At 71.1% G+C, this 56,918-nt stretch carries 50 protein-coding genes and 1 pseudogene (1 of these 51 running past the window's edge); 25 read left to right on the top strand and 26 right to left on the bottom strand.

The window, feature by feature from the left end:
* The 4 genes in view from AB0E94_RS17575 to AB0E94_RS17560 are tightly spaced (at most 9 nt apart) and all read left to right on the top strand, a layout consistent with a single transcriptional unit that may run on beyond the window.
* Window positions 1-567, top strand: the 3' portion of a protein-coding gene (locus AB0E94_RS17575) for an ABC transporter substrate-binding protein (protein WP_360327227.1). Its footprint begins 393 nt before the window's first position; 567 of the gene's 960 nt are visible here — the last part of the coding sequence; the start codon falls outside the window, past its left edge; the stop codon is at window positions 565-567.
* The gene (locus tag AB0E94_RS17570) at window positions 564-1,367 is read left to right on the top strand and encodes an ABC transporter permease (protein WP_360327225.1); all 804 of its coding nucleotides are present in this window, start codon (window positions 564-566) and stop codon (window positions 1,365-1,367) included. Before AB0E94_RS17575 ends, AB0E94_RS17570 begins: the two co-directional genes overlap by 4 nt.
* On the top strand, window positions 1,364-2,140 hold the full coding sequence (locus tag AB0E94_RS17565; protein ID WP_360327223.1) for an ABC transporter permease: 777 nt from the start codon (window positions 1,364-1,366) through the stop codon (window positions 2,138-2,140). Before AB0E94_RS17570 ends, AB0E94_RS17565 begins: the two co-directional genes overlap by 4 nt.
* Before the next feature lie 9 nt (window positions 2,141-2,149).
* A complete protein-coding gene (locus tag AB0E94_RS17560) occupies window positions 2,150-2,926 on the top strand; it encodes an ABC transporter ATP-binding protein (protein ID WP_360327221.1) in 777 nt (258 codons plus the stop codon).
* Between the two features lie 60 nt (window positions 2,927-2,986).
* Here the strand turns inward: AB0E94_RS17560 and AB0E94_RS17555 are convergent, their stop codons facing one another.
* Window positions 2,987-4,579 carry an alpha/beta hydrolase gene (locus tag AB0E94_RS17555; protein WP_360327220.1) on the bottom strand — a complete coding sequence of 531 codons (1,593 nt, stop codon included), beginning with the start codon at window positions 4,577-4,579 and terminating at the stop codon, window positions 2,987-2,989.
* A 245-nt stretch (window positions 4,580-4,824) separates the two neighbouring features.
* Between AB0E94_RS17555 and AB0E94_RS17550 the strand changes: the two genes are divergently transcribed.
* Window positions 4,825-6,297 carry a M28 family metallopeptidase gene (locus AB0E94_RS17550; protein WP_360327402.1) on the top strand — a complete coding sequence of 491 codons (1,473 nt, stop codon included), beginning with the start codon at window positions 4,825-4,827 and terminating at the stop codon, window positions 6,295-6,297.
* Between the two features lie 141 nt (window positions 6,298-6,438).
* Window positions 6,439-6,921: a DUF2510 domain-containing protein gene (locus tag AB0E94_RS17545; RefSeq protein ID WP_360327218.1), complete on the top strand. Its 483-nt coding sequence runs from the start codon at window positions 6,439-6,441 to the stop codon at window positions 6,919-6,921.
* A gap of 321 nt (window positions 6,922-7,242) precedes the next feature.
* On the opposite strand, the gene AB0E94_RS17540 is transcribed toward AB0E94_RS17545, so the two are convergent.
* Together AB0E94_RS17540 and AB0E94_RS17535 are read right to left on the bottom strand one after the other, a co-directional pair.
* Window positions 7,243-7,833 (bottom strand): hypothetical protein, encoded by a 591-nt coding sequence (locus tag AB0E94_RS17540; protein ID WP_360327216.1) that lies wholly within the window; start codon window positions 7,831-7,833, stop codon window positions 7,243-7,245.
* A gap of 8 nt (window positions 7,834-7,841) precedes the next feature.
* Window positions 7,842-8,714, bottom strand: a complete 873-nt coding sequence (locus tag AB0E94_RS17535) for an ATP-binding cassette domain-containing protein (RefSeq protein WP_360327215.1) — start codon at window positions 8,712-8,714, stop codon at window positions 7,842-7,844.
* A 177-nt stretch (window positions 8,715-8,891) separates the two neighbouring features.
* Between AB0E94_RS17535 and AB0E94_RS17530 the strand changes: the two genes are divergently transcribed.
* The 3 genes from AB0E94_RS17530 (at window position 8,892) to AB0E94_RS17520 (ending at window position 12,097) form a co-directional block, all read left to right on the top strand.
* Complete coding sequence (locus AB0E94_RS17530) at window positions 8,892-9,416, top strand: hypothetical protein (RefSeq protein WP_360327213.1); 525 nt, start codon at window positions 8,892-8,894, stop codon at window positions 9,414-9,416.
* Between the two features lie 2 nt (window positions 9,417-9,418).
* Window positions 9,419-10,054 (top strand): class F sortase, encoded by a 636-nt coding sequence (locus tag AB0E94_RS17525; protein WP_360327211.1) that lies wholly within the window; start codon window positions 9,419-9,421, stop codon window positions 10,052-10,054.
* Window positions 10,055-10,234: 180 nt separating this feature from the next.
* The gene (locus tag AB0E94_RS17520) at window positions 10,235-12,097 is read left to right on the top strand and encodes a glycosyl hydrolase family 28-related protein (RefSeq protein ID WP_360327209.1); all 1,863 of its coding nucleotides are present in this window, start codon (window positions 10,235-10,237) and stop codon (window positions 12,095-12,097) included.
* Window positions 12,098-12,110: 13 nt separating this feature from the next.
* Here AB0E94_RS17520 and AB0E94_RS17515 read toward each other — a convergent pair whose 3' ends face one another.
* Entirely contained in the window at window positions 12,111-12,527 is a 417-nt protein-coding gene (locus AB0E94_RS17515; protein ID WP_360327207.1) for a universal stress protein, read from the bottom strand.
* Between the two features lie 58 nt (window positions 12,528-12,585).
* Here AB0E94_RS17515 and AB0E94_RS17510 point away from each other — a divergent pair, with 58 nt between their 5' ends.
* From AB0E94_RS17510 to AB0E94_RS17490, 5 genes are all read left to right on the top strand, one after another.
* On the top strand, window positions 12,586-13,950 hold the full coding sequence (locus AB0E94_RS17510; RefSeq protein WP_360327206.1) for an APC family permease: 1,365 nt from the start codon (window positions 12,586-12,588) through the stop codon (window positions 13,948-13,950).
* Between the two features lie 170 nt (window positions 13,951-14,120).
* Entirely contained in the window at window positions 14,121-15,191 is a 1,071-nt protein-coding gene (locus tag AB0E94_RS17505; protein ID WP_360327204.1) for a helix-hairpin-helix domain-containing protein, read from the top strand.
* Window positions 15,192-15,550: 359 nt separating this feature from the next.
* Window positions 15,551-15,793: a hypothetical protein gene (locus AB0E94_RS17500; protein ID WP_360327202.1), complete on the top strand. Its 243-nt coding sequence runs from the start codon at window positions 15,551-15,553 to the stop codon at window positions 15,791-15,793.
* Window positions 15,794-16,402: 609 nt separating this feature from the next.
* The gene (locus AB0E94_RS17495) at window positions 16,403-22,066 is read left to right on the top strand and encodes a beta-propeller fold lactonase family protein (RefSeq protein WP_360327200.1); all 5,664 of its coding nucleotides are present in this window, start codon (window positions 16,403-16,405) and stop codon (window positions 22,064-22,066) included.
* A gap of 23 nt (window positions 22,067-22,089) precedes the next feature.
* On the top strand, window positions 22,090-23,433 hold the full coding sequence (locus tag AB0E94_RS17490) for a transaminase (protein ID WP_360327198.1): 1,344 nt from the start codon (window positions 22,090-22,092) through the stop codon (window positions 23,431-23,433).
* Here AB0E94_RS17490 and AB0E94_RS17485 read toward each other — a convergent pair.
* Window positions 23,371-23,781 carry a helix-turn-helix domain-containing protein gene (locus AB0E94_RS17485; RefSeq protein WP_360327196.1) on the bottom strand — a complete coding sequence of 137 codons (411 nt, stop codon included), beginning with the start codon at window positions 23,779-23,781 and terminating at the stop codon, window positions 23,371-23,373. The two genes, AB0E94_RS17490 and AB0E94_RS17485, sit on opposite strands and share 63 nt — an antisense overlap.
* Window positions 23,782-23,921: 140 nt before the next feature.
* Complete coding sequence (locus AB0E94_RS17480) at window positions 23,922-24,158, bottom strand: hypothetical protein (protein WP_360327195.1); 237 nt, start codon at window positions 24,156-24,158, stop codon at window positions 23,922-23,924.
* A gap of 247 nt (window positions 24,159-24,405) precedes the next feature.
* On the opposite strand from AB0E94_RS17480, the gene AB0E94_RS17475 reads away from it, so the two are divergent.
* The 3 genes from AB0E94_RS17475 (at window position 24,406) to AB0E94_RS17465 (ending at window position 26,361) form a co-directional block, all read left to right on the top strand.
* The gene (locus AB0E94_RS17475) at window positions 24,406-25,263 is read left to right on the top strand and encodes a helix-turn-helix transcriptional regulator (RefSeq protein ID WP_360327194.1); all 858 of its coding nucleotides are present in this window, start codon (window positions 24,406-24,408) and stop codon (window positions 25,261-25,263) included.
* Between the two features lie 29 nt (window positions 25,264-25,292).
* The gene (locus tag AB0E94_RS17470; protein ID WP_360327192.1) at window positions 25,293-25,499 is read left to right on the top strand and encodes a DUF397 domain-containing protein; all 207 of its coding nucleotides are present in this window, start codon (window positions 25,293-25,295) and stop codon (window positions 25,497-25,499) included.
* Window positions 25,500-25,707: 208 nt separating this feature from the next.
* On the top strand, window positions 25,708-26,361 hold the full coding sequence (locus AB0E94_RS17465) for an NAD(P)H-binding protein (RefSeq protein WP_360327190.1): 654 nt from the start codon (window positions 25,708-25,710) through the stop codon (window positions 26,359-26,361).
* A gap of 162 nt (window positions 26,362-26,523) precedes the next feature.
* On the opposite strand, the gene AB0E94_RS17460 is transcribed toward AB0E94_RS17465, so the two are convergent.
* Window positions 26,524-27,033 (bottom strand): NUDIX domain-containing protein, encoded by a 510-nt coding sequence (locus tag AB0E94_RS17460; RefSeq protein ID WP_360327188.1) that lies wholly within the window; start codon window positions 27,031-27,033, stop codon window positions 26,524-26,526.
* 776 nt (window positions 27,034-27,809) lie between these two features.
* On the opposite strand from AB0E94_RS17460, the gene AB0E94_RS17455 reads away from it, so the two are divergent.
* Window positions 27,810-28,604 carry an isocitrate lyase/phosphoenolpyruvate mutase family protein gene (locus AB0E94_RS17455; RefSeq protein ID WP_360327186.1) on the top strand — a complete coding sequence of 265 codons (795 nt, stop codon included), beginning with the start codon at window positions 27,810-27,812 and terminating at the stop codon, window positions 28,602-28,604.
* Window positions 28,605-30,109: 1,505 nt separating this feature from the next.
* On the opposite strand, the gene menC is transcribed toward AB0E94_RS17455, so the two are convergent.
* Genes menC through AB0E94_RS17440 form a run of 3 tightly spaced genes read right to left on the bottom strand, consistent with a single transcriptional unit; the run spans window position 30,110 to window position 32,485 of the window.
* On the bottom strand, window positions 30,110-31,219 hold the full coding sequence (menC, locus tag AB0E94_RS17450) for an o-succinylbenzoate synthase (RefSeq protein ID WP_360327185.1): 1,110 nt from the start codon (window positions 31,217-31,219) through the stop codon (window positions 30,110-30,112).
* Entirely contained in the window at window positions 31,206-31,850 is a 645-nt protein-coding gene (locus AB0E94_RS17445) for an SIS domain-containing protein (RefSeq protein ID WP_360327184.1), read from the bottom strand. The genes menC and AB0E94_RS17445 overlap by 14 nt, the downstream gene beginning before the upstream one ends.
* The gene (locus AB0E94_RS17440; RefSeq protein ID WP_360327182.1) at window positions 31,847-32,485 is read right to left on the bottom strand and encodes a GNAT family N-acetyltransferase; all 639 of its coding nucleotides are present in this window, start codon (window positions 32,483-32,485) and stop codon (window positions 31,847-31,849) included. The genes AB0E94_RS17445 and AB0E94_RS17440 overlap by 4 nt, the downstream gene beginning before the upstream one ends.
* Before the next feature lie 96 nt (window positions 32,486-32,581).
* Between AB0E94_RS17440 and AB0E94_RS17435 the strand changes: the two genes are divergently transcribed.
* Window positions 32,582-33,673: a M20/M25/M40 family metallo-hydrolase gene (locus tag AB0E94_RS17435; RefSeq protein WP_360327180.1), complete on the top strand. Its 1,092-nt coding sequence runs from the start codon at window positions 32,582-32,584 to the stop codon at window positions 33,671-33,673.
* Here the strand turns inward: AB0E94_RS17435 and AB0E94_RS17430 are convergent, their stop codons facing one another.
* Complete coding sequence (locus tag AB0E94_RS17430; RefSeq protein ID WP_360327178.1) at window positions 33,674-33,919, bottom strand: hypothetical protein; 246 nt, start codon at window positions 33,917-33,919, stop codon at window positions 33,674-33,676.
* A gap of 86 nt (window positions 33,920-34,005) precedes the next feature.
* Between AB0E94_RS17430 and AB0E94_RS17425 the strand changes: the two genes are divergently transcribed.
* The 5 genes from AB0E94_RS17425 (at window position 34,006) to AB0E94_RS17405 (ending at window position 39,532) form a co-directional block, all read left to right on the top strand.
* Window positions 34,006-34,263 (top strand): DUF3040 domain-containing protein, encoded by a 258-nt coding sequence (locus tag AB0E94_RS17425; RefSeq protein ID WP_360327177.1) that lies wholly within the window; start codon window positions 34,006-34,008, stop codon window positions 34,261-34,263.
* A 48-nt stretch (window positions 34,264-34,311) separates the two neighbouring features.
* Entirely contained in the window at window positions 34,312-34,998 is a 687-nt protein-coding gene (locus tag AB0E94_RS17420) for a response regulator transcription factor (RefSeq protein ID WP_360327175.1), read from the top strand.
* A 61-nt stretch (window positions 34,999-35,059) separates the two neighbouring features.
* Window positions 35,060-36,424, top strand: a complete 1,365-nt coding sequence (locus tag AB0E94_RS17415) for a HAMP domain-containing sensor histidine kinase (RefSeq protein WP_360327173.1) — start codon at window positions 35,060-35,062, stop codon at window positions 36,422-36,424.
* 52 nt (window positions 36,425-36,476) lie between these two features.
* Window positions 36,477-37,232, top strand: a complete 756-nt coding sequence (locus AB0E94_RS17410; RefSeq protein WP_360327172.1) for a DUF2993 domain-containing protein — start codon at window positions 36,477-36,479, stop codon at window positions 37,230-37,232.
* On the top strand, window positions 37,229-39,532 hold the full coding sequence (locus AB0E94_RS17405) for an MMPL family transporter (RefSeq protein WP_360327170.1): 2,304 nt from the start codon (window positions 37,229-37,231) through the stop codon (window positions 39,530-39,532). Before AB0E94_RS17410 ends, AB0E94_RS17405 begins: the two co-directional genes overlap by 4 nt.
* On the opposite strand, the gene AB0E94_RS17400 is transcribed toward AB0E94_RS17405, so the two are convergent.
* The 7 genes from AB0E94_RS17400 to AB0E94_RS17370 all read right to left on the bottom strand — a co-directional run bounded on the left by AB0E94_RS17400 (window position 39,485) and on the right by AB0E94_RS17370 (window position 47,172).
* A complete protein-coding gene (locus AB0E94_RS17400; protein ID WP_360327169.1) occupies window positions 39,485-40,015 on the bottom strand; it encodes a hypothetical protein in 531 nt (176 codons plus the stop codon). The genes AB0E94_RS17405 and AB0E94_RS17400 overlap by 48 nt on opposite strands.
* Window positions 40,016-40,057: 42 nt before the next feature.
* A complete protein-coding gene (locus AB0E94_RS17395) occupies window positions 40,058-40,582 on the bottom strand; it encodes a hypothetical protein (protein WP_360327167.1) in 525 nt (174 codons plus the stop codon).
* A 10-nt stretch (window positions 40,583-40,592) separates the two neighbouring features.
* Entirely contained in the window at window positions 40,593-41,765 is a 1,173-nt protein-coding gene (locus AB0E94_RS17390) for an ABC transporter permease (protein ID WP_360327166.1), read from the bottom strand.
* A gap of 1 nt (window position 41,766) precedes the next feature.
* Window positions 41,767-42,486, bottom strand: coding sequence for an ABC transporter ATP-binding protein (locus AB0E94_RS17385; RefSeq protein WP_360327164.1), 720 nt, complete (start codon window positions 42,484-42,486; stop codon window positions 41,767-41,769).
* The gene (locus AB0E94_RS17380) at window positions 42,486-43,610 is read right to left on the bottom strand and encodes an efflux RND transporter periplasmic adaptor subunit (protein ID WP_360327162.1); all 1,125 of its coding nucleotides are present in this window, start codon (window positions 43,608-43,610) and stop codon (window positions 42,486-42,488) included. Before AB0E94_RS17380 ends, AB0E94_RS17385 begins: the two co-directional genes overlap by 1 nt.
* An 87-nt stretch (window positions 43,611-43,697) precedes the next feature.
* Entirely contained in the window at window positions 43,698-44,891 is a 1,194-nt protein-coding gene (locus tag AB0E94_RS17375; RefSeq protein WP_360327160.1) for an efflux RND transporter periplasmic adaptor subunit, read from the bottom strand.
* Window positions 44,892-45,069: 178 nt separating this feature from the next.
* Window positions 45,070-47,172 carry a histidine kinase dimerization/phospho-acceptor domain-containing protein gene (locus AB0E94_RS17370; protein WP_360327158.1) on the bottom strand — a complete coding sequence of 701 codons (2,103 nt, stop codon included), beginning with the start codon at window positions 47,170-47,172 and terminating at the stop codon, window positions 45,070-45,072.
* A 52-nt stretch (window positions 47,173-47,224) separates the two neighbouring features.
* Here AB0E94_RS17370 and AB0E94_RS17365 point away from each other — a divergent pair, with 52 nt between their 5' ends.
* Window positions 47,225-47,584, top strand: coding sequence for a response regulator (locus AB0E94_RS17365; RefSeq protein ID WP_360327157.1), 360 nt, complete (start codon window positions 47,225-47,227; stop codon window positions 47,582-47,584).
* A gap of 3 nt (window positions 47,585-47,587) precedes the next feature.
* Here AB0E94_RS17365 and AB0E94_RS17360 read toward each other — a convergent pair whose 3' ends face one another.
* From AB0E94_RS17360 to AB0E94_RS17325, 8 genes and pseudogenes are all read right to left on the bottom strand, one after another.
* A complete protein-coding gene (locus AB0E94_RS17360; protein WP_360327155.1) occupies window positions 47,588-48,406 on the bottom strand; it encodes an ABC transporter permease in 819 nt (272 codons plus the stop codon).
* Entirely contained in the window at window positions 48,403-49,350 is a 948-nt protein-coding gene (locus AB0E94_RS17355; protein ID WP_360327153.1) for an ATP-binding cassette domain-containing protein, read from the bottom strand. The genes AB0E94_RS17360 and AB0E94_RS17355 overlap by 4 nt, the downstream gene beginning before the upstream one ends.
* Window positions 49,351-49,488: 138 nt before the next feature.
* The gene (locus AB0E94_RS17350) at window positions 49,489-50,121 is read right to left on the bottom strand and encodes a PadR family transcriptional regulator (protein WP_360327152.1); all 633 of its coding nucleotides are present in this window, start codon (window positions 50,119-50,121) and stop codon (window positions 49,489-49,491) included.
* A 225-nt stretch (window positions 50,122-50,346) separates the two neighbouring features.
* Complete coding sequence (locus tag AB0E94_RS17345; RefSeq protein ID WP_360327151.1) at window positions 50,347-50,946, bottom strand: LUD domain-containing protein; 600 nt, start codon at window positions 50,944-50,946, stop codon at window positions 50,347-50,349.
* 236 nt (window positions 50,947-51,182) lie between these two features.
* Window positions 51,183-52,607: pseudogene (locus tag AB0E94_RS17340) on the bottom strand (lactate utilization protein B); the annotation flags it as partial.
* Window positions 52,604-53,338 (bottom strand): (Fe-S)-binding protein, encoded by a 735-nt coding sequence (locus AB0E94_RS17335; protein ID WP_360327150.1) that lies wholly within the window; start codon window positions 53,336-53,338, stop codon window positions 52,604-52,606. The gene AB0E94_RS17335 and the pseudogene AB0E94_RS17340, both read right to left, overlap by 4 nt.
* Before the next feature lie 2 nt (window positions 53,339-53,340).
* Window positions 53,341-54,720 (bottom strand): rhamnulokinase family protein, encoded by a 1,380-nt coding sequence (locus AB0E94_RS17330; RefSeq protein ID WP_360327148.1) that lies wholly within the window; start codon window positions 54,718-54,720, stop codon window positions 53,341-53,343.
* Window positions 54,717-56,747, bottom strand: coding sequence for a bifunctional aldolase/short-chain dehydrogenase (locus tag AB0E94_RS17325; protein WP_360327147.1), 2,031 nt, complete (start codon window positions 56,745-56,747; stop codon window positions 54,717-54,719). The genes AB0E94_RS17330 and AB0E94_RS17325 overlap by 4 nt, the downstream gene beginning before the upstream one ends.
* Window positions 56,748-56,918: the final 171 nt, after the last annotated feature.

Here is a 56,918-nt window from a genome sequence, read left to right as displayed (position 1 = left end):
AGCCCGATCAAGACGGCCAAGGACCTGGCCGGCAAGAAGATCTCGGTGAACACGCTCAAGAACATCGGCGACACCGTCACCCGCGAGTCGGTCCGTAAGGCCGGCGGCGACGACAAGACGCTGAACTTCGTCGAGATGGCGTTCCCGACCATGCCCGCCGCCCTGGAGAAGGGCGAGGTCGACGCCGCCTGGGTGGTCGAGCCGCAGCTGTCCACGATCAAGGCCGCCGGTGGCCGGGAGATCGCCTCGACCTTCGTCGACGCCGCCCCGAACCTGACCGTGGCCGCGTACTTCACCTCGGAGAAGCTGATCTCCGAGAACGCCGACCTGGTCAAGCGCTTCACCGAGGCGATCAACGAGTCGCTGACGTACGCCGACGCGCACCCGGACGAGGTCCGCACGATCCTGGGCACCTACACCAAGATCGACGAGAAGCTGCGCGCGTCGCTGGTCCTGCCGAAGTGGCCGACCCAGATCAACGAGGCCTCGGTGCAGACCCTCGCCACCCTCGGCGAGAAGGACGGCATCTTCACCGGCACCCCGGACCTGGCGAAGCTGCTGCCGTGACAACGGCCCGCCCGGCCAACCCGGTCCGGTCCGGCAACCCCGCTCTGCTCGGGGTTGCCGGCCTGGCCGGGTTGCTCCTCGTCATCGAACTGGCGCCCCGGATCGGGCTGGTCGACGAGCGGTTCCTGCCGCCGGCCAGCACGATCGCGGGCGCCCTGGTCGACGAAGCGTCAGACGCCGCGTTCTGGACGGCGCTGTCCGACACCATGGTCGCGTGGGCGATCGGCCTGGCCATCGCGGTCAGCGCCGGCGTGCTGGCCGGCCTGGTGATCGGCTCGGTTCCGGTGCTGCGGGCGCTGACCGCGTCGACTGTCGAGTTCCTGCGGCCGATCCCGTCGGTCGCGCTGATCCCCCTGGCGGTGCTGATGTACGGCACCGACCTGGGCTCGACCCTGCTGCTGGTCTGCTACGCGTCGTTCTGGCAGGTCCTGGTCCAGGTCCTGTACGGGGTGGCGGACGTGGACCCGGTCGCCTTCGAGACCGCGAAGAGTTTCCGGTTCTCGGCGTGGGCCCGGATCCGGTACGTGCTGTGGCCGACCGCGCTGCCGTACGTGTTCACCGGCATCCGCCTGGCCGCCTCGGTGGCCCTGGTCCTGGCGATCACGGCCGAACTGGTGATCGGCTCCCCCGGCCTGGGCAAGGAGATCGCGGTCGCCCAGTCCTCGGACGCCGTGCCCACCATGTACGCCCTGGTGGTCGTCACCGGCCTGCTCGGCGTCCTGATCAACCTGCTGGCTCGTACCGGCGAGCGCCGCCTGCTCGCCTGGCACCAGTCCGTACGGGGAGAAGTGGCCGTATGAGCAACATCCTGAAGAGGGTCGGGCTGGCGGTCGCGTTGCCGCTGGTCCTGTTCGTGGGCTGGTACGTGTTCAGCGCCGGCAGCACCAACTTCTACGCCCCGCCGCTGTCCAAGATCCTGACCGCGTTCGGCGACACCTGGCAGGCCGAGCGGCTCGAGGCCGACGTGCTGCCGAGCCTGTTGCGCCTGTTCGCCGGATACCTGCTGGCCGCGCTGATCGGCATCGGCCTGGGCGTGGCGATCGGCCTGAACCGCCGGCTGCGCGCCACGGTGGAACCGGTTCTGGAGTTCTTCCGGGCCATCCCGCCGCCGGTGCTGGTGCCGGTGATCATGCTGTTCGCCGGGATCGGGAACGGCATGAAGGTCACCGTCATCGTGTTCGGGTGCATCTGGCCGATCCTGCTGAACACGGTGGAGGGCGTCCGCGCGGTGGACAGCGTGGTCCTCGACACCGCACGCTCGTACGGGGTGAACGGGCCGGCCCGGCTCACCCACGTGGTGCTGCCGTCGGCCAGCCCGCAGATCGCGGCCGGACTGCGCCAGGCGCTGTCCATCGCGATCATCCTGATGGTGATCAGCGAGATGTTCGCCGCGAGCAACGGTCTCGGGTTCACCATCGTGCAGTTCCAGCGCAGCTTCGCGATCCCCGAGATGTGGAGCGGGATCATCCTGCTCGGCCTGCTCGGTTTCGTGCTGTCGCTGCTTTTCCGGCTCGCCGAGCGGCGGGTTCTGCGGTGGTACGAGGGCCTGCGCGCGGCGCAGCGCGCCGGCTAGGGGGCGACGATGCTCGAAGTCAAAGGATTGCGGAAGGTCTACCGGTCCGGGAGCCGCGAGGTCGAAGCGCTTCGGGACCTGACGTTCACCGTGGACAACGGTGACCTGGTCTGCCTGGTCGGCCCGTCCGGCTGCGGCAAGACGACGCTGCTGCGGTGCATCTCCGGGTTGCTCGACCCGACGGCCGGCGACGTCCGCGTCAACGGCAAGGCGGTCGACGGTCCGCCGGAGGGCATGGCGGTGGTCTTCCAGGAGTACGGGCGCAGCCTGTTCCCCTGGATGAGCGTGCGCGACAACGTCGAGCTGCCGCTCAAGCAGAAGCGGGTCGAGAAGAAGCGCCGCCGTGAGCTGGTGGAACAGTCGCTGGACGCGGTCGGCCTGTCCGGCTCCGAGTCGGCGTACCCGTGGCAGCTCTCCGGCGGCATGCAGCAGCGGGTCGCCATCGCCCGGGCGGTCGCCTACGAGCCGCAGACGCTGCTCATGGACGAGCCGTTCGCGGCGGTCGACGCGCAGACCCGCGCCGACCTGGAGGACCTGGTCCGCCAGCTGTGGAAGCGGCTCGGTGTGACCATCCTGTTCGTCACCCACGACATCGACGAGTCGGTGTACCTGGGACAGCGGGTGGTGATGCTGTCGTCGTCACCGACCGTGGTGCAGGACGAGCTGATCATCGACCTGCCGGCCGAGCGCGATCAGCTGACGACCCGGGCCGACCCGGCGTTCATCGCGCTGCGGACCCGCGTCTACGAGCAGATCCAGGCGGCCAAGAAGAACGCCGGCCAATAAGACCGCAAAACAAAGAGCCCGGTCATCCCGTACGAGATGACCGGGCTCTTTTTAATTTTGTCAGCGGACGCCGATCGCGTCCTGGAGCTCAGCCCGCGCATTGTCGGCGGTCTTGGCCGAGAAGGCGGAGACGGCGGCCGGATTCGGCTGCGGAATCGGGTCGCACTGCTTGTCGGAACGGTTTCCGCGGACCCGGTCCGGCAGTTCGCCGGTGGCCAGGTAGGCCGCGATGGTGTCGTCGGTACAGGCGATCCCGCTCAGCGAACCGGAGTGGGTGGTGCCGCCGACGCCCTCGATGAGAACCGAGTTCGGGAAGCGCTTACGCACCTCGATGGCCCCCGAGTACGGGGTGGCGGCGTCGTTGGTCTCGGCGATCAGCAGGACCGGCGGAACCTTCTTGCCGTTGATCGCGACGGGCTTTCCGGCCTTGGCGCCCCAGTTCAGGCAGGGCGCGTTGTACCAGGCGTTGTTCCAGGTGATGAACGGGTACTTGGAATAGATCTTCCAGTTGTCCCGCTGCCATTTCGACCAGTTCTGCGGCCACTTCACATCGGTGCACTGCACGCCCAGGTAAACGGCGTAACCGTTGTCCGAACCGGCCACGCCGGGCTCGGCGTACGAGTCGAGCAGCGGCGCCGGGTCCTTGTCGTTGACCCACGCGGCGAACGCCGACGCGACGTCCTCCCAGCCGAAGACGTAGTAGCCGGCCGAGACGAAGATGTCGTTCCACTCGTCCGGGCCGATCTTGCCGGCGGCCGGGTTCTTGATCAGCGAGTAGAGCGTCGAGTAGTACTTCTGCTTCACCACCTTGGCCGTCGTGCCGAGGTGGTAGGTGGCGTCGTTCCTCGCGACCCAGCCGAAGAAGACGTCCATGTTCTTGTCGAACTGGATGTCCTGGTCGAGGTTCGCGTCGTACCAGACCCGCGCGGGGTTGACCACGCCGTCGAGGACGAACCGGCGGACCCGGTCCGGGTGCTGCGTCGCGTAGACCTGGCCCAGGTACGTGCCGTACGAGAAGCCGTAGAAGTTGATCTTCGACTGACCGAGGGCCTTGCGCAGGCTCTCCATGTCGGCGACCGAGTCGGTGGTCTTCAGGTGGTCGAGCAGGGCGCCGCCGGCCTTGTCGCACGCCTTCGCGTACCCCTTGGCCTTGGCCAGCCAGGTCTTCTCCAGCTGGCGGCTGACCGGGACGTAGAACGGCCGGTTGTAGCCGGCGTAGTTCGGGTCGCAGGCCAGCGCCGGAACGCTCGAGCCGACGCCGCGCGGGTCGAAGCCGATCCAGTCGTAGAACTCGCCGGCGCCGTTCGGCACGTACTCGCCGAGCACCGCCAGGCCGAGGCCGGAGCCGCCGGGGCCGCCCGGGTTGGTGAGCATGACGCCCTGGTAGGCGGAGTCAGCCGACTTGTGCTTGATCCGCGAGACCGCAATCTTGATCTTGGTGCCGTTCGGCTTGGCGTAGTCGAGCGGGACCACCAGGAACCCGCACTGCGCGCCACGCACCTGGAGACTGGGGCGAGTACACGTACCCCAGTCGATGGCTGGTGGCTGGTAGCCGCTGGTCTTGGCCGTCGCCGTCGCCGCGACCGGAATCGTGCCGGCGCCGACCAGCAGACCGACGGAGGCGGCGATGGTGGCCGCCAGGATTTTCCGCATCCCTTGCCTTCCGTTGTCGAGCCGCCCGCACGGCCGGTCCGGCCCGAGGCGGTTCCCGCAGCCTAGTCATCCAGACATGGGCATGCGCCCACATACAGATATGGGCATGAGTTCATGTCACGGTAGGTATCGATTGGTATGAACCTGTGAACGCTCTCCGGTGCGATGCTTCGGGCTCTGACCGTTCCCCTCAGTACACGGAGGACAACCCCGTGCGAGCACTCTCCATCGTGGGCGTTGCCGGGCTGATCGCCTCGGGCCTCGCCGTCGCCACCCCGGCACAGGCCGCCGCAGCGCCGGACATCCCGGTCGCCAACGTGAAGGCCCACCTCACCCAGCTCCAGAGCATCGCCACCGCCAACGGCGGCAACCGGGCCCACGGCCGGCCCGGATACCTGGCCTCGGTCACGTACGTGAAGAACCTGCTGGACGCGGCCGGCTTCACGACCACCCAGCAGTCGTTCACCTACAACGGGGCGACCGGCTACAACCTGATCGCCGACTGGCCGGGCGGCGACACGTCCGACACCCTGATGATCGGCGGGCACCTGGACAGCGTCACCGCCGGACCCGGCATCAACGACAACGGATCCGGCTCGGCGGGCATCCTCGAAGTCGCGCTCCAGGTCTCCCGCTCCTCCTTCCAGCCCGACCGGCACCTGCGTTTCGCCTGGTGGGGAGCGGAGGAGCTGGGGCTGCGCGGCTCGACGGCGTACGTCAACTCGCTGACCACGGCCCAGAAGGCGGCGATCACCGGGTACCTGAACTTCGACATGATCGGCTCGCCGAACCCCGGCTACTTCCTCTACGACGGGGACAACTCCGACGGCACCGGATCCGGCCCCGGCCCGGCCGGCTCGGCACAGATCGAGGCCACCCTCGCCGCGTACTTCACCTCGATCGGCGTGCCGACCCGCGGCACCGACTTCGACGGCCGCAGCGACTACGGCCCGTTCATCGCCGCCGGCATCCCGGCCGGCGGCATCTTCACCGGCGCCGAGGGCACCAAGACGTCCGCGCAGGTCAGCCTCTGGGGAGGTACGGCCACCCGCTTCGACCCGTGCTACCACGCGTCGTGCGACACCACGTCGAACATCAACGACACCGCGCTGGACCGCAACAGTGACGCCATCGCGTACTCGGTGTGGACGCTCGCCGACGGTGGCACCACCACGCCGCCCGGCACCACGGTCTGGTCCGACGGGCTGGAGACCGCGACCGGCTGGACCCAGGGCACGACCGACACCGCCACCGCCGGCCGGCTGGAACGCGGCAACCCGGAGGCGACCACCAGCTCCGGCGTCGCCACCCAGCTGAACGCGGCCGCCGAAGGCAGCTACGCCCTGGTCACCGGGGCCACCGCCGGCGCCAGCGCGGGCGCCAACGACCTGGACGGCGGCATCACCACGATCACCTCGCCGTCGATCACCCTGCCGACCGGCACGTTGACGCTCAGCCTGTCCTGGTACCTGGCCTACCTGAACAACGCGACCTCGGCCGACTACCTGCGGATCCGGGTGGTGTCCGGGACGACCACGACGACCGTGCTCAGCCAGACCGCGGCGGCGGCCAACAAGGCGGCGGCCTGGACGACCGCCACGGCGAACCTCTCGTCGTACGCGGAACAGACGATCCGCATCCAGGTGGAGGCAGCCGACGCCGGCACCGCCTCACTGGTCGAGGCAGCCGTCGACAACCTCGTGATCACGCGCGCGTAGAACGGGATCCGCCCGCCGGCCGTCGTGCCGGCGGGCTTCTCCGTGCTCCGGCGCCGGCCCGGCGGGAATCCTCAACCCCGGGTGCTCCCGGCCGATCAGGGACCTCAGTCCCTGCCCCGGCCCAGAGAAGGAGCACCGCCCATGACGCAGCCCGCCGGATGGTATGCCGATCCGAGCGGCCTGCCGGCGCAACGCTGGTGGGACGGCCGGCAGTGGACCGACCACGTCCAGCCCGGCGGCACCCCGACGCCGCCGCCGAACGGATACTTCCCACCGGTTCCACCGAGCGGCCCGGCCGCCCCGGGCGCGCACACGGTCGCGCCGGACAACCCGGAGCAGGCTCCGCTCTACGCCACCCAGCCGGCCGGATTCCAGCACGGCGGCCTGCCCACCCTCTCCGAGTCCCGGCCGGCTGCTCCCCCGCCGCACCCGGAGGTGCCGACCGCGCCGTACTCGATGCCGCCGGTCGACGCCGTCGCCGAACGCCTCGGTTTCGCCTCACCGGCACCCGCGCCGCGGCCCGCGGCCCCGGCGGGCTGGCGGCGGATGGCCGGCCCGGTGGCGCTCGCGCTGGTCGCGGCGATCGTGCTGGCCCTGGTCACCTTCATCCTGCTGGGCCACTGACCGCTCGGCGGCTGACCGCTCTCGGTCAGCCGCCGGGAGCACACCGAGAGCGTTTCGAGAGCGCCGTCGGCGATCCTGGGTCCACGCCGGGCGGGGTTCACGCCCCAAGCTGTAGCCCCGCCCGGCCCTCCAGACCACCAGCCGTCGCCCACCACGGTCAAAGCGCCCGCGAACCACCGTGAGCGACGGCCCGCGGCCTCAGCCGTCGCCCACCACGGTCAAACCACCCGCAAAACCACCGTGAGCGACGGCCCGCGGCCTCAGCCGTCGCCCAGCACGGTCACGGCACCCCCGAAACCACCGTGAGCGACGGCTGGCGGTTCAGTCGCTGGACAGGTCGCGGTGGATCGCCCACAGGGCCACCGGGATCGCGGCAGCCGTCCAGGCCAGCAGGTACAGCAGGGCCTTCGTGTTGCCGCCGGAGGCCATCGCGAACGACCCGAACGGCAACCCGATCGCCATCCGGTTGATGATCCCCTCGGCGAACAACAGCCAGGCGAAAGCGCCGCCGATCAGCCACAACGGACGCCGGACCACCGCGGTGCACAGTGTCCCGAAGACCGCCATCACCGGCGCCACCAGCACCGTCGACCGGTAGTGGGCGGCGTTGTCGTCGAGCAGCACGGCCACCCCGCTGACCGCGGCCAGCAGCGTGCCGAGCAGCGCCGCCGAGAAGCACTGGGCGATCAGGACCCGCCAGCGGTGCGGATGGTTCAGGTAGACGAGGACCATCGTCCGGTGCTGGAAGTGCTGCGCGGTCACGGTGACGGCGATGCCGAAGGCGCCCAGCCCGGCGAAGAGCGACCAGGCCTCCCGGCTGAACCAGCCGAACAGCGCGGCCATGAACGCGAACCCGATCAGCGCGAGCCACGACGACATGATGCTGACGCTGCGGTACAACTCGCTACGCACGACGGCGATCATCGGGCCTCCGACACGCTCATGAAGATGTCCTCCAGGTTCTGGGACTCGGCCACCAGCTCGTAGACCGGGACCTGCGCGGCGAACGCGATGTCACCGGCCTCCTCCGGGCTCAGACCCGAGACGAACAGGAACGGCCCCTCCGGTACGACGTTCGCGCCCTGATGTTCGAAGGCCTTGGCCAGCCGTTCCATGTCGGCGCCACGCACCCGGAGCCGGGCGGTGCCGGTCAGCTCGGCCAGCGTCCCGGACGCCAGGATCCGGCCCCGCCCGATGATCACCACGTCGTCGACGAAGTGTTCCAGCTCGGCCAGCAGATGACTGGAGATCAGCACGGTGCCCCCGCCCGCCGCGTGCGCCAGCAGCAACTCCCGGAGCCAGGCCATGCCCGGCGGGTCCAGGCCGTTCGCCGGTTCGTCGAGCACCAGCACGGACGGTTCGCCGAGCAGGGCGGTCGCCACCGCGAGGCGCTGTCTCATGCCGAGCGAGTAGTCACCGGTCCGCTTGGTGGCGGCGTCCTCGAGGCCCACGTACTCCAGCAGCCGGCCGACCCGTTCGCGCGGGAAGCCGCCGAGCAGCGCCTGGGTGCGCAGGCGGGCGTACCCGGATTGGCCCGGATGGCTCAAGCCCTGCTCGATGACCGCGCCGACGTGCCGGACCGGGTGGTCGAGCTCCCGGTAGCGGCGGCCGTTGATCAGCGCGGCGCCCCTGGTGGGCCGGGTCAGCCCGAGCAGAATCCGCAGCGTGGTGCTCTTGCCGGAGCCGTTGAGCCCGAGCAGGCCGGTGACCCGGCCGGGAGCGGCGGTGAACGTCACGTCACGAACCGCGTCGATCTTCCCGTAGGTCTTCGTCAGATCCCGGATCTCGATCATGCCGGGCATTCTCCCGGCCCCTGTCAAGGCCCCGGACGGTAACTGTTCGATCACTCCGATCGGCGGCCGGAGTCCGAAGTGACCGATCATGGATAGACGGATGCGCTTGGGGTATGTGACGGCTAGCGTGCCCAGCACGTGGTTCGGTCAGTCCCAGCCCTCCGGCGGAAGGACCGCATGTCCGGAAACGGTTCGCCGGCTCATCGTGCGCCGAGTTCGGTGCAGCGCAACCGCCTGATCGCCGTCGGCGCGGGTGTGGCGCTGCTGGTGATCCTGCTCTTCGCGCTGCTGGCCTACTGCACGCAACCGGACGATCCGGGCTCGACGACCGCGGATCCCGGGAGCAGCGTGAGCGCGCCGGCCGACGGTTCGGCGCCGCCGCCGAACGGAGGCGGCGAAGCCGCACCGGCGCCCAGCGCAGGCACGCCCGGTGAAGACACGCCCGGTGAGAGCACGCCGGGCGCGCCTGAGGAGAGCACCCCGGGCACGCCGACCGAGGAGGTCACCACCGCCGATCCCACCGGCGGGCCCGGCGGGACCGGCCCGGAGCAGACGTCCACGCCGGCGGGTGGTGTGGACGCCGGCGGTGGCAGCCAGACCGACGGCCGCCGGCTCGCTCTTCTGGTGACGGGTGGATTCCTCCTGGTCGCGGCGGCCGTCGTTGGCACGTACGCCATCCGTCGCCCTCTGCACCACCGCTGACCGTGACCCTGCCGCACATCCGTGACCGCCGGGCGGCGGCGTTCGCTGTCGTCCTGGCGCTGCTCGGCGCCGTGACCGTCTCGCTCGGGCTGCGCACCGACGACGCCCTGCCGCCGCTTCCGGTCTCCTCGCCGGCTCCGCCGGCGTCGGTGAAGGCGGCGCCGGCACCGGTGAAGGCCCTGAAACGGGCGCTTCCGGTGCGTCTGCGGATTCCGGCGATCGGTGTGGACACCAGCATCATGCAGCTGGGGCTGCAACGGGACGGGTCTCTGGAGGTGCCGCCGCTGCGCGGCGACGCGCCGGCCGGCTGGTACCGCGATTCGCCGACGCCGGGCGAGACCGGCGCGTCGGTGCTGGCCGGGCATGTGGACACGGCGCGGGACGGCCCGGCGGTCTTCTTCCGGTTGCGGGAGCTCAAGACCGGAGATCCGATCACGGTACGGCGTGCCGACGGCACCGTGGCGACGTTCCGGGTGTCACGGGTCGCGCTGTATGCCAAGCGGGACTTCCCGACGGCCGAGGTGTACGCGCCGATCGACCGCCCGGGGCTCCGGCTGATCACGTGCGGCGGCGCCTTCGACCGCAGCGAGGGTAGCTACCGGAGCAACGTGGTGGTGTTCGCCGATGCCTCGCGTTAGGGGTCCGAAACCGCTTCCGGGACCGGTTCCACCCCTCTTTTCGGTCAGCTTGGTTCCGGAACTCGCCAGGTTCATACCGATCTTCGCGGTATGCCGGTTCAGCCTGCTTGACATGGAGCTTCGACGATTGGTTCTGTGACGGGCATCATTGCGATCTTGTTTCGGAAGGAATCCCTCCGCATGACGAGACCCCGCCCGATCCGACGTGCCGCCGCGGTGGCTCTCACCCTCGGGCTCGCCCTCAGCGTGGCGCCGGCTCTGCCGGCCTCCGCGCACGGTTGGACCGCCGGCGTCCAGAACCTCGGCCCCAACGTCACCGTCTTCGACCCGAGCACGCCGGTCAGCCAGATCCAGGCCACCCTGGACGCGACCTACGCCAAGCAGGTCGACAACGAGATGGGTACGGCCCGGTACGCGTACCTGTTCAAGCCGGGCACCTACGGCACCGCCGAGCAGCCGCTCCAGATCAAGGTCGGTTACTACACGGAGATCTCCGGTCTCGGGGCCAACCCCGGGGATGTGGTGATCAACGGCAAGGTCGAGGCGTACAACCGCTGCCTCGGCTCCGACCCGGCGAACCCGAACTGCATCGCGCTGGTCAACTTCTGGCGCACCCTGTCCAACCTGACCGTCAACATCAACGGCGCCGGCCAGGACGGCTGCCGCCAGACGGCCAACTTCTGGGCCGTGTCGCAGGCCGTCTCGCTGCGCCGCACCCAGTTCACCGGCGGCACCCTGTCGCTGATGGACTACTGCACCGCCGGTCCGCAGTACGCCTCCGGTGGTTTCATCGCCAACTCGAAGCTGCCGAACACGGTCAACGGTTCGCAGCAGCAGTGGCTCACCCGCAACAGCGAGGTGGAGAGCTGGTCCAACGCCGTGTGGAACCAGGTCTTCGCCGGCGTCACCGGAGCGCCCGACGACTCGGCGTTCCCGAACCCGCCGTACACCACGCTGCCGACCACCCCGGTCAGCCGGGAGAAGCCGTTCCTGTTCGTCGACGCCAAGGGCAAGTACCAGGTCCGGGTGCCCGCGGCCAAGCGCAACACGGCCGGCTCCTCGTGGACCGACACCTCCGGCCGTACCATCGCGCTCTCCGATTTCTACGTCGCGAAGCCCGGTGACTCGGTCGCGAAGATCAACCTCCAGCTGGCCCTCGGAAAGAACCTGCTGCTCACGCCGGGCGTCTACGACATCGCCCAGAGCATCCACGTGTTCCGCCCGAACACCGTGGTGCTCGGCCTCGGCCACGCCACGCTGACCGCGGTCAACGGCTCGATCCCGCTGGACGTCGCCGACGTCCCCGGCGTGATCGTCGCCGGCGTCACCATCGACGCCGGCACCAAGGAGTCGCCGGTCCTGCTGCGCGTCGGACGCCAGCACGGCCTCGGCTTCACCTCGGCGGCCAACCCGACCACGCTCAACGACGTGTACTTCCGCGTCGGTGGCCCGCACATCGGCAAGACCAACATCGCGCTCGAGGTGAACAGCGACGACGTGCTGATCGACCACACCTGGGTGTGGCGCGGCGACCACGGCGTCGAGGGCTTCACCAACGGCGTGAACGGCGACACCGACCGGTGGAAGACCAACACCGGGCGGTACGGCGCGGTCATCAACGGCGACGACGTCACCGCGACCGGCCTGTTCGTCGAGCACTTCCAGAAGTACAACACCGTCTGGAACGGCGAGCGCGGCACCACCGTGCTGTACCAGAACGAGCTGCCGTACGACCCGCCCACGCAGGCCGACTGGATGAACGGATCGGTCGAGGGCTACGCCGGTTACAAGGTCGGCGCCCGGGTGCGGTCGCACAAGCTCTACGGCGGTGGCGTCTACGTGTTCAACCAGAACAACCCGTCGATCCACACGGAGAACGGGTTCGAGGTACCGAACACGCCCGGTGTGCAGCTGAAGCACATCATGACCGTCAACCTCAGCGCCGGCATCGTCGACCACGTGGTCAACGGCGTCGGTGAGGCGGCGGACACCACGAAGGTCGGCCAGCCGGTCTTCGTGACGAACTACCCGGCAGTCCCGTAAGGAACGCTGGTGGTCACCCGGTTACGGGGCGGGTGACCACCAGCACCGGACGGCCCGCCTTCTCGATCAGGGTCAACGGCACACTGCCCAGCAGCCGCTGCGCCATCACCGGGCGCACGCTGGAACCGGTCACGATCAGGTCGGCCCGCTGCTCCCCGGCGAACCGGATGATCTGCTCGGCCGGGCGGCCCGGCAGGACCGTACGCGTCGCCTCGATGCCGGCCGCCGCCAGCCGTGCCGTGGCCGCCTCCGCCGCCTTCTCCGCCCGCTCGATGTAGACACTGCGTGGCAGCGGCGCCAGATGCTCGATCTCCAGCTCGTCCACCGCGACCACCGCGACCGACGCGCCGGTCTGCCTGACCAGATCGGCGACCGCATCGGTCACCCACGGCTGCTCCGTCTCGGGGTTTGCGGCGAGCACGATATGCATGTCACTCAAGGTACGCGTAACGTCACTTATCCGCAGTGGACCTTTTTAGGGAGCACTCATGGCGGATGTGGCACCGGCCTCCCAGCAGCCGGAACTCAACCGTGTCATCGGCCCGGCCCTCCTGCTGCTCTTCGTGGTCGGCGACATCCTCGGCACCGGCGTGTACGCGCTGACCGGCAAAGTCGCCAACGAGGTCGGTGGCGCGGTGTGGCTGCCGTTCCTGCTGGCGTTCGTGGTCGCGCTGCTCACCGCGTTCAGCTACCTGGAACTGGTCACCAAGTACCCGCGGGCGGCCGGGGCGGCGCTCTACACCCACAAGGCGTTCGGGCTGCACTTCCTCACGTTCATGGTGACGTTCGCGGTGATGTGCTCCGGGCTCACCTCGGCGTCCAGCGCGTCCAAGGCGTTCGCCGGCAACTTCGCCAAGGCCTTCGACCTCTCGCTCGGGGACGGCATCGCCCTCACCGCGGTCGCGCTCGGCTTCATCACCCTCGTCGCGCTGATCAACTTCCGCGGCGTCGGTGAGAGCGTCAAGGCCAACGTGGTGCTGACCTGCGTCGAACTCACCGGGCTGCTGATCGTGATCGGCGTCGGCGCGTGGGCGCTCGGCGGCGGCAACGGCGACCTGTCCCGGCTCACCGAGTTCAACACCCCGCCCGGCGAGAGCGTGCTCCTGTCGGTCACCGCCGGAACCGCCCTGGCCTTCTTCGCCATGGTCGGCTTCGAGGACTCGGTCAACATGGCCGAGGAAACCCGCGATCCGGTACGGATCTTCCCCAAGGTGATGCTCATCGGCCTCTGTGTGACCGGGGCGATCTACGTGCTCGTGGCCGTCTCGGCGGTGGCGCTCGTCCCGCCCAGCGAACTCGGCGCCGGCGACACCCCGCTGCTCAAGGTCGTGTCGGCCGGGGCGCCCGGGTTCCCGCTGACGGTGTTCGCGTTCATCACGATGTTCGCGGTCGCCAACTCGGCACTGATCAACATGATGATGGCGAGCCGGCTGCTCTACGGGATGGCGAACGAACGGGTCCTGCCCACCGCCCTGGGGAAGGTGCACCGCACCCGCCGCACCCCATGGGTCGGCATCGTCTTCACCACGGTCATCGCGTTCGGGCTGATCTGGTTCGCCGACCTCACCGCGCTCGGCGGGACCACGGCGCTGCTCCTGCTCTGCGTCTTCACCGTGGTCAACATCGCGGTGCTGGTGCTGCGGCGCGACCCGGTCTCCCACCGGCACTTCCGGGCGCCCACCGTGATCCCGGTCATCGGGGCGGTCGCCTGCGCGTTCCTGGCCAGCCCGCTGTCCGGGCGGGCCGCGGCCGACTACCGGGTGGCCGGGGTGCTGCTGCTCATCGGGGTGGTCCTGTGGGTGATCACCTATCTGTCCAACCGGTTCATTCCGGGTGTCGTCTCCCGTACCTGATCGGGTGACCGGTCGTTTGACGGTTGTCCCGCGCCTTTGGTGTAAATCCCCCGGACGTCGCAGGTGGTAGCTGTTCGACGTTGGTCGACACCCACGTCGAGACAGCTCATCGGGATGTGCAAAGCTGCCCGCTACCACAAGCACCCTCCTCTCCTGTCCGGAGGCCCGATATGGCATCATTCCTCTACTTTGTTGCCGGGCTCGTGATCGGCGCGATAGGCGGCTGGCTGGTCTGGGGACGCCGCACCGGCGCCACCGCGACCACCAAGCCCGCCTCGGCGGTTGTTGCCGCCCCGGCCGTCGCCGAGAGCCCCACCGCCGACAACGACGCGGCGGCCGTACCCACCACGCCCTCTACCGAAGCCTCGGACACCCCCACCGAGCCCACCGCGTCCACCCCCGCCGACGCCGCCGCGGACGTCTCGCCGGCCGCTGCTGAGCCGGCCGCCGTGGAGCCGGCCGCCGTGGAGCCGGCCGCTGAGGTCTCGACCACCGAGTCGATCGCTGCGGCCGAGAAGCCGGCTTCGGACGACGCCGAGGAGAAGGCCGGGAGCACGGAGCCCGCCGGGGCCGAGGCGGACGCCGAGACCAAGTCTGAGCCGGCTGCCGCCGAGTTCGCCGCCACCGAGCCGGTCGCCATCGTCGACGAGCCGGTCGCGGAGAGCCCCGCCGACTCCGACGAGCCGACGGTGAAGCTCTCGAACGGCAAGGCCGCCCAGGCCGAGACCACCGTGGACGAGGCCGCCCCCGCGACCGTCGTCTCCGAGCCCGTCGCGGTCGTGACCCCGGCCGCCGAGCCGGTCGCCGCACCCGAGCCGGAGCCGGCCACCGCACCCGAGCCGGCCGCCGTCGCCGAGCCCGCGCCCATTGCCGAGCCGGTTGCCGCGCCCGAGCCCGTCGCGGCCGCCGAGCCGGTCGCCGCGCCCGAGCCGGTCGCCGCCCCGGAGCCCGTCGCGGCCCCGGAGCCGGTGGTTCCGGCGCAGGCCGTCATCACCGCCGAGCCGGACCTCGTGGGCACGCCCGCGCCGGTCGCCCAGCCCGACGACCTCACCAAGATCCCCGGCATCGGCCCGAAGGTCGCGATCGCACTGGCCGCAGCCGGCATCACCACCTACGCGAAGCTGGCCGACTCGGACGTGACCAGCCTCAAGCAGGCGATCAACGCGGCCGGCATGCGTGGTTCGGCGAGTCTCGCCACGTGGCCGGAGCGCGCCCGCGAACTGGTGGGCGCAAACATCTGAACCCCGGGTGGGCGCCCACCAGGCACCCACCGCACGGACAAGGCGTGGCCCGGTGCACCGAGAGGCACCGGGCCACGCCTTTCGCATGCCCAGACCGCCAGCCGTCGCTGACACCTGGAATGCGCACACCATTCCAGCGGTGAGCGACGGCTGGCGGTCTGCAAACGCCCCAGCCGTCGCCCACACATGCAATACGGACGGCATTCCAGCGGTGAGCGACGGCTGGCGGTCCGGGTGGGGGCTGGTTGCAGGGCGGTTGTTGCCCAGGTCACTTGGAAAAGTTGCAGCTGGGGAGTGGGGTGGACGATGTATCCGGCTGTCCCCGAGGGGCGCAACCGGAGAGCAACCGAGGAGCCACGATGAAGGTCATTGCCGCGTCGTCCTTTAGCTACGACAGCTCGGCTGCGTACGGCCGGTTGCAGAGTGCCCGGGCCAAGCTCGTCACCGATCAGATTCCGTGTGCCGCCGCGCCGTCCGTCATCACCGCCGACCGGGCCGCTGTCGTCCGCGCCGAGGCCGAGGTGGCCAAGATCGAGGCGGCTCGCGCGGGTGAGGTGGCCGCCTTCCAGCGCAGCGGCCAATTCCTGGACGTCTTCGCCTGAAGCCGCCGCAGACCGCACCACCGCACCCGCCACCCGCTGGTGATCTGATGCGGTCAGCGGGGCGGGGATGCGTGGTGCCGGGCCGCTTCCGCCCGGCGGGCGCGGTTCGGCCTGGACGGACCGCCTGGCTTGCGGGGTAGCCCGGGTTCGGGATCGGTTGCGGTTGTCCGAGGGGTGGGGCGTACCGCCGCAAGGGTTTGATCTGACTCGGACAACAACGCGGGCGGCGAGTGACGCAAGGTTTCCGCGTGACGCGTATCCGTCACATTGACGGACGCCCACGTCAGGCCACCGGATCCGGTGAATTCCGGGAAATTTTCGTGACTGGGCGGCGCGTCCGGAAGAGCATGGAATGAGAGCAGTCCACGGGTTCGGCTGAGCAACATCACCGCAGGTAGATCGACATCTGCACGTCCGCACAATCGATCATGAATAGGGCGCTGGAAAGCGAGATCAAAAACGCTCCGCGAGGGAGAAAACGCGGTTCGTAATCTTCTCGGGGTTTCGTGTCCGGCCTCGGCATCGCACCATGGATGACGGGTGATGCATTCGATGAACGGGCGACGAGTTGCGGTAGTCATCAGCGTCGAGCAGCACGACGATCCCGTGTTGCGGCGATTCTCCGTGCCGTCGGCCGATGTGCCGGCGTTCGCCGAGGTGCTCGGCGATCCGGCGCTCGGCGGGTTCGAGGCGGCGCATCTGCGGGATCCCGGGGCGCGGGAGGCCTACGGGCGGGTCAAGTCCCTGTTCGAGGGGCGTGACCAGGAGGATTGTGTCCTCCTCTACTTCCGGGGCGTGATGCTGACCGGGCCCGGCGGAGGGCTGTACCTGGCCGCCGCCGACACCGTGATGGGCCGGCCCACCGACACCGCGATCGATGTGGCGCAGATCGCCGTGCTCATGCAGCGCAGCCGTGCCGGGCAGGCGGTGATCCTGCTCGACGGGCGCACCGGCGGCCCGGTCGACGCCGGTCACCACTTCCGGGCGTCCCGTTCCGCCGAATGGCAGAGCCGCGTCGTCATCGCCGCCACGCCGCGCCCGGAGCCGCCCACGTTCGCCGGCATGATCGCCGAAGGCGTGTCCGGCGGCGCCGCCGACCGTGACCGGGACGGCTTCATCGGCATCAGCGAACTCTACGACCACCTGCGCGAACGTGACCCCAGCGTGCGGCAGTGGGTGTTCGGCTCGGGGCGGCAGCCGTGGCTGGCCCGGGTCCGCCGGCCCGGCAGCGACCAGATGGCCCTGATCGCCCAGCTCGCGATCGCCGCCGCCGGCAACGATCTGTCCCGCGCCGTCGAGGCCCGCGAAGCCCTGCGCCGCCTCGCCACCGGTGAGGGCCGGGTCGCCGCCGCCGCGACCGCCGCGCTACGCCGCACCTCGATCCGCATCGCCGAACCGTCCCTCGACTTCGGCGCCGTCGCCCCCGGAACCCGCCAGCTCGCCGCCGAGATCGCCGTCCAGGGTCCGCCGCTGGCCGCCGCGTCCGTGGTGTCGACCGACGCCGAAGGCCTGCACGCCCGCCTCGAAGGCAACCTGCTGCGGGTGTCCTGGTTCCCGACCGTGGGGCGTCTCGACGGCGCGGTCACCCTGGACGGCCCGGCCGGGGCGGCTCGGCTCGCCGTCACCGGGTCGGTCTCCGCGGACGCCGCCGCCGGCGGGAACGGCACGCCACCCACCGGCTCACCGGCCGGCGTTCCATCGGCGCCGCCGGCCGGTGGGGTCGTCGGGTGGGGCGCTAGTTGGGCTCTGCCCAGCAGCGACGTGGCCTGGCCGGGCGAGTCGGCCTGGCCCGGCGAGAACTCCGACAGCGCCTGGCCCGGCGAGGCCGACTGGCAACCGGCTTCGTCTCCGCCGGCCTCGCCGGTCCCACCGGTCCCGGCAGGCGACCCGGCCTGGTCTCCGTCGGTCCCGGCAGACGATCCGGCTTCGTCGTCTCCGCCGGTCCCGGCAGGCGATTCTTCAAACCCGTCATCTGGTACGGGCAGAGCCGCCCCCGAATCGAGTCCACCCGTCGCCGCGTCCGCCAGTGGACCACCTGCGCCCGCGGTGGGGCGGGGTGTGTCGCCCTGGGCCCCGATCAGCGGGCCACCGGCTGCCGGAGGATGGGCTCAGCGGCCGGTGAGTGGCCAGCCGGAGCCGGTGAGCGGCCCGACGATCGGTCCCGCGGATGCTGCGTCGCCCGGTCAGCCGTCGGCTCGCACGTCTGGTCCGGTGAGTGGGGCGCCGGTTGGGCAGGCTGCGGGTTCCGGGACGTTCGACAGCGGTGAACCGATCGGGGCTGGCGAGGAGGCGCTGCTCGTCGCGCCAAAGGCCACTGTCCGGGGGTCCTTCCCGGTGGTGGCGGCGCCGGAGGTTCCGACGATTCCGCAGGTTCCGACGGTTCCGCGCGAGGACCGGGCCGAGGGGACTCCGGACGCGGGTCCCGCACCGGAAGACTCTCCATCGGCCGGCGCCACGGCTGGGCCGCTCAGCCCTGTGACCTCCGGTACCGACGCAGACGCCGATCCCGGTACCGATGCCGCCAGCGCCAGCGCCGGCGCCGGCGCCGATGCCGATGCCGATGCCGACCAGTCGGCCATCCGGCCGGAAGCGCCCACGCCCGCCACGGGATGGCCGGAGCCTTCCTCTTCATCGAGTCACCGCGCCGATTCTTCCGATATTTCGGATATCGGCGGAGAGTTGAACGGCGTGAGCGAGCCATCGGCTCCACCGGAGATGGCTGAGCCGTCGCCCGGCACGACGGAGGCCGAGTTCGGTGCGGGCCCGAGCCTGCCCCTCCAGTCTGTTCACGATGGTTCCACGGCCTCGGCTCATGATGGCAGCACGGTCCCGGCTCACCATGGCAGCACGGTCCCGGCTCACCATGGCAGCACGGTCCCGGCTCACCATGGCACGACGGCCTCGGCCGCTGACACTGACGTCTCCGGCCAGGAGATCACTGCGGCCGGTGACTCGACGGATCAGGGCACGACGGCTTCCAGCGGATCGGATGCCTCGGTGGGCCTGGTTGGTGGCGTCGGTGGCGCAGATGCCGCGCCGGAGGATCGAGCCGGTGTCGCGGATGGTGAGTCTCCGAGAGCGGACGATCGTCCGGCCGAATCCGCTGACGGGCCCGGAACGCTGGGCGATCCGTCTGCGAGCGAGCAGACCGACCCGGACCGGACGGCTCATGAATCGGCAGGTCCGGCGGACGGGGCGGCACCCGCTGCGAACGAGCCAGCCGACCCGAATCGGGAATCGGCAGGTCCGGCGGATGAATCGGCGCGCGCTGCGAACGAGCCGGCCAACCCGAATCGGGAATCGGCAGGCCCGGCAGATGAGCCGGCGCGCGCTGCGAACGAGCCAGCCGACCCGAATCGGGAATCGGCAGGCCCGGCGGATGAGCCGGCGCGCGCTGCGAGCGAACCGGCCGATTCACGGTCCGGGTCGGCGGATGGATCGGCACGCGCTGCGAGCGAGCGGGCCGGGTTCGCCGGTGGCTGGGGCGCTGCGGCTGGGGCGATGGCGTGGCCCGGTGGGAACTCCGGCACCTGGGGGCGGTCCGATCCGGATGGGGTCTGGCCGGCCGCGGGGCGGAAGCCCGGGCAGCCCGCCACCCCGGAAGAGACGGACAACGGGCACCCACAGACAGCCGATCATGCGGGTGCCGGTGCGGGCGATCGGTCCGCGCCATCCGTCTCCGCGGCGGGCGATCGGTCCGAGCCATCCGTCTCCGCAGCGGGCGATCGGTCCGAGCCATCCGTCTCCGCAGCGGGCGATCGGTCCGAGCCATCCGTCTCCGCTGCGGGCGACCCCTCCGGTGGCGAGCGGGATACCGCCCCGGGGACGGCCGACGAGTCCAGCCGAGCCGCTACACAGAGCGGTGCGCCAGACGGGTCGTCCAGCGATCCGCTGTCCGGCACGTCGGCTGGATCGTCCGTTCATTCGGTGGCCGGCGCTTCGGGTGCGGCGCCCGGGAACGGGGCGCCCGTTCCGGCGCCTCGGCAGCCCGCCGATGACAGTGCGCCGTGGCTGACGGCGCCGGCCGGGTCGGTACCGGACGTGCCGGGCCAGACGAAGCAGCCGCAAGCCGAACCGGCCGAGGCCGGGTCCGGGCCGGCGGCGTTCGCGGACGCGGGGGCCGGCTCGGCGGCGGGCCGGGGATGGGCCGCGGAAGAGCAGCAGGGCGTCCCGGCGAGCCCGTGGGGGACCTCGCCGGCGAGTGCGGAAACCCGGAGCAGCGGACACTCCGGGCCGGACACGCACGCCGCGACATGGCCGGCCGGACCGGACGCGACTCCCGCCTCGGGTGCACCGTGGCCGGTTTCGCCTCCGGCAGCGACCGGGCCGGTTCACGACGCGCCCTGGCCGCGTACATCCGGAGCAGCCGAAACCGCCTCGAGCGACCTGGGCACGACTTGGCCGCAGAACGGACCCGGTGGCGGCGGCGGCGGTGCCGGTGCCGGTGCCGGCGGCGGCGGCGGCGGCGGCGATGCTGACACGACTGCTGTTCAAGGGGTGGCTCCGCAAGGGGCGGACCCGGCTCCGGGCGGCGGCTGGCCGGTTGCTCCGACCAGTGGATGGCCGACTTCTCCGGCGTCACCCTGGCCGGGGACGGACGCCTGGAACGCGGCCGCGCCGACCAGCGCCTACGGTGCGGGCACCACATATCCGGGACAGCCGGTCAGCGGTCAGCCCGGCGGCGGCTACCCCGGCGGCGCGGCCGGAACCGGAGTCACCGAGAGCGGACCGGGCACCGCCCAGGCAGGCAGCGGACCGGGCGCCGGCTACGCCATCGGGAGTGGCCCGGGTGCCGGAGCTGGGCCGGGTACCGGCTACGCCGGAAGCGGCCCGGGGGCCGGGTATGCGGGAAGTGGCTCGGGGGCCGGGTATGCGGGAAGTGGCTCGGGGGCCGGGTATGCAGGAAGTGGCCCGGGGGCCGGGTATGCAGGAAGTGGCCCGGGGGCCGGGTATGCAGGAAGTGGCCCGGGGGCCGGAAGTGGGCCGGGGGTGGCGGGCCAGGCCGGGAGTGGACGGCCTCCGCGGACCGGGTATCCGGCCGGCTACCAGGGCGGGTTCGCCGGGGGCAACGGCGGGGGCGGCTACGACGACGGGAACGGCGGGACGGGGTATCCGCCGGGGGCGGGCGGTCCCCCGTACCCGCAGAAGAAACCGCGCCGCAAGGCGCCGCTGATCGTCGCCGGTGTCGTCGTGCTCGCATTGCTCGCCGGCGGGTCCTATCTGGGGGTGCGGTATGCGCTGGCCGGCGGCCAGCCGGAGGCGGCGCCGCAGCGGACCGTGACGCCGGAGCAGACGCAGACGGAGCCGGGCGGTCCGGCGAGTGTGCCGGCGACCGATCCGGCCGGGACCGAGGTCCCGGCGCCGCCGAGCCTGGCGAAACCGGTGGTGGTGGACCGGATCAATCTCGGTCAGGAGCCGGAGGGCGTGGCGGTCTCGCCGGACAACAAGACGATCTACGTGGCCGACCAGAACTCGAAGGACGTGCACATCGTCGACGTGAAGTCGAAGAAGATCGACGTGGTGAAGGTGCCGAACACGCCACGGTTCCTGGCGCTGTCGGCGGACGGCGGGCGGCTGTACGTGACGCTGTTCGAGAACAACTTCACCGGCAACGGGCTCGCGGTGATCGACACGGCGTCGAAGTCGCTGGTGAAGACGATCCGGACCGGGCCGCGGCCGTTCGAGCCGGCGGTCGCCCCGGACGGCCGGGTGTGGGTGCCGATCCACAACGGGGCGCGGGTGGAGATCTACGATCCGCAGTCGCTGACCGAGGCGGCGCGGATCTCGGTTCCGCCGAACCCGCACTGGATCGTGTTCACCCCGGACGGGCGGACCGCGTTCACCGCGAACCACGAGTCGAGTCAGATCTCGGTGGTGAACGTGGCCGACGGGCTGGTCCGGAAGAACTTCAAGGTGGGCCGGTCACCGCACGCGCTGGCGGTCACCCCGGACGGCACGCGGCTCGTGGTGACCAACTACGACCTGGACACCGTCGAGGTGTACGACACCGGCGACCAGCGGCTGGTGCACCGGGTCAACGTGGGCCGGGAACCACAGGCGGTGATGATCTCCGCGGACTCCAAGCACGCGTACATCGTGAACGAGGGCTCGGACAACCTGTCGGTGATCGCGCTCGGTGACGGCAAGGTGGTGTCGACGGTCGCGGTCGGGGACAGCCCGCGGGTCAATGCGATCGCGCCGGACGGCCGGCGGCTGTACGTGACCGACGGCCGCGGAAAGACGGTTACCGTGCTGAGAACGACCGAGGAGTGATGATTCCCTGGTAGCGTCGCGCCATGTCGACGGATTCACGTTTGCAGTCGCTCATGGCGCGGGAGCGCGCCACCTTCGCCGACCGTCATCCGGGTTCGCGGGCCGCGTACTCCAGATCTGATCATCTCTTCGGTCGTGTCCCGATGACCTGGATGAACAAGACTGCCGGCGATTTCCCCATCTACCTGGAGAAAGCGAACGGTAACCGGATCGTCGACGTCGACGGGAACGAGTTCGTCGACTTCGCTCTCGGGGACACCGGCGCGATGGCCGGCCACTCCCCCGCCCCGGTCGTCGCCGCGGTCACTGAGCGTGTCCAGCGTGGTCTGGCCACCATGATGCCGACCGAGGACGCGGCGATCGTCGGCGCCGAACTGGCCCGCCGGTTCGGGCTGCCGGCGTGGAGTTTCGCGCTGACTGCCACCGACGCGAACCGTTGGGCGATCCGCCTGCTGCGCGCGGTCACCGGACGGCCGAAGATCCTGGTCAACAGCTACTGCTACCACGGTTCGGTGGACGAGTCGCTGATCGTGGTCGGCCCGGACGGGCGCGGCGCCAGCCGGGACGGCAACGTCGGCGCGCCCGTCGACGTGACGCTGACCAGCCGGGTCGCCGAGTTCAACGACCTGGACGGCCTGGAGCGGGAACTCGCGCACGGTGACGTGGCGGCGGTCCTGATGGAGCCGGCGCTGACCAACATCGGGATCGTGCTGCCCGAGGACGGTTACCTGGCCGGGGTGCGCGAGCTGACCCGGCGGCACGGCACATACCTGATCAACGACGAGACGCACACGTTCTCGGCCGGGCCGGGCGGGGCGACCGCGTTCTGGGGCCTCGAACCGGACGTGCTGACGATCGGCAAGGCCATCGGCGGCGGGGTGCCGGTCGGGGCGTACGGCCTCAGCGCCGAACTCGCCGACGCGCTCAGCGGCCGCGGCGACCTGGACCTGGTCGACATGGGCGGCGTCGGCGGCACGCTCGCCGGAAACCCGGTGTCGATGGCCGCGACCCGCGCCACGCTGCAGGAGGTCCTCACCGACGCCGCGTTCGCCACCATGATCGAGACGGCGTCGGCGTTCGCCGACGGACTGATCAAAATCATCGAGGGGTACGGGCTACCGTGGTCCGTCTCCCGTCTGGGCGCCCGGGTCGAATACCGGTTTGCGAGCCCCGCCCCGCGCAACGGCACCGAGTCGAACGCCGTCGCCAACGGCGAACTGGAGGACTTCCTGCACCTTTACCTGGCGAACCGGGGCGTGCTGCTGACCCCCTTCCACAACATGGCGCTGATGTGCCCGGAGACGTCACTGGCCGACGTGGCCCGGCACCACGAGATCTTCGACGCGGCCCTGAAGGAGCTTGCCTGATCTCTCACGGGCCTCGATCAGGTCGGGCAGGTGCTGGTCGCACCAGTCGCGGGCGGCGTCGATCAGAGTGAGCAGGCTCCGCCCGAGCGGGGTCAGCTCATACTCCACGTGTGGTGGGTTGGCCGGGAACTCGGTGCGGGTGACCATGCCGTCACGCTCCATCGCGCGCAGCGTCTCGGCCAGCACCTTCTTGGTGATCGACCGCAACGGGACGAGCAGCTCACCGAACCGGCGTGGCCCGCCCTCCAGGCAGATCACCACCATGGCGGTCCACTTGTCACCGACCTGCATCGGCATGAGCCGCGTCGGGCACTCCGGCGCGAACATCTCCGGATCCAGCGTTTCCATCCGCCCACGCTAGCGCCTTCGCGCGTGCTAGCGAATCAAGCTCAGCGTGGCGCCGAATCAGGCAGAGCTCCGCCGGAGAGCGGAGCCCTGCTCGACTTTGGATGGTGCGTCGGGTCTGACCTGATGCTTGCTGTCGTCGGTTAGGTGCGAACGGCCAGGGAGACGATGATCAGAACTAGAGCGAGGATCACGAGTAGGGTCATACCGGCTGCGGCCGCCACAGCCCGGAGCACCTCGCGCAACGGGTGCAAGGCTTGGCCCAGCATCTTGAGTGCCACGACGAGAATCACTGCGGCCAGGATGAGCAGGATGTTCCCAGCCGCGGGAACAGAGCTGAGGCTGTTGGCCTCGGCTAGGAGAACGTCTACGCTTTTCATTGCCGATCCTCCGATGGTGGCTAGCCGTCTGGGTTCAGGTAAGAGGACGTCTCCGGTCGCACCCGGAGGCGTCCTCCCTCGTTGGGGGGATGTTGGCGCATCAGTCGGCCCGTACTCTGAGTGTCGGCTGACAAGCCCTGCGTTGGCAATTGCCAGGCCAAGATTTTCCGCGTAGCTTGTGCCAAGCTCGCTTTGCCAACAGGCAACTTGCCATATAGTCGATGGTGACGTAGCTGGGAGGTAGGACATGGCTGTCCGCGAAAGCCCACCTCTGCTGCGACGACTGATCGGCCAGCGACTCAAGGATCGAAGAGTGGCTCGTGGTGAAGCCGCCGCTACGGTCGCGGCCGCCACTGACATCAATGCCTCCGTATTGAGCCGGATTGAGAACGGCCGACGGCCACCCCCGATTCCGTACGTTGAGAAACTCTGCGACTACTACGCCATCGACGACAGCGAAAAGGCGTTACTACTCGAAATGGCCAAGGCCAGCCGCGAGTCAGGCTGGTGGGAGAAATATCCCAAACTTCCTCAGGCCGCAGTCGACTACATTTCCTGGGAGAGCGCGGCAGCGACCATCGAGAACTTCGAGGTCTCAATGATCCCAGGCCTACTGCAGACCCGGGAGTATGCAAACGAGCTCGTGACTCGGCATCTTCCGGAGTACACCGATCAGGAAGTTCGCGCTACCGTTGACACCCGAATGAAGCGAAAGCAGGTACTCGACAGACCAAGCCTGACAAAATTTCATGCAATCATCGACGCTGTCGTCTTCGAGCGACCAATCGGCAGCGAAAAAATCATGCGGGAACAGCTGCAAAGCCTCATCGAGGCGACCCGTAACTACAAGGTCATACTTCAGGTTGTACCGAAGAACGTCGGTGCATACAAAGGAATGAGAGGAGGCTTTTCCATCCTCGGTTTCACGGACGACGATGAGCGGACGGAGATCCTGTACAGCGAGGGCGCTTTCGTGATGAACTACCAGGACGCCCAGCCAGATCTCGATGAGGCACATCAAGTCTTTCAAGCACTCAAAGACGTCGCCGTGGGGCCACATGAATCAATCGCCCTAATTCGCGAGAAGATCACGGACTATACTTAACCACACACCGGAAAGACGTCATGAATATCATGGAATTCGACCGCGACAACCTGCCTTGGCGCAAAGCGCGAAAAAGCTCAGCTGGCAACTGTGTCGAAATCGCCCGAATGGGCGACAGTATTGCTGTGAGGAATTCCCGATTCCCGGACGCCGGGATTATCCTCTACACGCCCGCCGAGTTCGATGCCTTCATCGACGGTGTAAAGCGCGGCGAGTTCGACGAATTCGCGCGTTAGTCTGAGGAAGGTATTCGCGCTACATACGGCGCCCTTGGTTCCCTTTACAGGGCCCAGATGGATCCTCAACGCCGTGTCTACGCCGGGCGCTCACATGAATGTCAGGAGTTCCGACGTAGACACGGCACAGCCGTGACCAGTTGGACTACCGCAACCGGACGCTGGTTTCGTTGCGGTAACCAGGCCCCCTTCACATAGCGTCCGCCACATGACCAGCATCGTGATCTTCGGAGCCGGTGGCCGGGCCGGACGGGCCGTGTCCGCCGAGGCCGAACGCCGTGGCATCCAGGTGACGTCCGTCGTCCGTGACCCCGCCAAGCACCGGCTGCCGGGCCGGGTCGTGCAGGGCGACATCCTCGACGCCGGATCGGTCGCCGCTCTCGTCGCCGGCCACGACGCCGCCGTCAACGCCGTCTCGCCCGCCTCCGACCCGGAAGCCCTCAAAGCGCTCGGCGCCCTGGACGGCAAGTTCTACGTCACCTCCACCGACAACCTCCTCGACGGCCTCGCCACGGCCGGGGTGCCGCGCCTCGTCGTGATCGGGCTGTTCGCCAACCTGGTCGACAGCGCCGGCCAGCCGCTCTACGACGACCCTTCGGTGCTGCCCGCCGAGTTCCGGCACTTCGCGGTCGCCCACACAGCCGGGCTGGACCGGCTGCGGGCCGCCGACACCCCGGTCGACTGGCTGATGCTGTCGCCGCCGGCCCAGCTCGACCCGGACGCCCCTCGGCGCGGCGCCTATCGCACCGGCGGCGAGACGGGCGGCGGGCTCACCCTCTCCTATGCGGACCTGGCGGTCGCGGTGGTCGACGAGATCGAGTCGCCGGCCCACCACCGCACCCGCATCTCGATCTTCGACTGACCCGGGCGGGGGCCGTTCGCTGATCGCTTTCGGTCGGCCCCCTTTCGGGCCGCCGTCAGTCTCGGACCGCCGTCACTCTCGCGCCGCCGTCACTCTCGGGCGGCCATCGTTTTCGCGCGGCCGTCACTCTCGGGCGGCCGTCATTTTCGGGCCGGGCGCCGTTCAGAGGGCGTCCGGCCGATTCAGCGCCGGGTTCTTCTCGTCCGCCCGCGCGAACCAGGCCGGGCCGTCCGAATCCAGCGCCGTCCGGATGCGCAGCCGCGACCACTCGTCGAGCTCCGGCAGGGCGTCCGGCGCGAACCAGCCCACCTCCAGGGACTCGTCGTCGGTCGCCTCGGCCTCGCCACCGACCGCCCGGCACCGGAACCACACGTTGAGGTATTCACACCGGTCCCCGTTCGGGTAGACCACCGGATGCGACGCCACCCCGGCGAGCCGCACGATCTCCGCGCGTACCCCGGTCTCCTCGAAGACCTCCCGCACCGCGGTGTCCGCAGGCTGCTCGCCGGGATCCACCACCCCGGCCGGAACCGACCAGCGCCCATTGTCCGAACGCCGGGCCAGCAACACCCGCCCACCGTCGTCGGTGACCACGGCACTCGCCCCGGGCAGCATCAGCAGGTCGTGCCCGATCGAGCCGCGCAGGCGCTTGATGTATTCAGAAACAGCCACGCCGAAACCCTAGAGAACACGGTCCAGCACCGTGAGCGTTAATCCACGCCGGAAGCCGTCTCGGTTCGAATAGGACAGCCCTCAGGCGCGCCGGCGTCTCCCGGCTGCAACGCCTCCTCCGGCCAGAGCCCCTCCAGCAACCCGACCCGCACCCACTGCCCGGCGCCCGCCGCCCGGCACTCGGTGTCCGCCACCCGCAGTCCGGCACTGCCACCCGCCGCCCGGAGTCCGGCACCGCCGCCCGCCGCCCGCAGTCCGGCACCGCCGCCCGATACTCGGTGTTCGCCACCCGCCGTCCGGCACCGCCGCCCACCGCCCACCGCCCGGTGTCCGCTGCCCGGTGTCCGCCACCCGCCGCACGCCGTCCGGCACCGCCGGCACCCGCCGCCCGGTACTCGGCGTCCGCTGTTCGGTGTCCGCCGCGCGTCGATCTTGCACGAATGTGCACCCTCGCACCGATCTTGCAGCTCTTTCCACACCCCCACGGGAAGAAACATGCAAGGTCTCCGGCACGAAGTGGACCTTGCACGACAAACCGCACCCAGACGTGAAGAACCGTGCAAGATCCACGAGGCACGCCGCCCCACGGGGCAGAACCTTGCAAGATCTGCCGCTCGGGTGACTACTGCAAGTCAGAGAAGGTCAGGTGCGACACGAGAGCCGCAAGGAGACGGCCAGCAAGGGGCAGAATCGGTCACGGTGGAGCGGCGTGGCGACCGCGGTGGCCACCGGTCTCGGGCCGTCGCTGTGCGGGCCGGGTGTGGCAGGGTGTGGGGATGGACTCGGTTCGGAAACGCTTTCGGGAGTTGCACGCCGCCGGCACGTTCGTGATGCCGAACGCGTGGGACGTCGGTTCGGCCCGGGTTCTGCGGCAGGCCGGGTTCGCGGCGCTGGCCACCACCTCGTCCGGGCTCGCGGCCAGTCTCGGCAAGCTCGATCAGCAGGTCACCCGGGACGAACTGGTCGCGCACGTGCACGCCGTCGCCTCAGCGGTGGACGTGCCGTTGAGCGTCGACTCGGAGTGGCTGTTCGCCGACACCGCCGAAGGCATCGCCGAGACAGTCGGCCTGCTGGCCGCGGCCGGCGCGGCGGGCCTGTCGATCGAGGACTACAACCCGGTCACCGAGAGTGTTCAGTCGCCGGCCGTCAGCGCGGAACGGGTCGGTGCCGCGGCCGAGGCGGCGCGGCGTCACGATCTGGTCCTGACCGCCAGGGCCGAGAATCTGCTGTACGGCCACACCGACCTCGACGACACCATCGCCCGTCTGATCGCCTACCGGGATGCCGGCGCCGATGTGCTGTTCGCTCCCGGTCTGACCTCGCCGGACGACATCGCGCGCGTGGTCGCGGCGATCCGGGCGCCGGTCAATGTCCTGGCGCTGCGCGGCACCCCGAGCGTTCCCGAATTGTCCGCCCTGGGCGTGCGCCGGGTGTCCACCGGCGGTTCACTGGCGTGGGCGGCCTACGGTGCGCTCCGCGACGCCGCCCGCGAACTCCTGGACTCCGGCACCACCACCTACCGCGAGCGGGGCCTGACCTCAGCCGAGGTGGAGTCCACCTTCACGCCCTGACCCACCAGCTGCCCCGCCGGCGATCTTGTGAAGTTCGGGCAAACCTGCCTCGCACTCGAGTTTCGCCATTTCGGGGATCGTTTGGGTGACGGCGCACCGGCGTCCAATGCCACTTAGCTTAAGTTGATCTTGCGCTGGCTCACTTCGGGCTCCAGGGGCTTGACCTGCACGCATGCGGCTGCGGCATGAATTGCGGCCACGCCGGACGCCGACGGCACTCGCCGAGAACCTGCAGGTCACAGCCTTGATCAACTTAAGCTAAGTGGCATTGCACCGGCGTCCGTCGTCGCAAGGCTTGGTCGTCGGCCTTCCACTAATTTAGACGCGGTCGGCGGCGCCCGGCCCGGCCCGGTCGCCAGCGGGCGGCCATCAGGGTCGCCGGTGTTCGGCCGGCGTGGTCGCCGGCGCGCGACGACGACCCTGATGGCCAATTGACGACCCTGATGACCAATTGAGGAACCTGAATATCTGTGGAACGTGGTGGCGACCGCCGGCGGACAGTCGCCCTCCGGCCCCCGGGTCTTGATCGAGGTCCGGTTTCCGCTGCCGACGCCCCGGGGCCAGCGGCTCGGCAGGGCTGTTTCCGGCTCTCATCGAACGGCCAGCGGCACGGCATTGCTGCTTCCGGGCCCGGCTGGGCGGCCGGCGGCACTGCACTGCTGCTTCCGCGGCGTTTTAGGGTTTCCCTCGCACCGCCGGGGCCACCTGCGCGGTGTTTTAGGGTTCCTGGCGCACCGCTGGGGTGGCGGATGTCTGGGTTCGCTCCTCGCTGGTGAGGTTACGCCGCCCAGAAGGGCTGTCCGATGCCCGGCGGCAGGCCCCGCCACGTTTCCACAGGTAGGCGAGTCTCCCTACTGGCCAGCAGACCGCGGCGGAACCCGTCGCCACCATCCCGGTCGAAGCGTCCGCGCAGCGAGCCGACGACCAGCGCACACAATGCGGCAATGCGCGATTCCATCCTCGCCGGGACGACGACGGGCGCACACGGACGGCACAACGTGTGCGCCCGTCCCCGTCAGAGCGAAGCAGACGCACACGATCGGCGAACGTGTGCGCTGACCATCGCTGCGCCCAGGCAAACGTGTGCGCTGACCACCGCTGCGGCCGACGGACCCGCCCTCGACGGTCCGCTCCCGGCATCGCCTCCGGACGGCCACCCAAGGCCAAAGACCTCACGATGATCTTGCGGAGTTCGTTGGGGATGACGCTGACCAGGGCGAATGCAAGATTCACTTCAGCGTCGGCCCGGACCGGCGATGTCGCTGCGCAAAATGGCGAAACTCGAGCCCCGCAGAAGTCCACAAGATCGCGGGCGGGGCAGGCGGCAGGCAAGACGGACGGACGGCAAGACGGACGGACGGGCAGACGGGCGGGCAGACGGGCGGACGGGCAGACGGGCGGGCGGCAGGCAAGACGGGCGGACGGCAGGCGAGGCGGGCGGGCGGCAGGCGAGGTGGGCGGATGGCAGGCGGGTGGGTGGGTGGCGGGTGGGTGGGTGGCGGGTTTCAGGGGATGGCTTGGTGGGTGAGGGTGTTTTCGGTCAGGAACGGGACGTCGGGGGTGTAGCCGAGACCCGGCACGGTGGGTACGTCCACCCAGCCTCCGGTGCAGACGATCGGGGCCGTGGTGATGTCGCGGGCGTAGTACTTAGCCGAGCCGGACACGTCCGACGGCAGGGTGAAGCCCGGGAGTGAGCTGAGGGCCACGTTCGCCGCGCGGCCGATGCCGAACTCGTGCATGCCTCCGCACCACACCGGCATGCTGTGGGAGCGGGCCAGGTCGTGTGCGCGGACCGCCGGGGTGAGGCCGCCCATCCGGGAGACCTTGATGTTGAGGATCCGGCCGGCTTCCAAGCGCAGCGCGGTGGTCAGGTCGTCCACCTCTTCGACGGATTCGTCGAGGCAGAGCGGGGTGTCGAGGACGGCCTGGAGGGCGGCGTGGGCGACGAGGGCGCGTGGCGCGTACGGCTGCTCGATCATCAAAAGCCCGAGTTCGTCGAGCTGCCGGAAGACGGTGATCTCGTCGGCCGGATAGGCGCCGTTGGCGTCGACGTGCAGGGGCAGGTCGGGGAACGCGACCCGGACGGCGCGGACCGGGGTGACGTCCCAGCCGGGCGCGATCTTGAGTTTGACCCGGCGGTAGCCGTCGGCGACGCGTAAGGCGACCTGTTCGAGCAGGTCGTCGACGGTGGGTTCGATGCCGAGGGACACGCCTGCCTCGACCCGGTTCCGGTCGCCGCCGAGGGCCTCGGCCAGCGGCACGCCGGACTGTTCGGACCAGAGCGCCCAGGCCGCCGCGTCGAAGCCGGCGCGGGCGAAGTGGTTGCCGCGCACCTTGGCCATGTCGGCGGCGAGTTCGGACGGGTGCTCCCAGCTTGCGCCGAGCACGATCGGGGCGAGGAACGAGCCGGCCACCGCCCAGCAGCTGTCGACGGTTTCGGCCGAGTAGTACGGCCCGGACGCCGACGCGATCTCGCCCCAGCCGACGGCTCCGTCGGAGCTGGTCAGGGTGACGAGGATGTGTTCGAGCGCGCGGGATTCGTGTGAGCTGGTCTGGAACCGGTGGACGAGTGGGAGCTCGACGCGGCGCAGCTCCACCCGGTCAATCTTGATCATGATCCTCCGCATAGAGACCCAGTTCGGCGGCGAGTTCGTCGCGGACGTGCAGGCGACGGCCGGCGCCTTTCGAGCTGGCGATGGTCAGGGTGGCGAGCAGGTGCAGGGCGAGCACGACCGAGGTCGGCGAGTTCGCGTAGGAGGCGCTCTCGGTGCCGATCACGATGCTCGTGGTGGCTACGGTGGTGAGCGGGGCGTCGTCGGCGTCGGTGATGAGGACGAGGTCGCCGCCGTGGCGCACGTAGGCGGCGGCGACGTCGACGGTCTCCCGGCGGTACCGGGACATCGACACGGCGACGAGCAGGTCACCCTGTCGGACGTCGCTGAGCACGTCGAGGGCACGCAGGGATCCGTCGCCGACCAGGTGCACCCCGGACAGGCCGGCGCTGAGGTCGGTGGCCAGCATCGACGCGTAGGCGAGCGATTTGCCGTACCCGAGGAGGTATCGGCGCCGGGCGGAGACGATGAGCGCGGCGGCCCGTTCGATGGCGTCCTGTTCGGCCGCCCAGGCCAGGGCCTTCTCGAACTCCTCGCGCTGCTGTTCGAGGACCCGCTGTTTGAGGACCTGCGCGGACCGGCGCTGGACGTTGCGGTCGAACCGTTCCGACGGGGTGGAGCGATGGGTCGTCACGATTCGTCATTCTCGAACGTGCAGGTGACCCGGCCGGCGTCGCGGGTCACGCCGGTCCAGCGGGCGCCGGTGGCGAAGCGCTGTTCGAGGCCGGCGCGCAGGGCGGCCCGGTCGGTGGCCGGGGATTCGACCGTGCCGGCCGGGGCGCCGGGTTTGCGGGCGTGCCACAGATCCCAGCTGACCAGGACACGATCGGTGTCGCCGCCGTAGTAGTCGGGCAGGAACCGGACGCCGGTGGCGCCCAGGACGTTGAGGTTGAAGTGGGCGTTGCGCAGCGCGTACGGGTCGAAGGTCCACCGCATGGTCCGCGCCCCGGTGCCGCGCGCGGTCTGCGCCTGGGCCTGCTTGAGGCGCCGCCCGATGCCGAGGCCCTGCGCGCCGGCGTCGACCACCGCGGCCTGTGAGTAGTGGTAGAGCTCGCCGCCGTCGACCGCGGAGAACCCGAAGCAGAAGCCGATCATCGTGCCGGCCGGGTCGAGGGCGCCGATGACCGACCCGGAGTTCGCGCGGAGGGCGGCGAGCAGGCGCGGGCTGACCCCGTACTCCGGTTGGGTGTAGCCGAAGACGGAACGGTAGAGGCGGGCGGCCGCGGTCAGCTCGGAGGGTGAGTCCAGCTCCCGCACGACAACGTCCATGACGGCCTCCGATCAAAGGATACGTTTCGTATAACCGCCATCGTGGCAACATCATCGCTCGTTGACAACGGGCAGCGTACAACTTAGCTTTCGGATATGCCGTCAGCCACGCTCGAAGCCCTGCACCGGTACACGCTGTGCGAGTCGCCCACCGGGGATGCCGGGTCGCTGGCCGCGCTGGCCGGGGTCCTCGACGCCGACGCCACGCGGGCCGGTTTCCACACCGCCCGCGAGACGCATCCGACCGGTGACCACCTGATCTGGACGCTGCCCGCCCGCGGCGTGCCGGGCGATCCGATCCTGCTGCTCAGCCACTACGACACGGTCTGGCCGGTGGGCACGCTGGCGACGATGCCGTGGTCGGCCGACGGCGACGTGATCCGCGGGCCGGGCGTCTACGACACCAAGGCGGGCCTCGCCGCCCTCCTTTCGGCGGCGGGCGAGATCAAAGATCAAGACCATCCTGAGGTACGGGTGATCGTCGTCGCCGACGAGGAGATCGGCTCCCCCACCGCCGGTGACCTGGTGCGCGCCGAGGCGGCCCGGGCCCGTGCGGTGCTCGGGCTGGAGCCACCGCACCCGGGCGGCGGGCTGAAGACCGGCCGCCGCGGCAGCACCCGGGCCCGGATCGAGGTGACCGGGGTGGAGGCGCACGCCGCCCTCGACCCGGACGCCGGGGCCAGCGCCATCGACGAGCTGGTCGACCAGCTGATCCGGGTGCGGTCGGTGGTGGCGGACCGGCCGGTGCTGCTGAACACCGGCACCATCGCCGGCGGCGGGCGCACCAACGTGGTCGCCGGGCGGGCGCACGCCGACCTGGGGCTGCGGTTCTCCGACCCGGCCGACGAGGAGGCGGTGCTCGGCGCGCTCGGCCGGCTGAGCCCGGTACGCGACCGGGCGTCGGTGTCCACCCGGCTGCTGTCGCACCGGCCCACCTGGCGTCCCGGCCCGGCCGGCGCCGGACTGCTCGACCGGATCCGGGTGATCGGCGCCGCGATCGGTCAGAGCGTCGACGGACATCCCGCCGACGGGGCGGCCGACACCAACACGACGGGCGCGCTGGGCCACCCGACGATCGACGGCCTGGCCCCGCGCGGCGGTGGCGCGCACGCCCGTACCGAATGGGTGTCGGCCGCCGGCATCGCCGAACGCACCACCCTGCTCGCCGCCCTGCTCACCGGCCTCTGATCAGCCCTTCGCGGCAGCCTCCCGCCCGGCCGGACCGGCCTGCTCGCCGGTGGAACCGGCGCGATGGCCGGCTGCACCAGCGCGATCCCCGCCGGAGCGGGGCGGATCGTCGCCGAAGTCGGCGTCGGGCGGCACCAGCTCACGATCCGCCTCGGCACGGGGCCGTGACGCGGGGTGACGAGGCAGCCGCTCCGCGATGATCTCGGAGGGCTGATCGGTCGGGTCTTTCGTCAGGTCTTTCGCCATGGGTACAGATTTCCCTGCATCCTGTCGTTTAGACTCGCGGATCTCCGGGAAAGGGGACTGCCTCGTAGTCTCCGGGAGGGGCATCGATGCTGAACGATGACGACCGGCGCACGATCGCGGAGCTCGAACGCCGGATCCACCTGAGTGACCCCGACTTCGCCGCGCGGATGGACGGCACCCACCGGGACGTTCCGTTCCCCGTGGTCGCGGTGCTGTGCGCCGCCCTGTTCATCCTGGTCCCACCGGCGATGCTGCTGTTCGGCTGGCCAGGCCTGGTCGTGGTGCTCGACCTGTTCGTGGCGGGCGTCGTGGTTGTCCTGGTCCGCCGTCACCTGCGCCGCTGACGGTTCTCTCATCGGGCTCTCATCCTGGCGTGGTCCCATGACAGGACCATGAGCGCCCGTGTCCTCGTCGTCGACGACCAGCCCAACATCGTCGACCTGCTGCACACCGTGCTGACCTTCCACGGTTTCACGGTCGACACCGCCGGCACCGCCGAGGCGGCCGTCGCGTCGGCCGCCGGCAACCGGCCCGATCTGGTGCTGCTGGACGTGATGCTGCCCGACGGCGACGGGATGGAGGTGTGCCGGCGGCTGCGCGCGGGCGGGATGACCGGTGGGATCATCTTCCTCACCGCGCGTGACGGGCGTGCCGATCAGGTGTCCGGTCTGGCCTACGGCGGCGACGACTACGTCACCAAGCCGTTCGACGTGGAGGTGCTGCTGGCCCGGGTGCGGGCGGTGCTGCGCCGGGTCCCGGCCGGGGCGGCCGGCCCGGCGGCGGTGCTGAGCTACGCCGACCTGGTCCTCGACCCGGAGACCCTGGCCGTCACCCGGAACGGCGAGCCGCTGTCGCTGTCGCCGACCGAGCTGCGGCTGCTGCGTTATTTCCTGACCAATCCGGGGCGGGTGCTGTCCCGGGCACAGATCCTGGACGCCGTGTGGGACTGCGGCTCCGGCAACGTGTCGAACGTCGTCGACACCTACGTGGGATATCTGCGGCGCAAACTCGAGCAGCACGGGCCACCGCTGATCGTCACCCACCGCGGTTTCGGGTACGCGCTGCGAGCCGGCCGGTGAACGGCCCCCAGCCGCTGCGAGCCGGCCCGGTGAGCGGCCCCCGGCCGTCGGGAGCCGGCCGGTGAACGGTCGCCGGTCGCTGCGGTTCTCCCTGGTCGCCGGGGTGGCCGGGCTGACCGCGGCGGCGCTGGTGATCACCTGGGTGACGGCGGCGGTGGCGCTCCGGTCGTACCTGATGGAACGCGCCGACGAGCAGCTGGCCGCGGCGGCGGTGCTGGTCCGGCAGCGGGCCGCGCTGCTCAGCGGCCCGACCGGCGCCGAGCTCCGGTCGGCGGTGTCGGTCACCGACTATCTGATCGAGTTCCGCCGCACCGACGGGCACACGGTCCGCCTGGTCGGTGGCACCCCCCTGCCGGGCACGCCGCTGCTGGACCGGGTCCGGGCGGGCGAGACCGGGCCGCAGACGGTTCTCGGCGACTACCGGGTACGGGTGGTGCCGGTCGGCAACGGCACGGTGCTGGTCGGGCTGCCGCTCGCCCCGGTCCGGGACACCGTCACCCGGCTGGCGTGGGTCGCTGCCGTCACCGCCGTGGTGGTGCTCGCGCTGCTCACCGTCCTGGCCCGCTGGCTGGTGATCAGGCGGCTGCGCCCGCTCGACGAGATCGCCGCCACCGCCGGGGCGATCGCCGCCGGTGACCTGGACCGCCGGGCCGGCGCGCCGGATCCGGGTTCGGCGGCGGCCCGGACCGAGGTGGGCCGGCTGTCGGTGGCGGTGGACGGGATGCTGGCCCGGATCCAGGTGGCGATGGCTGTGCGGGAGCGGTCCGAGCAGCGGATGCGGGCGTTCGTCGCGGACGCCTCGCACGAGTTGCGTACCCCGGTGACGTCGATCAGCGGCTACCTGCAACTGGTCCGGACCGGGGTCGTCGACCTGTCCACCCGCCCCGACGTGCTGCGGCGCATCGAGGAGGAGGCCGCCCGGATGGGCGCCCTCGTCGACGAGTTGCTGTACCTGGCCCGGCTGGAGTCCGACCCACCGGCCCGCCGGGATCCGGTCGATCTGGCCGGGCTGATCGGCGACGCGGCCGCCGATGCCCGGGCCGTCGAGCCGGACCGGCCGGTCGCGGTGTCGGTCACCGGGCCGGTGACGGTTCCCGGTGACGAGGGGGTGCTGCGCCGGGTCCTGGCGAACCTGCTCGGCAACGTCCGGGCGCACACCCCGCCGGGCACGGCGGTGCTGGTCAGCGCGGTGTCGTCGGGCGGCCGGGTCCGGGTCACGGTCGCCGACGAGGGGCCGGGGATGCCCGCCGGCCAGGCGGGCCGGGCGTTCGAACGGTTCTGGCGGGCGGACCCGTCGCGAGCCGGAACCGACGGGGCCGGGCTCGGCCTGGCCATCGTCGCCGAGGCGGTCCGCGCCCACGGCGGCGCCACCGGCATCGACACGGGCGGGCCGGGTCTCACGGTGTGGTTCGAGATTCCCATCTGACTCTCATCCGGTTCCCGTCGGGCCGTCACCGGCCGCCTGTGCCATGGGCTCCGTGCGAAAACGTCTCCTTCTCGGTGCCGTGGCCGGTCTTCTGCTGGTCACGGCCGTCATCGCCGATCGGGTCACGGCCTCGGCCGCGGCCGGCCGGCTCACTGAACGGCTACGCTGCGCGGCCGGCCTGTCGTCCGGCCCGTCGGTCTCGTTCGGTGGTTTCCCGTTCCTGAGCCAGCTGGCCCTCGGCACCTTCGACAGCATCCGGATCGCCGCCGACGACGTCCCGGCCGGGCGATTCCGGGTGGGTGTCGAAGCCACCGCGACCGGCGTGCGGCTTCCGGACGGCGGCGCGGTCCGGGCCGATTCCCTCAAGGCCACCATCACCATCGGGTACGACCTGCTGCGCACCGCAGTCGCAACGGACGGCTCCACCCCGGCGGCGGCCGGACTGCTGGACCGGGTCACCGCGGACGACTCCGGCCACCTGCTGTTCTCCGCCACCCGGACCCTGTTCGGCCAGGAGATCCCGGTGACCGTCATGGCCACCCCGGAGATCTCCGGCGGCGAGCTGACCGTCCAGCCGGTCGAGGTGGAGGTGCCGTCGATCGGGCTGCGCCTGCCGGCCACCCGGTTCGCCGGGCAGAAGCAGCTGCCGAGCGCCGGCCTGCCCGAACTCCCCGCCGGACTGTCCTGGACCGGGGTCACCGCGACCCCCGACGGCCTGCGCCTGTCGGTCGAGGGCACCGGCCTGACCACGGACACCCTTGCGGCCGGGTCTTCGGCGCGCTGCGGCTCCCCCGGTGGCACGGCATGAGCGCGGCCCGCGCGGGCACCCGCGCCCACCGGCTGTTCGCCGGCATCGGCCGGGCGACCGTGCGGTGGCCGTGGTGGACGATCACCGGATGGCTGCTGTGCACGGTGGCGGTCGCGGCCCTGGTGGTCGTGTTCGGCCGGCCGGTCGACGACGACACCACGCTGCCCGGCAGTTCCGCCCAGCAGGGCCGGGATCTGCTGGCCGACCACTTCCCGGGGACCGACGGCGCGAACGGCTCGGTCATCCTGCGTTCGCCGGCCGGCCCGCTGAGCACGTCCGCGACGGCCGGCGCGGCGACGCGGATCGAGGCGGTCGGGCACGTGACCTCGGTGGCCCCGCCCAGCGTGGCCGCCGGTTCGCTGACCGCCGACGGGTCCACCGGTTACCTGTCGGTGCAGTTCGACGTGGGACCCCGTGACCTGGAAAGCGAACTGATCGGCGAGGTGCTGGCCGCGGCGCGGGCGGCCACCGGACCGGGTGTGCAGGTGCTGCCGGGTGGCGCGCTGGCCCGGACCGAGCCGGACACCAGGCGCAGCGAGGCGTTCGGGCTGGGGGTGGCGCTGGTCGTGCTGGTGCTGGCCTTCGGCGGACTGGTGGCGGCCGGGCTGCCGCTGCTGACCGCGCTGTTCACGCTGGTCTGTGGGCTGGGCCTGATCGGTCTGGCCGGCCACCTCACCGCGGTTCCGGCGGTGGCCGGCACGATCGCCACCATGATCGGGCTGGGGGTCGGCGTCGACTACGCCCTGTTCATGATCACCCGCTACCGGGCGTTGCTGGCCGCCGGCACACCGGTCCCGGACGCGGTGACCACCATGGTCGCCTCGTCGGGCAGCGCGGTGGCCTTCGCCGGCGGCACGGTGGTGGTGGCCCTGGCCGGCCTGACCGTCTCCGGGGTGCCGGTGCTGGTCACGCTCGGCTGGACCGCCGGCCTGATCGTCCTGGTGGCGGTGGCCGCCGCGGTGACGCTGCTGCCCGCTCTGCTGACGGTCCTCGGCCCGCGCATCCACGCCCTCCGGATCCGCCGCCCGCAGTCACCACCGGACAGCAGGCCCGGCGATCACAGCGAACCCGGCGACCAGAGAGCGCCCATGCCACCGGACAGCAGGCCCGGCGATCACAGCGAACCCGGCGACCAGGGAGCGCCGACGCCACCGGATAGCGGGCCCGGCGATCAGGGCGACTCCGGCGGGCGGGGAGCGCTGCCGGCGGATCAGGTGTCGGCCTGGGGGCGTCTCGCTGATCGGGTCACCCGGCGGCCCTGGCCGTATGCGCTGGTCAGCGTGGTCCTGCTGCTCGTGGTGGCGGCGCCGGTGACCGGGATGACGCTGGGACAGACCGATGCGGGGGACGAACCCGCCGGGACCGCGGGCCGGGCCGGCTACGACGTGCTGGCCGAGTCGTTCGGGCCGGGGGTGAACGGGCCGCTCACCGTGGTCGCCGAACTGACGCCGCCCGGCGGGGCGTCGGATCCGCGGGTCGCCGGGCTGGTGAGCGCGGCCGGCGGCGTGGCCGGGGTGGCCGGGGTGCAACCGGCCCGGGTCTCCGGCGACGGGCGGGTGGTGTCGGTGCGGGTGGTCCCGGCGACCGGGCCGGGCGACCCGGCGACCGTCGGCACGGTGGCCGCCCTGGAACGGGTGGCGGTGTCCGGCGCGCGGGTGTTCGTGACCGGTCCCACCGCGGTCAAGGCGGCGCTGGCCGAGCGGGTGGGCGCGCGGATGCCGTACGTCATCGGGCTGGTGGTCGTCCTGGCCGCCCTCCTGGTGCTGATCGCCTTCCGGGCCCCGGTGGTCGCCGCGAAGGCGGCGGTGATGAACCTGTTCTCGGTGGCGGCCGCCTACGGGGTGCTGACCGCCGTGTTCCAGTGGGGCTGGGGTGTCACGCTCATCGGGCTCGACGGGCCGGTGCCGATCGAGTCGTATGTGCCGATGCTGCTGTTCGCGCTGCTCTTCGGGCTCTCCATGGACTACGAGGTCTTCCTGCTGACCGCGGTCCGGGAGTCGTGGGACGTCACCGGCGACAACCGGCGGTCGGTGCGGGACGGGCTGGCCGGCACCGGGATGGTGATCACCTCGGCCGCCGTGGTGATGGTCTGCGTGTTCGCGAGTTTCGTCCTGAGCCCGAGTCCGGTGGTGAAGATGACGGGTCTCGGGCTGGCCGTGGCGGTGGCGATCGACGCGACGGTGATCAGGGGCCTGCTCGTCCCGGCGTCGATGGCGCTGATGGGGCGGGCCAACTGGTGGACGCCACGCCGGTCAGACCGCCACGTCCACGAGGTCGCCACTGTTCAGGACGCCGCGTAGGGCGTACAGATGAACGCCCTTGGTCTGCAGGAGCGTGACCAGGGCGGCCGGTCCGGTGGCGGCCGCGGCGACGTCGTCGGCGGGCATCCCGAGCAGCCGGCTCACTCCGGCGAGTTTGGTCTCGTCGCGCAGGCCGGCGTTGTTCCCGCGCGGGCCGCCGGGTGGCAGCGGCGGTGGCGTGTCCGGGTCGGTGTGCGTCTTCTCGGCGATGCGTTCGGCGACCGCGTCGGCGCCGTCGGCGGCGGTCGTCTCCGGGGTCAGCCCGGATTTGATCGCGGCGATCAGGTCGTCGTGGGTGACGCCGCGGGTGGTGGCGATGTCGTTGAGGCTGCGCCCGGTGTCGAGCTGGGCCCGCAGCTCGTCGGCGGTCATGCCGAGGGCCTGGGCGACCCGCGCCATCGGGTTCTCCCGGCGCTGCGTGGCGGGTATCCAGTAGTAGGAGTACGAGCCGGTGGAGGCGGGCACGCCGCTGATCGTGGTCATGGCCGTCAGTCATCGGCGGACGGCCGGGCGTCCTGTGATCTTTCAGCCGGCGGTGACGGAGGTCGCGGTGATGATGCCCTCGGAGTCGGGCACGCCCTCGACGGTCACCGGCACACCCGAGGTGATGCTCTCCAGGGTGGCGGTCTGGCTGACCTTCACCGTGGTGGTGTCGCTGGTCCGGACCGTGACCGTGCTCCCGTCGGCGGTCTGCACGTAGAGGGTCGAGCCGTCGACCAGCTTGACCGTCCCGGTGGTCCCGCCGGCGGCGGCCGGCTGAGCCGCCGCGTCCGGCCCCCGGGACGGGCCGCCGGCGCCTCCGAAGCCGCCGAACCCGCTGGGCATCCCGGCGCCGTTCGGCGTTCCGGACGGGCTGTCCGAGGCGCCCCAGCGTTCGTGCGCCTGCACACCGCCGAGGAAACCACCGGCCAGCAGCACCGCACCGAGCAGGGCCAGCGTGGTGCGATTCCACCAGCGGCGCGGCGCGGCGGCGGCCAGCGCCTCGTTCAGCTCCGGGTGGGTGCCGGACGGGCGGGGCAGGACCTCGGTGTCGTGGTTGGTCGGAGTCACGTGGTCCACCTCATTCGTAGCGGAGGGCGTCGATCGGGCGCAGACGGGCGGCACGGGCGGCGGGCAGCCCGCCGAAGAACAGCCCGATCAGGACGGACACCCCCAGGGCGAGAGCGACCGAGCTGGGTACGATCACCGGCTGCACCCCGACGATCGAGAAGCGGCTGCCGAACATCGCGGCGGCCACGCCCAGCCCGCCGCCGATGACACTGAGCAGGGTGGCCTCGATCAGGAACTGGGAGAGGATCACCCGCCGGGGCGCGCCCAGGGCTTTGCGGATGCCGATCTCCCGGGTCCGTTCGGTGACCGTGACCAGCATGATGTTGGTGATGCCGATGCCGCCGACCAGCAGACTGATCGCGGCGACCGCGCCGAGCAGGGTGGTGAACGTGTCGGCGGTCTCGGTCTGCGTCTCCAGCAGCTGGGAGGCGTTCTGCACCCGGTACGAGTCGGCGTCCAGCCGCCGGTCGAGGATCGTGCTGATCTCGGACTGGACGGTGTCGACCATCGACGAGTCGGCCGCCTCGACCAGGATCGAGCTGAGCGAGCCGTACCCGGCGAGCACCTGCCGGACGGCGCTGATCGGGGCGACCGCGGTGTCGTTGGAATCCTGGAACCCGGACGAGCTCTTCTCCTCCAGCACCCCGGTCACGGTGAACAGCGCGCCGCCGACGGTGACCTGCTGGCCGACCGGGTCGACGCCGGGGAACAGCTCCTCGGCGACGGTCTGCCCGATCACCACCACCCGGCGGGCCTGCGCCTCGTCGTCGGCGGTGAAGATCGCGCCGGTGGCGACCGGGAAGTTGGAGGCGGCGAACCAGCTGGGCGTGGTGCCGACGAACGAGCTGATCTCGTGCTCGGCGCCCTCGTAGGTGAGGGTGGCCGAGGTGCTGACCACGGGCGACACCGACCGCACGTCGGGGGCGACGGCACCGTCGTCGAGGGAGTCGGCGATCCGCATGGTGAGGCCGCCGCTGCCGCGGCTGGTGCTCATCACGGTCAGCGTGTTGGTGCCGAGCGCCTCGATCCGGGAGGCGATCGACTTGGCCGAGCCGTTGCCGACCGCGACCAGCAGGATAACCGCGGCGACACCGATCAGGATGCCGAGCATGGTGAGGATCGAGCGCAGTTTGTTCGCCCCGATCCCCCGCAGGGCGAATCGCAAAATCTCCGTAAAATTCACCCTAAACCCCCGCGGCTGCGTGTCGTCCGGACGGCTCCTGCCGGGAGTCGCATGTGACCCGGCCGTCGAAGAGCTTGATCAGCCGGTCGGCCCGGGCGCCCACCTCGTCCTCGTGCGTGATCAGCACGATGGTGCGGCCGGCCGCGTTCAGATCGTCGAACACGGCGAGCACATCCTCGGTGGCGTGACTGTCCAGGTTGCCGGTCGGCTCGTCGGCGAGCAGCAGCGCCGGCTCGGTGACCAGCGCGCGGGCCACCGCGACCCGCTGCTGCTGACCGCCGGAGAGCTGGTTCGGCTCGTGCTCGGCCCGGTCGGCGAGACCGACCAGGTCCAGCGAGAACATCGCCCGGCGGCGGCGTTCGGCGGCCTTCATCCCGGAGTACGCGAGAGGCAGCTCCACGTTGGCCACCGCGCTCGTCCGCGGGATCAGGTTGAACGCCTGGAAGACGAACCCGATCAGCCGGTTCCGGGCCAGGGCCAGCTGGGCGTCGCTGAGCGAGCTGACGTCCACCCCGTCCAGCCGGTAGGTGCCGGTGGTCGGGACGTCCAGGCAGCCCAGGATGTTCATCAGCGTGGACTTGCCAGAGCCGGACGAGCCCATCACCGCCACGTACTCGCCCCGTTCCACCGCCAGGCTCACGTCGTCGAGGGCGCGGATCTCGGTGTCGCCCTCGCCGTAGATCTTGGTGAGCTCCCGTACGTCCAGGACCGGCCGGCTCATCAGCGCCCGCCGTTCCCGCCGCCGCCCGGGGGCGCGCCGCCGCCACCGGGGAAGCCGGCGCCGCTGCCCCGGAAGTTGCCGGTGGTCGTGGACGTCGTCGTGCTGGTCGGCACCACCACCCGTTCCCCGCTGGCCAGGCCCGACGTGATCTGCGCGGCGTCGTCGCCCTCCAGGCCCACCTGCACCTGGCGGACCTCCTGCTTCCCGGCGCTGTCCAGGACGGTCACCGAGTGCCGGTTGCCGATCGTGGTGACGGCCGCCGAGTTGACCATGACGGCGTTCTCCACACTGCCGGTGACCACCGAGACCGTCACCGTCTGGCCCGGTTTGGCGCCGTCCGGCGGGTTCGGCAGGCTGACCGTCACGCCGTACGTGACGACGCTGTTCTCGCTGGTGGCGGTGGGATCGACGGCCACCACGGCGCCTGTCGTCTCGGCGTTCTGGAGCGCGTTCCAGACGATCGTGGCGCTCTGGCCCTCCTTGAGCTCGGTGGCGTCGGCCTCCGAGAACGCCGCGGTGATCTGAAGCTTGGTGAGATCGGCGAGGTCGACGAACCCGCCCGCGCCCGCGGACGACGAACCGTTCGACGTGCCGGTGGACGTGCCGGTGGACGTGCCGCTGGAGGATCCGCCCAGCGTGCCGTTGACCGCGACCACGGTGCCGGCCATCGGTGCGGTCAGCCGGGTTCCGGCGACCGCCGCCTCCGCCTCGTCCACGGCCAGCTCGGCCTCGGTCACCGCGTTCGACGCGTTGTCGGTGTCGGTGCCCGCGTCCTCGGCCCGGTCCAGGGCGTCCTCGGCCGCCTCCAGGTTGGCCTGCGCCAGCTCCAGGTCACGCTTGGCGTCGGTGGCGTCCACCCGGGCCAGCAGGGCGCCCGAGGTGACCTTCTGGCCGACCTTCACCCCGATCGCGGTCACCGTGCCCGACGTGGTGAACGTGGCGGTGGCGGTCGCGGCGCTGGCCACCGCCCCGTCCGCGGACACGGTACGGGTGACGGTGCCCTGGGTGGCGGTGACCGTCCGGGAGCCGGACGCGCTCGCCCGGGTCGTCTCCGAGGTGTCCCGCAGCAGGGCCCAGCCCCAGAACCCGGCACCGACGATCAGGAGTGCGAGCAGGGCGTTCACGGCCGTACTGGGACGACGCAGCGCATTCACACCGTCATCATGCCTTCCGGCCGGTTCGTGGCGTGCTGTCTTCCGGCAATCCCTTCGCTACCAGGAACGCACCACCTGGTCACCCTGCTCCAAACCGCCGGTTATCTCGGTGTATTGGTCCCCGCGGAGCCCGACGGTCACAACGCGCTCCTCCGACCGGTTGGCGGCCCGGACCAGCACGGTGCCCGATCCGCCCGACACGTCGTGCACGGCCGTCGACGGCACCCGCAACGCGTCGGTCACCTCACCGGTGCGCACCTTGACCTGGGCGCTCTGCCCGACGAGCAGGTCGGCCGGCGAGTCGGCGAAGCTGAGCAGCACCCCGTACCGGACCAGGGTGCCGTCCGAGGTGCCGGCCGGGTCGACCTGGACCACCTCGGCCGCGTACACGTCGTCGGAGTCGGCCAGGCTCACCGTCGCGGTCTGCCCGGCGGTCAGGGCGCCCGCGTCGGCCTCCGGGAAGTCGGCGCGGACCTGCATCGAGTACGTGTCGGCCAGGCTGACGAACGTCGACCCGCTGCGGATCTGGTCGCCGACGTCGCCCTCGACGGCGACCACGGTGCCGGCGATCGGGGCGGTGACGGTCGTGCCGTCGAGGGCCTGCTGCGCCACCTCGACCGCGCGTTCGGCCCGGTTGACCTGCTGTTCCGCGGTGAGCACCTGGTCGCTGCCGGTGTCCGGGTAGCCCCGGGTCGCGCATGGCGTGGCCGCCCGGCCGCCGATCGGCGGGGCCTGCATCCGGCCGCCGACGGCCGGGGCCGGTGACGCCGCCGGGTCCGCGGGCGGCTGGACGGCCATCGGCTCGATGAGCGGGGCCTGGATTCCGGCGACCGCCGCCGGTTCGGCCGTCTTTCCGGTCCGGGCGCAGGTGGTGGCGCTCGCGGTGGCCTTGGCGGCGACCGTCTTCGCGTCGCCGAGCCGGCTCCGGGCCTCGGTGAGCGCGGTCCGGGCGTCGGTGAGCGTGTCGGCGGCGTCCGTGGTGTCCAGCACGGCGAGCTTCTGGCCCTTGCTGACCTTGTTGCCGGCCCGGACGTGCACCGAGGCCACGGTTCCGGACACCGCGAAGGTCAGGCTGCGGGTGGTGGCCGGCTCGACGGTGCCGGTGGTCGCCACGTCGAGGGTGACCGCGCCCCGGTCGGCGACGGCCACGACGATCGCCGCCGGTTTGTCGCCGCCGCCCCGGTTGAGAGCCCCGATCACGCCACCGATGACGGCTCCGCTGACCACGATCGCGGCGCCGATCCACCGCATGTGCCGCTTACTCGTGTTTTGCCCCGTTTCATTGCTCACGAACGTGATTGTTGCTGTTCATGCCGACTGCGAGGCCGGAATCCGGAGACCGGATCAGCCCGGCGGTCGCGTTTCGGCCCGGTGACCCGCCTGCGTCGCGGGGTAGGGGACGGAACTCTTCGTGGCCGTACCGAATGAATCAGGAGGCCCGGGTGAGCTGCCGGGAGATCGTCTCCATCGTCTCGCCTATCTCGCGGGCCCGTTCGTGCAGGTCGTGAAGCACGTCGACGGTGGCCGGGTCGCGGTGGGCGCGGTCCTCGAGCTCGGCGCAGAGCGCGGCGAACCGGTTGGCGCCGAGCGTCGCCGAGGAGGCCTTCAGGCCGTGCGCGAGACGGGCCAGGTTGCGGGTGTCGCCGCTGGCCGCGGCCTGGTCCATGCGCTCCAGCAGGCCGGGCAGGCGGTCGGCGAAGTTGTGCAGGATCTCGGCGAGCCGGCGGCGGTCCTCCGGTTCGGCGTCCGGGCCGGCGATCACGTCGACACAGGCACGGATCATCGCGGGCTCGCCGTCGTCCGGTCCGGGCAGCGGCCCGGCGCCGGCCAGACGGACATCGGCGTACGCGGCCGCCGTCGCCAGCGCCACGTCGAGATCTCCGGCGTCCACCGGGCGGGCCAGGGTCCCGTCCGCGCCGGCGGTCACGAAGTCGTCGCGTTCCTCGGAGTCCGGGCAGATCGCGATGATCCGCGGCACACCGTGCACCGGCGGGTCGGCGTGGATCAGCCGGACCGCCGTCGGCCCGTCCAGCACGAGCAGCCCGGCGCCGAGCAGGACCAGGTCGTACCGGTCGCGCAGCACCGCCTCGACCGCGGCCTCCCCGTCGGCGACGGTGACCACCCGGTGCCCGCGGCGTTCCAGCAGACGCCGGGTCAGCCGCTGGTCGACCGGATCGTCCTCGGCCACCAGCACCAGCAGCTGCTGTTTGCGCCCGGCGACCGGCGCCCGCCTGAACCGGTCCGGCTGGCGCGCCTCGCCCAGCAGCACCGTGACGGTGACCGTGGTCCCCTGTCCGGGCCGGTCCTCGACGGCGACGCCACCGCCCATCGACGCGGCCAGGCAGTGGGCCAGCCGGAACCCCGGATCCGGCCGGTGATCCGCCGGCACCCCGAGCCCGGTGTCCCGGATCGAGAAGTGGACCTCCACGCCTTCCGGCGAGGGGTGGGACGAGGGCTGGGCGGAGACGCTCACCGTGACCGAACCGTGCTCGGTGGACTCGACCGACCGCCGTAGCAGCGCGGTCAGGATCCGCCGCACCCGCGCGTCGTCGCCGCGGACCCGCTCCGGGCAGCCCGTCCCCAGGTGCGCGGCCAGGTGCAGGCCCTTCGCCGCGGCGGCGTCGGCCACCGGATCCATGGCCCGGCGCACACAGTCGCGCAGCGAGAACGGGCGGCGTTCCAGCGACAGGTCACCGGTCTCGATGCGGGCCAGGTCGAGCAGGTCGTCGACGACGGTGAGCAGCGTGGCGCCGCTGTCGTGGACGGTCGTGACGAGCTCCCGCTGATGATCGTCGAGGCCGGTCTCCAGCAGCATCCCGGTCATCCCGGTCAGCGCGGTCATCGGCGCGCGGACCTCGTGGCTCATCGCGTCCAGGAACGCCGACCCGGCCGTGGTCGCCGCGTTCGCCTCGTCCCGTGCCTGGGCCAGGCCGGCCATCGACTCGTTGAAGGTGGCCGCCATCTCGGCCAGCTCGCGGGGGCCGTCGACGGCGGCCGGATGGTCCAGGTCGCCCGCCCGGGCCCGGCGGGTGGCGGCGGCCAGCTGACCGGCGGCCCGGGTGAAGCGGCGTTCCAGCCGGTGGCCACCGATCAGGACCAGCACCGACACCAGCACCGCGACCCAGACGATCATCCACCGGCTGGTGCGGGCGACCGCGCCGGTGTCACCGATCCGGCGGTCCAGCCGGGTCTGCTCGTGGTCCAGCATGGCGTCGGTGGCGGCCTGGACGACGGCGCTGCCGGCGGCCGGATCGACCCGTTGCAGCAGTTCCCGCTGGACCGGGTCGGCGCCGGTCAGCCGGCCCAGCTCGGCGACCTGGAAACGGACGGCGTCCGGGGACGCCGGGGCACGCAGCGCGAGGATCCGGTCCATGATCTCGGCGGACCGCTGCAACTCGGCGTGAACCTGAAGGCTCTCGCTGTTGCGGACGAACCCGGTGGCCGCCACCGCGGCGACCGCGGCCAGCGTCAGCAGCACCGCCACGCGCACCAGGCGCCCGACGCTCCAGATCCGGTCCCCGAACTCCGGCACGGCCCTTACTGTAGGGAGTGATCAACGTCGCCGGGGACGGTTTGGGGTGAGGGTGACTTCGGTTCTCGTGGTCGACGACGATCCGACCCTGCTGCGCATCATCGAAACCGTTCTCACGTCGGCCGGCCTGGAGGTGTCCGCCCGCAACACCGCCCAGGCCGCCCTCCGTGCCGCCCACACCAGCCGGCCGGACTGCGCGGTCCTCGCCACCGGCCGGGACGTGACCGCCTCCGAGCTCTGCCATGCGCTGCGCGCCGCCGAGGACACCGCCGACGTCCCGATCCTGCTGATCACCGAGCGCGGCCGCTGGCTGGAGGCGGCTGCCGCCTTCGACGCGGGCGCCGACGACTACCTGCCGAAACCGTTCAGCGCCCAGGACCTCGTCCGGCGGGTCGAGGCCCTGGCACGCTGACGGCTACACCGACTTCTGGTAGGCCCGGAAGGTCCGGGTGGACAGGAACACCATCGCCGCCGCGAGCAGGGCCAGCCAGCCGCACCGGCTCGCGACGACAGCCCAGTCCGGGCCCGCGCTCATCGCCGCCCGGGACGCTTCGAGCGCCCAGTTCACCGGGTTGACCGCGGCGATCGTCCGCATCCAGGACGGCATCAGCGACTCGGCCATGAACGCCGACGACAGGAACGTCAACGGCAACAGCAGCAGCGTGTTGATGCCGATGATGGTCTCCCGCTGCCGGACCAGCATCCCGATCGTGTTCGACAGGGCGCTGAACACGGTTCCGAGCAGCAGCGCCGCCACCAGCAGCACGGCCAGCCCGGCCACTCCGCCCGGATAGTCCGCCCCGGCCAGCAGGCCCAGCAGCATGATCGCCAGCACCTGCACGGTCGTGCTGATCGCCTGTTCGGCGACGGCCGCGTTCATGATCGCGGACCGCGAGACCGGGGTGGTGAGCAGCCGGTTCATGGTGCCGCGCTCGATCTCCTCGAGGACGCCCATGCCGGCCCACATGTTCGACGACACCGCGGTCATCACCACGACGCCGGGAACGATGTAGTCGAGGTAGTTCGCCGCACCGAAGCCCGGCAACTCGACCACCCGGCGGAACAGGTTGCCGAACAGGAACAGCCAGATCGCCGGCTGCACCAGCAGGATCACCACGAACGCCGGCTGCTTGACCAGCACTTTCAGCCGCCGCCCGGTCATCCACCAGGTGTGTGCCACGAGGGTCCGGACGACCGGGACGCCGCCGGCGGCGCCTGCCGTGGAGGTGCTCATGCCGCGAACCTCCGTCCCGCGTGGCGCAGGTAGACGTCGTCCAGGGACGGCCGGGCGACGGTCACGGTCGCGACGCCGATGCCGGCCGACTCCAGGGCGGCCAGGGCCGCCGGAACCGCCGCGGCGCCGTCGTCGGCTCGCGCGCTCAGCCGCCGTCCGTCGAGAGCGACCTCACGCAAGCCGGTCATCAGCCCGATCACCTGCCGCGCCGTCGGCTCATCGGGCGGTTGACGCAACTCCAGATGTACGGCGTCCCCGCGCAGTTCCTCCTTGAGGCAGGCGGGTGTCCCGTGGGCGACGACCCGTCCACCGTCGACGATCGCCAGCCGCCCGGCCAGCCGGTCCGCCTCGTCCAGGTAGTGGGTGGTGAGCAGGATCGCCATCGACTCGTCGGCGGCGAGACGCCCGATCTCGGCCCACATGGCGGCCCGGCCCTCGGGGTCGAGCCCGGTGGTCGGCTCGTCGAGGAACAGCACCCCGGGGCGGTGCACGAGCGCCAGGGCCACGTCCAGGCGCCGTTGCATGCCACCGGACCAGCCGCGCACGATCCGGCCGGCGGCGCTCGTCAGGTCGAAACGCTCCAGGAGTTCGTCGACTCGACGGCGGAGCGCGGGTCCCCGTACGCCGAAGATCCGCCCTTGAAGTGTGAGATTCTCCCGGCCGCTCGCCATCGGGTCGAGCGCCGACCGCTGGGCGACCACGCCGATCTCGCGGCGGACCCGTTCCGGATGCCGCAGCACGTCGTGGCCGGCGACCTCGGCGGTCCCGGAGTCGGGCCGGGCCAGCGTGGTCAGGATCTTGACGGTGGTGGACTTGCCGGCGCCGTTCGGCCCGAGCAGGCCGAACACCTCGCCGGCCCGGACGTCGAGGCTGAGCCCGTCGAGGGCGGTCACCCCGCCCGGATAGGACTTGTGCAGATCGTCAGCCGTCACGGCATGACTCATGGTGATCACTCCTGATCTCCACGGGCCGTGTCCGGATATCCTGGTTGCTGCTACACGCCTCGGATGCCCGGACCGTTCCCGCGGTCGGTGGTGAGGTGGCGGCCCCGGCCGGTGTTCCCGCACCGGCCGGGGCCCTTTTCAATCCGGCCCCAGCAACTCGCTGAGGTCGGGCATCACGCCGGTCTCGTGGAACCGGCGCCACGCGCCGAGCCCCGGGACCGACCCGTCGTGCAGCTCCCGGTGGAGACCGGCCAGCCAGGCCTCCTCGGCCTCGCGCATGGCCAGCGCGTACTCCGCCTCGATGAGGAAGAGCCGCGGCACCTCGCGCCGGGTGGCGGCCAGCGCGGCCCGCGCCGCCTCGTTCTCCGCGGCGAGCGTCTCGTGCCGCTGCCGGATCAGCTCGATCATCTCGTCCGGCGGGAGCACTCCGGCGACCGACAGCGCCGACCGCAGTCTGGGGTACTCCGGCTCCGGCTGCCCGATCAGCTCACGCAGCCAGTCGGTCATCTCCTGCCGGCCGTCCCCGGTCAGCCGGTACACCGTGCGCTCGGGCCGGCGGCCTTCCCGGACCGTCTCCGCCGCTTCGATGAACCCGTGCTTCTCCAGGTTGCGCACGACCGTGTAGAGCGAGCCCCACTGGATCTTGATGTCCTGATCCTTGCCGAAGGCCCGCAACTGGGCGGCGATCTCATACGGATGCATCGACTGCACGGTCAGCGTCGCCAGAATGTGCAACCCGAGCAGGTTGCCCACCTTGCGCCGTTTCGCCATGCCATCGCTCCGCAGTCACTCGCCGCCGATTACCCGTCCACGAGTATTACGCACGCGAGCAAGACACCTCAACCCACACACCATTCGCCGGCCGTCGCTCAGAGCGCAAAAACCACCGGCAAAACCGCGCCCAGCGACGGCACGCGGCCCAGCCGTCGCCCAGGACGCAAAGACCACCCCCGAAACCGCGCCCAGCGACGGCTCGCGGGCTGGCGGCGGGTGACCTCAGTCGGTCAGGAGCAGGACGTGCAGGTGGCGGGGACCGTGCACGCCTTCGACGCGGTTGAGTTCGATGTCGCTGGTCGCCGACGGGCCGCTGATCCACGTCAGCGGCCGGACCGGGTCGAGGCGGGCGATCGCGTCCGGCACCGCGGCGACCACCTGCGCCGGCCGCAGCACGATCACGTGCACGTCCGGGAGCAGCGTGATGATGCGTCGGCCCTGGTCGGGTGAGGCGTCCAGCACGATCGTCCCGGTCTCGGCGACGGCCACGGCCGCGGCGGTCAGCACGGCGTCGGCGGCGGCGATGCGGTCCGGCGGCAGGTCGTCGTCGGCGAAGGCACCCTCCGGGCGCCACTCTTCAGGCAGACCAGGGGGTACGAGCACCGCCCCGCCCTCCCCCACCAGCCCGGCCACGGTGGCGGCCACCTCGGCCGACGTCACCCGGTACACCTCGGCCTTGTAGTCCACGAGCCGGTCGACGAGCACGTCGAGGTCGGCCTGGCCGGTCCCGGCGGGCCGGTAGTCACGAGGCGCCGGAGCGACCACGGGCGCGTCACGGAGGGCGGCCCGAACCCGCCCGAGGATGAGTTCCCGCGAGCTCATCGCTCGTCCCCCTGACTCGCGGAAGGGCCGGGCGGACCGGCGGAAGGGCCGGACGGACCGGCCGAAGGGGCAGACGGACCAGCCGAAGGGGCAGACGGACCGGCCGAAGGGGCAGACGGACCGGCCGAAGGGGCAGACGGACCGGCCGAAGGGGCAGACGGACCGGCCGAAGGGGCGGACGGACCGGCGGAAGGGCCGTCGGCAGTGGTGTCGGCAGTCGTGGCCGGGATGTCGGTGCGCTGGGCCCACCAGTCGCGGAACGTCTGTTTCGGGAACTCGGGCAGGTCGCGCCCCGAGGTCCAGCCGGACAACGGCGGTGGCAGCCCGCGCCCACGCCGCCCGGCGATCCGGGCCATCTTGGCGGCGCGCTGCGCGGACGCGTACAGCCGGGGGCGGTCCATGATCCGTGCGGCGGCCGCCATGGCCGCCTTCTCAGCCACCGGATGAGGTACCTGATTGCGGAGATGCACCAGCATCGACGGGATATCGATCTTGACCGGACAGGCGTCGAAGCAGGCCCCGCAGAGCGACGACGCGAACGGCAGCGAGGCGTTGTCGGCGACCCCGGTGAGCTGCGGCGACAGCACCGCCCCGATCGGCCCCGGATAGACCGAGCCGTACGAGTGCCCGCCGGTCCGCTCATAGACCGGGCACACGTTGAGGCAGGCCGAGCAGCGGATGCAGTGCAGCGCCGACCGTCCGGCGGTGTCGGCGAGGACCGCGCTGCGCCCGTTGTCGAGCAGCACGAGGTGGAAGTTCTGCGGCCCGTCGCCGGGCGTGACCCCGGTCCACATGGTCGTGTACGGGTTCATCCGTTCCCCGGTGGACGCCCGGGGCAGCAGTTGCAGGAAGACCTCCAGGTCACGCCACGACGGCAGGACCTTCTCGATGCCCATCACGGTGATCAGGGTGTCCGGCAGGGTGAGGCACATCCGCCCGTTGCCCTCGGACTCGACGACACCGAGTGTCCCGGTCTCGGCGATCGCGAAGTTGGCCCCGCTGACGGCCACCTTCGTGGACAGGAACGTCTCGCGCAGGTAGCGCCGGGCGGCCGCGGCGAGGACCGGCGGGTCGTCGGTGAGCGCCGGGTCCACCCCGGGCATGGCGCGCAGGAAGATCTCCCGGATCTCCGACCGGTTCCGGTGGATGGCGGGCACCAGGATGTGGCTGGGTTTGTCGTCGCCGAGCTGCACGATCAGTTCGGCGAGGTCGGTCTCGACGGGGGTGATCCCGGCTGCCTCCAGGGCTTCGTTGAGCCCGATCTCCTGGGTGGCCATCGACTTGACCTTGATGACCCGTTCCGAGCCGGTCGCCTTCACCAGGCCGGTGACTATCGTGTTGGCCTCGTTGGCGTCGGCCGCCCAGTGCACGACGCCGCCGGCCGCGACGACACGTTCCTCGAGCTGCACCAGGAGTTCGGGAAGCCGGGACATGACGTCGGCCTTGATCCCCGACCCGGCGTCGCGGAGCAGCTGCCAGTCGGGCAGTTCCGCGATCACCCGGCCCGACTTGCCACGGATCGTCGTCGTGGCGTGCCTCAGGTTGCGCCGCAGCTGCGAGTTCTGCAGGGCGTCCCGGGCCGCGTCGGGGAACGGCTGGTCACCGCGCAGATGCCCGACCCCGCGTGGCGCGGTCACCGGCATACCCAGGAAAGTGGTCATGCGTACTCCGTCGAGGCCAGGATCTCCGCGAGGTGAACGGTCCGCACACCCGTCCGCAGCCGGGACAGCCCGCCGCCGATGTGCATCAGGCAGGAGGTGTCACCGGCGGTGCAGACGTCGGCGCCGGTGGACACGATGTTCGTCATCTTGTCGGCCAGCATCGCGGTCGACGTCTCGGCGTTCTTGATCGAGAAGGTGCCGCCGAACCCGCAGCACTGCTCGGCGGCCGGCAGCTCCACCAGGTCGAGCCCGCGCACCTGCCGCAGCAGCCGCAGCGGTTTGTCACCGACCCGGGTCATCCGCAGGCTGTGACAGGTCGGGTGGTAGGTGACCCGGTGCGGGTAGTACGCCCCCACATCCTCGATCTTCAGCACGTCGATGAGCAGCTCGGACAGCTCGTAGGTGCGGGCCGCGACCGACTCGCTGCGGGCGGCCAGCCCGGCCTCCCCGTAAGCGGCGGCGACCATGCTGTGCTGGTGCCGGATCGACCCGGCGCACGAGCCGGACGGTACGACGATCACGTCGTACCGATCGAACGTCGTCGCATACCGCTTGACCAGCGGTAGCGCCTCTTTCTGGTACCCGGTGTTGATGTGCATCTGCCCGCAGCAGGTCTGCTCGGGCGGGAACACCACCTCGTGCCCGAGCCGTTCCAGCAGCCGCACCGTGGCCTTGGCCGCCTCCGGGAAGAGGGTGTCGGCCAGGCAGGTGGCGAAGAACGCGATCCGCACGGTCACCTCCCTGCTCGTGCGGCCGCGGCGTCCCAGGCTTCCGGTGTGCCGCCCGGTTCGTAGCGCACGATCCGTTGAGTCTCGCGCACCAGCGCCCGCATCGCATCCAGGCCGCCCTCGACCACCCCTGCTGCGCGGGCCTGGACGAGCAGATTGCCGATGGCGGTGGCCTCGACCGGCCCGGCCAGCACCGGCAGCCCGCAGGCGTCCGCGGTCAGCTGGCAGAGCAGCTCGTTCAACGCTCCCCCGCCGACCAGGTGCACCACCCGGACGTCCCGGCCGGCCAGCTCCTGGGCCTGGCGCAGCGCGCGCCGTTGCGCGAGCGCCAGGCTGTCCAGGATGCAGCGCACGATCGTCGCGCGGCTCGCGTCGGCGGGCAGCCCGGCCAGTTTGCGCAGCCGGCCCGCCATGTCGCCGGGCGGGATGAAGGCCGGGTCGTCGAGGTCGACGACGTGCGCCAGGCCCGGTTCGGCGGCGGCCGCGGCCAGCAGTTCCGGCAGATCAGGGGCGCCCCACTCGCGCAGGCACTCCTGTAGCGGCCACAGGCCCATGACGTTGCGCAGGTAGCGGATGGTGCCGTCGACGCCGCCCTCGTTGGTGAAGTTCGCCGCGCGCGACTCCTCGCTGAGCACCGGCTCGCCGAGTTCCAGGCCGACCAGCGACCAGGTGCCGCACGAGATGTAGGCGAAGTCGTCGCCCTCGGCCGGGACCGCCACCACCGCGCTGGCCGTGTCGTGCGACCCGACGGCGATCACCGGCGTCCCCGCGAAGTCGCCGATCCGGTCGCCGGGGTGCCGCACCGGCGGCAACAGCCTGGCCCGCAACCCCAATTCGGAGATCAACGGCAAGGACCATTCGCGGGTACGGACGTCGAGCAGCCCCGTAGTCGACGCGTTGGTGTACTCCGCCCCGATCTCCCCGGTCAGCCAGTAGGCGAGCAGGTCGGGGATCATCAGGAGCCGGTCGGCGGCCGCGTACTGTGCCGTCGGCTCGGCTGCGAGCAGCTGGTACACCGTGTTGAACGGCAGCCGCTGGAGCCCGCAGATCCGGTACAGGTCCTTGACCCGCTCGGCGATCCCGTCGGTGCGCGAGTCCCGGTAGTGCACCGGGTTGCCGAGCAGTGCCCCGTCGACGTCGATCAGCCCGTAGTCGACGGCCCACGAGTCGATGCCGATGCTGCGGACCGGCCCGGCCTTGCCGAGCCCGTCGAGCACCCCCCGGTACAGCGACAGGATGTCCCAGTGCAGGGTGCCGGCGACCCGCACCGGCTCGTTCGGGAACCGGTGCACGACCTCCAGGTCCAGGGCGCCGTCGTGGAACCGGCCGACCACGACGCGCCCACTGGACGCGCCGAGATCGACAGCTGCGAACGCGTCGCTCATCGCAGGAAGGCCGCGGCGACACCCGCGTCGACGGGAACGTGCAGTCCGGTGGTGTGGGTCAGGTCGCCACCGGTGATCGCGAAGACGGCGTTGGCGATGTGCTCGGGCAGGACCTCCCGCTTGAGCAGGGTGCGCTGCGCGTAGAACTCGCCCAGTTTCTCCTCCGGCACCCCGTAGACGGCCGCCCGGTCGGCGCCCCACCCTCCGGCGAAGATGCCGGATCCCCGTACGACTCCATCGGGGTTGATGCCGTTGACCCTGATGCCGTGCGGCCCGAGCTCGGCGGCGAGCAGACGGACCTGATGGGCCTGGTCGGCCTTGGCGGCGCCGTAGGCGACGTTGTTGGGTCCCGCGAAGATCGAGTTCTTGCTGGAGATGTAGATGATGTCGCCGCCCAGACCCTGCGCGATCAGCACCCGCGCGGTCTCCCGCGACACCAGGAACGAACCCTTCGCCATCACGTCGTGCTGCAGATCCCAGTCGCGGGCGGTGGTGTCGAGCAGCGACTTCGACAGCGACAGGCCGGCGTTGTTCACCACCAGATCAACCCCGCCGAAGGCCAGGACCCCTTGCTGTACGGCAGCAGCCACCGCGTCCTCGTCGGTGACGTCGAGGCTCACCGCGACCGCCACATCGGTGCCGCCGATCTCCGCCGCCACGTTCGCGGCCGCCTCGGCGTCCCGATCGCTGACCACGACGCACGCGCCCTCGGCGGCCAGGCGCAGCGCGATCGCCCGGCCGATGCCCGAACCCGCGCCGGTGACCAGGGCGATCCGGGTGGCGAGGGCCTTCGGCTTCGGCATCCGCTGGAGTTTGGCCTCCTCGAGCGCCCAGTACTCGATGCGGAACTTCTCCGACTCGTCGATCGGCGCGTACCGGGAGATCGCCTCGGCGCCGCGCATCACGTTGATCGCGTTCACGTAGAACTCGCCGGCCACCCGGGCGGTCTGCTTGTTCGCCCCGAACGAGAACATGCCCACCCCCGGGACCAGCACGATCGCCGGGTCGGCGCCCCGGATCGCCGGGCTGTCCGCGGTCGCGTGCCGCTCGTAGTAGCCGCGGTAGTCCTCGCGATAGGCCTCGTGCAACTCCTTGAGCCGGGTGATCACCTCGTCCAGCGGGGCGTCCGGCGCGGTGTCCAGGACCAGCGGCTTGACCTTGGTGCGCAGGAAGTGGTCCGGGCAGGAGGTGCCGAGCGCGCCGAGCTCGGCCAGGCGCTCACTGCCGGCGAACTCCAGGACCACGTCGCTGTCGGTGAAGTGCCCGACCTGCGGGCGGTCGGTGGACGCCAAACCCCTGATCACCGGGAAGAGGGCGGCGGCGCGCTCGTTCCTCTTTTTCTTCTCGAGCGCCGCTACTACTGAGGCGCCGAACGGCTCGTCGCGGCCGTGCTCCTCGATATAGGCGGCGGCGGTGTTGATGATCTCGTTGGAGTTGGCCTCGCACTCGTCACTCGTCGCGCCCCACGCGGTGATCCCGTGGCCGCCCAGGATGACGCCGATCGCCTGCGGGTTGGCCCGGTACGCGGCCGCGATGTCCAGGCCCAGCTGGAAGCCCGGCCGCCGCCAGTCCACCCACAGCACCCGGTCGCCGAAGATCTCCTTGGTCAGCGCCGGCCCGTCGGCGGCCGTCGCGATCGCGATCCCGGCGTCCGGGTGCAGGTGGTCGACGTGCGGCGCGTCGACCAGCCCGTGCATGGCGGTGTCGATGCTCGGGGCGGCCCCGCCACGCCCATGCAGGCAGTAGTCGAAGGCGGCGACCATCTCGTCCTCGCGGTCCACCCCCGGGTAGACGCCGGTGAGCGCCCGCAGCCGGTCCAGCCGGAGCACGGCCAGCCCCTTCTCGGTGAGGGTGCCGAGGTCGCCGCCGGAGCCCTTGACCCACACCAGGTCGACCGCGTCCCCGGTCACCGGGTCGACGTCGGACCCTTTGGCGGACGTGTTGCCGCCGGCGTAGTTGGTGGTCCGCGGATCCGCGCCGAGGCGGTTCGAGCGGGCCAGGAGCTCGGAGACTGCGGGGTTGGTCATCGGTGATCCGCTCTTCTTCGTCGTGTTCGGCGTTCAGATCGTGAAACGTTTCAGAGTTACCGGTAGATTACGCACGCCCGCCAACCCGGGTCAAGGCCGAACGCGAGCCTCCATTCCCCGCCACCCCGCGCCACCCGCCCCGCGCCGCCCGCGCCCGCGCCGCCCCCGCCC

Origin of the sequence: Actinoplanes sp. NPDC026670 (assembly GCF_040638175.1) — a bacterium.
Classification (GTDB): domain Bacteria; phylum Actinomycetota; class Actinomycetes; order Mycobacteriales; family Micromonosporaceae; genus Actinoplanes.
This window is presented reverse-complemented; position numbering and strand designations above follow the sequence as displayed.

What these genes read in the sequence shown, in the direction of transcription:
- AB0E94_RS17565 (WP_360327223.1), top strand. Translation starts at nt 1,364, where the DNA reads ATGAGCAACATCCTGAAGAGGGTCGGGCTGGCGGTCGCGTTGCCGCTG.
- AB0E94_RS17560 (WP_360327221.1), top strand. Translation starts at nt 2,150, where the DNA reads ATGCTCGAAGTCAAAGGATTGCGGAAGGTCTACCGGTCCGGGAGCCGC.
- AB0E94_RS17555 (WP_360327220.1), bottom strand. Translation starts at nt 4,579, where the DNA reads ATGCGGAAAATCCTGGCGGCCACCATCGCCGCCTCCGTCGGTCTGCTG.
- AB0E94_RS17545 (WP_360327218.1), top strand. Translation starts at nt 6,439, where the DNA reads ATGACGCAGCCCGCCGGATGGTATGCCGATCCGAGCGGCCTGCCGGCG.
- AB0E94_RS17535 (WP_360327215.1), bottom strand. Translation starts at nt 8,714, where the DNA reads ATGATCGAGATCCGGGATCTGACGAAGACCTACGGGAAGATCGACGCG.
- AB0E94_RS17530 (WP_360327213.1), top strand. Translation starts at nt 8,892, where the DNA reads ATGTCCGGAAACGGTTCGCCGGCTCATCGTGCGCCGAGTTCGGTGCAG.
- AB0E94_RS17520 (WP_360327209.1), top strand. Translation starts at nt 10,235, where the DNA reads ATGACGAGACCCCGCCCGATCCGACGTGCCGCCGCGGTGGCTCTCACC.
- AB0E94_RS17515 (WP_360327207.1), bottom strand. Translation starts at nt 12,527, where the DNA reads ATGCATATCGTGCTCGCCGCAAACCCCGAGACGGAGCAGCCGTGGGTG.
- AB0E94_RS17510 (WP_360327206.1), top strand. Translation starts at nt 12,586, where the DNA reads ATGGCGGATGTGGCACCGGCCTCCCAGCAGCCGGAACTCAACCGTGTC.
- AB0E94_RS17505 (WP_360327204.1), top strand. Translation starts at nt 14,121, where the DNA reads ATGGCATCATTCCTCTACTTTGTTGCCGGGCTCGTGATCGGCGCGATA.
- AB0E94_RS17500 (WP_360327202.1), top strand. Translation starts at nt 15,551, where the DNA reads ATGAAGGTCATTGCCGCGTCGTCCTTTAGCTACGACAGCTCGGCTGCG.
- AB0E94_RS17490 (WP_360327198.1), top strand. Translation starts at nt 22,090, where the DNA reads ATGTCGACGGATTCACGTTTGCAGTCGCTCATGGCGCGGGAGCGCGCC.
- AB0E94_RS17485 (WP_360327196.1), bottom strand. Translation starts at nt 23,781, where the DNA reads ATGGAAACGCTGGATCCGGAGATGTTCGCGCCGGAGTGCCCGACGCGG.
- AB0E94_RS17480 (WP_360327195.1), bottom strand. Translation starts at nt 24,158, where the DNA reads ATGAAAAGCGTAGACGTTCTCCTAGCCGAGGCCAACAGCCTCAGCTCT.
- AB0E94_RS17475 (WP_360327194.1), top strand. Translation starts at nt 24,406, where the DNA reads ATGGCTGTCCGCGAAAGCCCACCTCTGCTGCGACGACTGATCGGCCAG.
- AB0E94_RS17470 (WP_360327192.1), top strand. Translation starts at nt 25,293, where the DNA reads ATGGAATTCGACCGCGACAACCTGCCTTGGCGCAAAGCGCGAAAAAGC.
- AB0E94_RS17465 (WP_360327190.1), top strand. Translation starts at nt 25,708, where the DNA reads ATGACCAGCATCGTGATCTTCGGAGCCGGTGGCCGGGCCGGACGGGCC.
- AB0E94_RS17455 (WP_360327186.1), top strand. Translation starts at nt 27,810, where the DNA reads ATGGACTCGGTTCGGAAACGCTTTCGGGAGTTGCACGCCGCCGGCACG.
- menC (WP_360327185.1), bottom strand. Translation starts at nt 31,219, where the DNA reads ATGATCAAGATTGACCGGGTGGAGCTGCGCCGCGTCGAGCTCCCACTC.
- AB0E94_RS17440 (WP_360327182.1), bottom strand. Translation starts at nt 32,485, where the DNA reads ATGGACGTTGTCGTGCGGGAGCTGGACTCACCCTCCGAGCTGACCGCG.
- AB0E94_RS17435 (WP_360327180.1), top strand. Translation starts at nt 32,582, where the DNA reads ATGCCGTCAGCCACGCTCGAAGCCCTGCACCGGTACACGCTGTGCGAG.
- AB0E94_RS17430 (WP_360327178.1), bottom strand. Translation starts at nt 33,919, where the DNA reads ATGGCGAAAGACCTGACGAAAGACCCGACCGATCAGCCCTCCGAGATC.
- AB0E94_RS17425 (WP_360327177.1), top strand. Translation starts at nt 34,006, where the DNA reads ATGCTGAACGATGACGACCGGCGCACGATCGCGGAGCTCGAACGCCGG.
- AB0E94_RS17420 (WP_360327175.1), top strand. Translation starts at nt 34,312, where the DNA reads ATGAGCGCCCGTGTCCTCGTCGTCGACGACCAGCCCAACATCGTCGAC.
- AB0E94_RS17405 (WP_360327170.1), top strand. Translation starts at nt 37,229, where the DNA reads ATGAGCGCGGCCCGCGCGGGCACCCGCGCCCACCGGCTGTTCGCCGGC.
- AB0E94_RS17400 (WP_360327169.1), bottom strand. Translation starts at nt 40,015, where the DNA reads ATGACCACGATCAGCGGCGTGCCCGCCTCCACCGGCTCGTACTCCTAC.
- AB0E94_RS17385 (WP_360327164.1), bottom strand. Translation starts at nt 42,486, where the DNA reads ATGAGCCGGCCGGTCCTGGACGTACGGGAGCTCACCAAGATCTACGGC.
- AB0E94_RS17375 (WP_360327160.1), bottom strand. Translation starts at nt 44,891, where the DNA reads ATGCGGTGGATCGGCGCCGCGATCGTGGTCAGCGGAGCCGTCATCGGT.
- AB0E94_RS17360 (WP_360327155.1), bottom strand. Translation starts at nt 48,406, where the DNA reads ATGAGCACCTCCACGGCAGGCGCCGCCGGCGGCGTCCCGGTCGTCCGG.
- AB0E94_RS17355 (WP_360327153.1), bottom strand. Translation starts at nt 49,350, where the DNA reads ATGAGTCATGCCGTGACGGCTGACGATCTGCACAAGTCCTATCCGGGC.
- AB0E94_RS17350 (WP_360327152.1), bottom strand. Translation starts at nt 50,121, where the DNA reads ATGGCGAAACGGCGCAAGGTGGGCAACCTGCTCGGGTTGCACATTCTG.
- AB0E94_RS17345 (WP_360327151.1), bottom strand. Translation starts at nt 50,946, where the DNA reads ATGAGCTCGCGGGAACTCATCCTCGGGCGGGTTCGGGCCGCCCTCCGT.
- AB0E94_RS17330 (WP_360327148.1), bottom strand. Translation starts at nt 54,720, where the DNA reads ATGAGCGACGCGTTCGCAGCTGTCGATCTCGGCGCGTCCAGTGGGCGC.
- AB0E94_RS17325 (WP_360327147.1), bottom strand. Translation starts at nt 56,747, where the DNA reads ATGACCAACCCCGCAGTCTCCGAGCTCCTGGCCCGCTCGAACCGCCTC.